This is a genomic window from Rhizobium sp. CCGE 510 (assembly GCF_000292525.1).
Classification (GTDB): domain Bacteria; phylum Pseudomonadota; class Alphaproteobacteria; order Rhizobiales; family Rhizobiaceae; genus Rhizobium.
Window position 1 is genome coordinate 1 of sequence record NZ_AEYF01000044.1, and the last position, 55,572, is coordinate 55,572.

At 62.5% G+C, this 55,572-nt stretch carries 52 protein-coding genes and 2 pseudogenes; 24 read left to right on the plus strand and 30 right to left on the minus strand.

What is annotated here, in order from left to right:
- From RCCGE510_RS20140 to RCCGE510_RS20150, 3 genes and pseudogenes are all read right to left on the minus strand, one after another.
- A pseudogene (locus tag RCCGE510_RS20140) lies at positions 1-344 on the minus strand (IS481 family transposase); the annotation flags it as partial.
- Positions 345-401: 57 nt separating this feature from the next.
- Positions 402-1,766, minus strand: coding sequence for an EAL domain-containing protein (locus RCCGE510_RS20145; protein ID WP_037079495.1), 1,365 nt, complete (start codon positions 1,764-1,766; stop codon positions 402-404).
- A gap of 158 nt (positions 1,767-1,924) precedes the next feature.
- Positions 1,925-3,649, minus strand: coding sequence for a response regulator (locus RCCGE510_RS20150; RefSeq protein WP_007632997.1), 1,725 nt, complete (start codon positions 3,647-3,649; stop codon positions 1,925-1,927).
- A 183-nt stretch (positions 3,650-3,832) separates the two neighbouring features.
- Between RCCGE510_RS20150 and mutL the strand changes: the two genes are divergently transcribed.
- Complete coding sequence (gene mutL / locus RCCGE510_RS20155) at positions 3,833-5,650, plus strand: DNA mismatch repair endonuclease MutL (RefSeq protein WP_007633000.1); 1,818 nt, start codon at positions 3,833-3,835, stop codon at positions 5,648-5,650.
- A 173-nt stretch (positions 5,651-5,823) separates the two neighbouring features.
- On the plus strand, positions 5,824-6,054 hold the full coding sequence (locus RCCGE510_RS20160) for a DUF2093 domain-containing protein (protein WP_003588271.1): 231 nt from the start codon (positions 5,824-5,826) through the stop codon (positions 6,052-6,054).
- Here RCCGE510_RS20160 and lpxK read toward each other — a convergent pair.
- From lpxK to RCCGE510_RS20190, 6 genes are all read right to left on the minus strand, one after another.
- Positions 6,051-7,094 carry a tetraacyldisaccharide 4'-kinase gene (gene lpxK, locus RCCGE510_RS20165; protein WP_007633002.1) on the minus strand — a complete coding sequence of 348 codons (1,044 nt, stop codon included), beginning with the start codon at positions 7,092-7,094 and terminating at the stop codon, positions 6,051-6,053. The two genes, RCCGE510_RS20160 and lpxK, sit on opposite strands and share 4 nt — an antisense overlap.
- A gap of 184 nt (positions 7,095-7,278) precedes the next feature.
- Complete coding sequence (locus RCCGE510_RS20170; RefSeq protein ID WP_007633003.1) at positions 7,279-8,001, minus strand: HAD family hydrolase; 723 nt, start codon at positions 7,999-8,001, stop codon at positions 7,279-7,281.
- Positions 8,002-8,010: 9 nt separating this feature from the next.
- Positions 8,011-9,330, minus strand: a complete 1,320-nt coding sequence (gene waaA, locus RCCGE510_RS20175; protein ID WP_007633004.1) for a lipid IV(A) 3-deoxy-D-manno-octulosonic acid transferase — start codon at positions 9,328-9,330, stop codon at positions 8,011-8,013.
- 175 nt (positions 9,331-9,505) lie between these two features.
- The gene (locus RCCGE510_RS20180) at positions 9,506-9,754 is read right to left on the minus strand and encodes a DUF4170 domain-containing protein (RefSeq protein WP_007633006.1); all 249 of its coding nucleotides are present in this window, start codon (positions 9,752-9,754) and stop codon (positions 9,506-9,508) included.
- 61 nt (positions 9,755-9,815) lie between these two features.
- Entirely contained in the window at positions 9,816-10,625 is an 810-nt protein-coding gene (locus RCCGE510_RS20185) for a 3'(2'),5'-bisphosphate nucleotidase CysQ (RefSeq protein ID WP_007633007.1), read from the minus strand.
- Positions 10,626-10,642: 17 nt separating this feature from the next.
- Positions 10,643-11,989: a TldD/PmbA family protein gene (locus RCCGE510_RS20190; protein ID WP_007633008.1), complete on the minus strand. Its 1,347-nt coding sequence runs from the start codon at positions 11,987-11,989 to the stop codon at positions 10,643-10,645.
- 119 nt (positions 11,990-12,108) lie between these two features.
- On the opposite strand from RCCGE510_RS20190, the gene RCCGE510_RS20195 reads away from it, so the two are divergent.
- The 4 genes from RCCGE510_RS20195 (at position 12,109) to RCCGE510_RS20210 (ending at position 16,349) form a co-directional block, all read left to right on the plus strand.
- Complete coding sequence (locus RCCGE510_RS20195) at positions 12,109-13,923, plus strand: monovalent cation:proton antiporter-2 (CPA2) family protein (RefSeq protein ID WP_007633010.1); 1,815 nt, start codon at positions 12,109-12,111, stop codon at positions 13,921-13,923.
- Between the two features lie 91 nt (positions 13,924-14,014).
- Entirely contained in the window at positions 14,015-14,422 is a 408-nt protein-coding gene (locus RCCGE510_RS20200) for a hypothetical protein (RefSeq protein WP_007633011.1), read from the plus strand.
- Between the two features lie 87 nt (positions 14,423-14,509).
- Positions 14,510-15,883: a PepSY domain-containing protein gene (locus RCCGE510_RS20205; protein ID WP_007633012.1), complete on the plus strand. Its 1,374-nt coding sequence runs from the start codon at positions 14,510-14,512 to the stop codon at positions 15,881-15,883.
- Positions 15,884-15,896: 13 nt separating this feature from the next.
- On the plus strand, positions 15,897-16,349 hold the full coding sequence (locus RCCGE510_RS20210) for a copper uptake system-associated protein (RefSeq protein WP_007633013.1): 453 nt from the start codon (positions 15,897-15,899) through the stop codon (positions 16,347-16,349).
- A 12-nt stretch (positions 16,350-16,361) separates the two neighbouring features.
- Here the strand turns inward: RCCGE510_RS20210 and RCCGE510_RS20215 are convergent, their stop codons facing one another.
- The 3 genes and pseudogenes from RCCGE510_RS20215 to RCCGE510_RS20225 all read right to left on the minus strand — a co-directional run bounded on the left by RCCGE510_RS20215 (position 16,362) and on the right by RCCGE510_RS20225 (position 19,693).
- A complete protein-coding gene (locus RCCGE510_RS20215; protein ID WP_007633014.1) occupies positions 16,362-17,243 on the minus strand; it encodes a patatin-like phospholipase family protein in 882 nt (293 codons plus the stop codon).
- A 12-nt stretch (positions 17,244-17,255) separates the two neighbouring features.
- Positions 17,256-17,816 (minus strand): 16S rRNA (guanine(966)-N(2))-methyltransferase RsmD, encoded by a 561-nt coding sequence (rsmD, locus tag RCCGE510_RS20220; RefSeq protein ID WP_007633023.1) that lies wholly within the window; start codon positions 17,814-17,816, stop codon positions 17,256-17,258.
- Positions 17,797-19,693: pseudogene (locus RCCGE510_RS20225) on the minus strand (pseudouridine synthase). The gene rsmD and the pseudogene RCCGE510_RS20225 overlap by 20 nt, the downstream one beginning before the upstream one ends.
- Positions 19,694-19,783: 90 nt before the next feature.
- Here RCCGE510_RS20225 and RCCGE510_RS20230 point away from each other — a divergent pair.
- Positions 19,784-20,221 (plus strand): nucleoside deaminase, encoded by a 438-nt coding sequence (locus tag RCCGE510_RS20230; RefSeq protein WP_007633025.1) that lies wholly within the window; start codon positions 19,784-19,786, stop codon positions 20,219-20,221.
- A gap of 241 nt (positions 20,222-20,462) precedes the next feature.
- On the opposite strand, the gene RCCGE510_RS20235 is transcribed toward RCCGE510_RS20230, so the two are convergent.
- From RCCGE510_RS20235 to RCCGE510_RS20250, 4 genes are all read right to left on the minus strand, one after another.
- Positions 20,463-21,092, minus strand: coding sequence for a hypothetical protein (locus RCCGE510_RS20235; RefSeq protein ID WP_007633027.1), 630 nt, complete (start codon positions 21,090-21,092; stop codon positions 20,463-20,465).
- A 131-nt stretch (positions 21,093-21,223) separates the two neighbouring features.
- A complete protein-coding gene (gene ileS, locus RCCGE510_RS20240; protein ID WP_007633029.1) occupies positions 21,224-24,115 on the minus strand; it encodes an isoleucine--tRNA ligase in 2,892 nt (963 codons plus the stop codon).
- A 287-nt stretch (positions 24,116-24,402) separates the two neighbouring features.
- Entirely contained in the window at positions 24,403-25,386 is a 984-nt protein-coding gene (locus RCCGE510_RS20245) for a bifunctional riboflavin kinase/FAD synthetase (protein ID WP_007633031.1), read from the minus strand.
- 14 nt (positions 25,387-25,400) lie between these two features.
- Positions 25,401-26,249: a TIGR01459 family HAD-type hydrolase gene (locus RCCGE510_RS20250; protein ID WP_007633034.1), complete on the minus strand. Its 849-nt coding sequence runs from the start codon at positions 26,247-26,249 to the stop codon at positions 25,401-25,403.
- A gap of 280 nt (positions 26,250-26,529) precedes the next feature.
- Here RCCGE510_RS20250 and groES point away from each other — a divergent pair, with 280 nt between their 5' ends.
- The 3 genes from groES to RCCGE510_RS34825 all read left to right on the plus strand — a co-directional run bounded on the left by groES (position 26,530) and on the right by RCCGE510_RS34825 (position 29,021).
- On the plus strand, positions 26,530-26,826 hold the full coding sequence (gene groES, locus RCCGE510_RS20255) for a co-chaperone GroES (RefSeq protein WP_003545797.1): 297 nt from the start codon (positions 26,530-26,532) through the stop codon (positions 26,824-26,826).
- 70 nt (positions 26,827-26,896) lie between these two features.
- Positions 26,897-28,540 (plus strand): chaperonin GroEL, encoded by a 1,644-nt coding sequence (gene groL / locus RCCGE510_RS20260; protein ID WP_007633036.1) that lies wholly within the window; start codon positions 26,897-26,899, stop codon positions 28,538-28,540.
- Positions 28,541-28,775: 235 nt separating this feature from the next.
- A complete protein-coding gene (locus tag RCCGE510_RS34825; RefSeq protein ID WP_157179922.1) occupies positions 28,776-29,021 on the plus strand; it encodes a hypothetical protein in 246 nt (81 codons plus the stop codon).
- A gap of 13 nt (positions 29,022-29,034) precedes the next feature.
- On the opposite strand, the gene RCCGE510_RS20265 is transcribed toward RCCGE510_RS34825, so the two are convergent.
- Positions 29,035-29,226 (minus strand): hypothetical protein, encoded by a 192-nt coding sequence (locus RCCGE510_RS20265; RefSeq protein ID WP_007633037.1) that lies wholly within the window; start codon positions 29,224-29,226, stop codon positions 29,035-29,037.
- A 76-nt stretch (positions 29,227-29,302) separates the two neighbouring features.
- Here RCCGE510_RS20265 and RCCGE510_RS20270 point away from each other — a divergent pair, with 76 nt between their 5' ends.
- Positions 29,303-29,749, plus strand: a complete 447-nt coding sequence (locus RCCGE510_RS20270; RefSeq protein WP_007633039.1) for a hypothetical protein — start codon at positions 29,303-29,305, stop codon at positions 29,747-29,749.
- A gap of 181 nt (positions 29,750-29,930) precedes the next feature.
- Here the strand turns inward: RCCGE510_RS20270 and RCCGE510_RS20275 are convergent, their stop codons facing one another.
- On the minus strand, positions 29,931-30,641 hold the full coding sequence (locus RCCGE510_RS20275) for a glutathione binding-like protein (protein ID WP_007633041.1): 711 nt from the start codon (positions 30,639-30,641) through the stop codon (positions 29,931-29,933).
- Positions 30,642-30,853: 212 nt separating this feature from the next.
- Between RCCGE510_RS20275 and RCCGE510_RS20280 the strand changes: the two genes are divergently transcribed.
- A complete protein-coding gene (locus RCCGE510_RS20280; RefSeq protein WP_007633042.1) occupies positions 30,854-31,267 on the plus strand; it encodes a DoxX family protein in 414 nt (137 codons plus the stop codon).
- An 82-nt stretch (positions 31,268-31,349) separates the two neighbouring features.
- Here the strand turns inward: RCCGE510_RS20280 and hisG are convergent, their stop codons facing one another.
- From hisG to hisS, 3 genes are all read right to left on the minus strand, one after another.
- Positions 31,350-32,045: an ATP phosphoribosyltransferase gene (hisG, locus tag RCCGE510_RS20285; protein ID WP_007633044.1), complete on the minus strand. Its 696-nt coding sequence runs from the start codon at positions 32,043-32,045 to the stop codon at positions 31,350-31,352.
- A complete protein-coding gene (locus tag RCCGE510_RS20290) occupies positions 32,042-33,163 on the minus strand; it encodes an ATP phosphoribosyltransferase regulatory subunit (protein ID WP_007633046.1) in 1,122 nt (373 codons plus the stop codon). Before RCCGE510_RS20290 ends, hisG begins: the two co-directional genes overlap by 4 nt.
- Before the next feature lie 231 nt (positions 33,164-33,394).
- Complete coding sequence (hisS, locus tag RCCGE510_RS20295; protein ID WP_007633050.1) at positions 33,395-34,918, minus strand: histidine--tRNA ligase; 1,524 nt, start codon at positions 34,916-34,918, stop codon at positions 33,395-33,397.
- Positions 34,919-35,118: 200 nt separating this feature from the next.
- Here hisS and RCCGE510_RS20300 point away from each other — a divergent pair, with 200 nt between their 5' ends.
- The 3 genes from RCCGE510_RS20300 (at position 35,119) to RCCGE510_RS20305 (ending at position 36,777) form a co-directional block, all read left to right on the plus strand.
- Positions 35,119-35,883 carry a hypothetical protein gene (locus RCCGE510_RS20300; RefSeq protein ID WP_037079327.1) on the plus strand — a complete coding sequence of 255 codons (765 nt, stop codon included), beginning with the start codon at positions 35,119-35,121 and terminating at the stop codon, positions 35,881-35,883.
- Between the two features lie 74 nt (positions 35,884-35,957).
- On the plus strand, positions 35,958-36,341 hold the full coding sequence (locus RCCGE510_RS33605) for a hypothetical protein (protein ID WP_007633054.1): 384 nt from the start codon (positions 35,958-35,960) through the stop codon (positions 36,339-36,341).
- Positions 36,342-36,417: 76 nt separating this feature from the next.
- Entirely contained in the window at positions 36,418-36,777 is a 360-nt protein-coding gene (locus RCCGE510_RS20305; protein ID WP_037079329.1) for a DUF305 domain-containing protein, read from the plus strand.
- Between the two features lie 241 nt (positions 36,778-37,018).
- Here RCCGE510_RS20305 and RCCGE510_RS20310 read toward each other — a convergent pair whose 3' ends face one another.
- The gene (locus RCCGE510_RS20310) at positions 37,019-38,068 is read right to left on the minus strand and encodes an aldo/keto reductase (RefSeq protein ID WP_007633057.1); all 1,050 of its coding nucleotides are present in this window, start codon (positions 38,066-38,068) and stop codon (positions 37,019-37,021) included.
- Positions 38,069-38,292: 224 nt separating this feature from the next.
- Between RCCGE510_RS20310 and RCCGE510_RS20315 the strand changes: the two genes are divergently transcribed.
- Complete coding sequence (locus tag RCCGE510_RS20315; protein WP_007633059.1) at positions 38,293-38,997, plus strand: HAD family hydrolase; 705 nt, start codon at positions 38,293-38,295, stop codon at positions 38,995-38,997.
- Positions 38,998-39,017: 20 nt separating this feature from the next.
- Here RCCGE510_RS20315 and RCCGE510_RS20320 read toward each other — a convergent pair whose 3' ends face one another.
- Together RCCGE510_RS20320 and RCCGE510_RS20325 are read right to left on the minus strand one after the other, a co-directional pair.
- Positions 39,018-39,527 carry a hypothetical protein gene (locus RCCGE510_RS20320; protein WP_007633061.1) on the minus strand — a complete coding sequence of 170 codons (510 nt, stop codon included), beginning with the start codon at positions 39,525-39,527 and terminating at the stop codon, positions 39,018-39,020.
- Positions 39,524-40,153 (minus strand): DNA-3-methyladenine glycosylase I, encoded by a 630-nt coding sequence (locus tag RCCGE510_RS20325; RefSeq protein WP_007633063.1) that lies wholly within the window; start codon positions 40,151-40,153, stop codon positions 39,524-39,526. Before RCCGE510_RS20325 ends, RCCGE510_RS20320 begins: the two co-directional genes overlap by 4 nt.
- Positions 40,154-40,414: 261 nt before the next feature.
- Here RCCGE510_RS20325 and RCCGE510_RS20330 point away from each other — a divergent pair, with 261 nt between their 5' ends.
- From RCCGE510_RS20330 to RCCGE510_RS20340, 3 genes are all read left to right on the plus strand, one after another.
- The gene (locus RCCGE510_RS20330) at positions 40,415-41,164 is read left to right on the plus strand and encodes a L,D-transpeptidase (RefSeq protein ID WP_007633065.1); all 750 of its coding nucleotides are present in this window, start codon (positions 40,415-40,417) and stop codon (positions 41,162-41,164) included.
- 135 nt (positions 41,165-41,299) lie between these two features.
- Complete coding sequence (locus tag RCCGE510_RS20335) at positions 41,300-41,992, plus strand: L,D-transpeptidase (RefSeq protein WP_007633068.1); 693 nt, start codon at positions 41,300-41,302, stop codon at positions 41,990-41,992.
- A gap of 124 nt (positions 41,993-42,116) precedes the next feature.
- A complete protein-coding gene (locus tag RCCGE510_RS20340) occupies positions 42,117-42,791 on the plus strand; it encodes an outer membrane beta-barrel protein (protein ID WP_007633070.1) in 675 nt (224 codons plus the stop codon).
- A gap of 25 nt (positions 42,792-42,816) precedes the next feature.
- On the opposite strand, the gene RCCGE510_RS20345 is transcribed toward RCCGE510_RS20340, so the two are convergent.
- The 4 genes from RCCGE510_RS20345 to RCCGE510_RS20360 form a co-directional block, all read right to left on the minus strand.
- Positions 42,817-43,257, minus strand: coding sequence for a hypothetical protein (locus RCCGE510_RS20345; RefSeq protein ID WP_037079333.1), 441 nt, complete (start codon positions 43,255-43,257; stop codon positions 42,817-42,819).
- A 39-nt stretch (positions 43,258-43,296) separates the two neighbouring features.
- Positions 43,297-44,607 carry a glycolate oxidase subunit GlcF gene (gene glcF / locus RCCGE510_RS20350; protein WP_007633072.1) on the minus strand — a complete coding sequence of 437 codons (1,311 nt, stop codon included), beginning with the start codon at positions 44,605-44,607 and terminating at the stop codon, positions 43,297-43,299.
- 247 nt (positions 44,608-44,854) lie between these two features.
- Positions 44,855-46,054 carry a glycolate oxidase subunit GlcE gene (gene glcE, locus RCCGE510_RS20355; protein WP_007633074.1) on the minus strand — a complete coding sequence of 400 codons (1,200 nt, stop codon included), beginning with the start codon at positions 46,052-46,054 and terminating at the stop codon, positions 44,855-44,857.
- Positions 46,051-47,490: an FAD-linked oxidase C-terminal domain-containing protein gene (locus RCCGE510_RS20360; RefSeq protein WP_007633076.1), complete on the minus strand. Its 1,440-nt coding sequence runs from the start codon at positions 47,488-47,490 to the stop codon at positions 46,051-46,053. The genes glcE and RCCGE510_RS20360 overlap by 4 nt, the downstream gene beginning before the upstream one ends.
- Positions 47,491-47,653: 163 nt before the next feature.
- Between RCCGE510_RS20360 and RCCGE510_RS20365 the strand changes: the two genes are divergently transcribed.
- Positions 47,654-48,550: a LysR family transcriptional regulator gene (locus RCCGE510_RS20365; protein ID WP_007633081.1), complete on the plus strand. Its 897-nt coding sequence runs from the start codon at positions 47,654-47,656 to the stop codon at positions 48,548-48,550.
- Between the two features lie 15 nt (positions 48,551-48,565).
- Here the strand turns inward: RCCGE510_RS20365 and RCCGE510_RS20370 are convergent, their stop codons facing one another.
- Both RCCGE510_RS20370 and RCCGE510_RS20375 read right to left on the minus strand, forming a co-directional pair.
- Positions 48,566-49,723, minus strand: a complete 1,158-nt coding sequence (locus RCCGE510_RS20370) for an adenosylhomocysteinase (protein ID WP_007633084.1) — start codon at positions 49,721-49,723, stop codon at positions 48,566-48,568.
- Positions 49,724-49,820: 97 nt separating this feature from the next.
- Positions 49,821-50,699, minus strand: a complete 879-nt coding sequence (locus RCCGE510_RS20375) for a LysR substrate-binding domain-containing protein (RefSeq protein WP_007633086.1) — start codon at positions 50,697-50,699, stop codon at positions 49,821-49,823.
- 262 nt (positions 50,700-50,961) lie between these two features.
- On the opposite strand from RCCGE510_RS20375, the gene RCCGE510_RS20380 reads away from it, so the two are divergent.
- The 4 genes from RCCGE510_RS20380 (at position 50,962) to RCCGE510_RS20395 (ending at position 55,443) form a co-directional block, all read left to right on the plus strand.
- Positions 50,962-51,492, plus strand: a complete 531-nt coding sequence (locus RCCGE510_RS20380; RefSeq protein WP_007633088.1) for an NUDIX hydrolase — start codon at positions 50,962-50,964, stop codon at positions 51,490-51,492.
- A 63-nt stretch (positions 51,493-51,555) separates the two neighbouring features.
- Entirely contained in the window at positions 51,556-53,055 is a 1,500-nt protein-coding gene (locus RCCGE510_RS20385; RefSeq protein WP_007633090.1) for an inorganic phosphate transporter, read from the plus strand.
- 131 nt (positions 53,056-53,186) lie between these two features.
- Entirely contained in the window at positions 53,187-53,924 is a 738-nt protein-coding gene (locus RCCGE510_RS20390; protein WP_007633091.1) for a 16S rRNA (uracil(1498)-N(3))-methyltransferase, read from the plus strand.
- Positions 53,925-54,069: 145 nt separating this feature from the next.
- Complete coding sequence (locus RCCGE510_RS20395; protein ID WP_007633092.1) at positions 54,070-55,443, plus strand: glutamate--cysteine ligase; 1,374 nt, start codon at positions 54,070-54,072, stop codon at positions 55,441-55,443.
- The last annotated feature ends 129 nt before the right edge of the window (positions 55,444-55,572 follow it).

The following is a 55,572-nucleotide window of genomic DNA, read 5'->3' on the forward strand; positions in this document are numbered from 1 at the left end:
GGCAGACGTGAAATGCCGTGGCGCTGCAAACACCTGTGCAACGACGAACGCGTCAGATGTGAGATGGTCGGCTGAAGAGCGTAGAGGCAATCATCGAGCGGCAGCAATGTATGTCGGCGGAAGGCGACGATGACGGCCTCTTCTTCGAGGGAAAGGGTCGTCGAGTGTGGGGTTTTCGGGCCTGTAGGAAGGTCGACCAACGATGTCCGCTTCTTCCATTTCGCCACGGTCTTCTGGTTGATCCCGTATCGCTTCGAAAGCGTTCTCAGGCTCTCTTCACTATTTTGTATTGCTCGACGGATTGCCTCTGTCGTCGTGGCGCTCCCGTGTAGAACCTGGCCCATAGTGCTTCCCTCCATGCCAAGGAAAATAATGCACCATCAAATGCCGGGACTAAACACCTAGGCGCTGACACGCTCCACCATGGCCGGATCGTAATAGTTCTCGTGCAGGAAGCGCAGCGTCGCGATACCGTCGGCCGGGCGGCCGAAGTGATAGCCCTGCCCCATGCCGCAGCCGAGCGTGCGCAGCTTGACCGCCTCAGCATAATCCTCGATGCCCTCAGCCACGACTTCCAGGTCCAGGCCGTCGCACATGGTCAGGATCGCCTTGATGATGTGTTCGGAGGCGCGGTCGGAATTGATGCGGGAGACGAAGGCACGGTCGATCTTGATCTTGTCGAAGATAAAGTCACGCAGGCGCCCGAGGCTCGACTGGCCGGTGCCGAAATCGTCAAGCGAAATGCGCACACCGGCGGCGCGCAAATCGGCGATGATGCGGTGGGCGGTATCGGCCGAGCTCATCACTGCGGTCTCGGTGATTTCCAACTCCAGGCGATGCGGGTCGAAACCGACGCGGCCGAGGATCGACAGGACGCTGCTGCTCGTGCCCGGATCCATCAGCTGGGCCGAGGAGAGATTGAACGACAGGAAGAGTTCGCGCGGCCAGGAAAGGGCGGCTTCCGCGGCTTTGCGCAGCAGCGCCTCCGACAGCGCATCGATGAAGCCGCGCTCTTCGGCGAGCGGCACGAAGACGCCGGGCGAGACGAAGCCGAGATCGGGATCGTTCCAACGGGCGAGCGCCTCGAAGCCGACGACCTGATTGTTGGAGAGCGAGACGATCGGCTGGAAATGCACGTCGATCGCGTCGGAGATGATGGCGTTTCTAAGCGCCTGCTCGAGCTGCGTCGCGCGCTTCATTTCCTGGGCGATCTCGCGCGAATAGACGGTGACCTGGCCGCGGCCGCGGCGCTTGGAGCGGTAGAGCGCGGTTTCGGCGCTCTTCAGCAGGTCCTCGCAATCTTCACCGGCGAACGGATAGATGGCAAAGCCGAGCGAGGCCGAGAGGCGGACGTTACGGTCGCCGAGGTCATAGGGTGCCGACAGCACCTCGCGGATCATCTGGCCGAATTTTTCGGCACTCGCCCGCTCGAAAATCAGCGGCAGCACGAAGGCGAATTCATCCCCGTCATGGCGGGTAACCAGCGCGCCATCAGGAATACAGGCCCTAAGGCGGTGGGCGACCTGGCACAGGATTTCATCGCCGGCCGTCGAGCCGAAGAGATCGTTGATCGGCTTGAAACTGTCGAGATTGGCGATGCCGATGGTGAAGGGAGCCGGATCGCTGGCGCGCTCCGAAGAGATCTGCAAGACCTTGTCCCGCATGCGATTGCGGTTTCCCAATCCGGTCAGCGGATCGGTATAGGCCATTGCCTGAAGCTCATTCTGACCGACGGTCGAGAAGGCAATTTCCGCCGATTTCATTATCCACCCGAGCTTTCCCGCGCCACGCAGAGAATGACCGGCATATCTTAACAATTCGATAGTAAATCAGCAGCCCTTGCCGCTTGGACCCTCCGAAATTCAGGGAGTTGACGGCTATTCCGACGAAAGCGCGTCGCATCAAACTTGATTTATGCGTCGCATTAGCCTCGCGCTCGCACGGCCTCTTCCATCAGGTGCCTCTGAAATATGGCCTCGAGCATGTCAGGGCTGACAGGCTTCATGATGACATCGTCCATGCCTGATTTGGCGCATTCGGCGCGGTCTCGTTCGAAGGCCTGGGTGAGCACGCCGATGATCGGGGTGCGGGCTCCGTCGCCGGTCTCCTCCATCTGCCGGATAAGGCGGGCGGCCTCGAAACCGTTGAAGCCCGGCAGGGAAATATCCATCAGCACGATCTGCGGCCGGTGCTCGGCCCACAGACGCACGACCTCGTCGCCGGTTGCCGCGATCATATGGCGATAACCAAGGCCTTCGAGGATCTGCGAAAAAACGATCTGGTTGATATCATTGTCTTCGGCGACAAGAACCTGCAGGCCGACGATGTCGTCGGAAATGCTGATCTCCCAATCCGTATCAGCACCCGCAGCGCTATTGCGGCTGTTGCGGTTGAAATGGCGGGCGATCTGGAAGGTAAGCTCGTTGGCGATCTGGAATCCGTCCATGACCAGCGCCGGGATACCGTACTGCTCGGCAAGCTCGAGGCAGCGCATGCCCATCTGATTATCGATGATCAGCAGATCGAGCGAAATGCCGGAGGAAGTGGCGATTTCCAGGAACCGCTCCTCCTCGTCCTCGCCGCGGACCGAGCAGGATTCGAAACCGTATTTCGACAGCGTCCGCAGCGCGGCGGTCTCGGCGGCGAGGTCGGCAGTGACGACGAGAACCTTGCGGCCGGAGAAATTCTCCGGAACGATCGCTTCCATCGCCGCCGGCTCGCGGCGCTCGATGGCGCTCGGCGCCGGCACATAGGCCCGGCGATAGCTTTGATTGCTGGAGGTGGTGATCGCGGATGCACGGCCGAACTCGTCGAGATCGGCGCCATCGCGTGGCAGGTCCTGCATGGTCGACACCAGGAAATAGCGGCCCGACTTGCCGATGCGGTGCTTGCGGCTGACGATGTCGCGCTCGATACCGTCGCGGGAAATCTGCCGCTGGCGGGAGATGGACATCTCGCCGGTTTCCAGCACATGCCGATCGCTTTCCTCGAAGCGTTTGGCGATCTCATCTGAAAAGAGATCGGCGCTCTTGCGCCCGAGCACCTCGTCGGCGGTGGTCTGATATTTCTCGCAGAAGGCGATGTTGACCGCGACATAGGTGAGGTTGCGGTCCTTGACGAAGAGCGGGAACGGCAGATTGTCGAGAATGTCCTCGGTGAGCTGCACACGCTCGAGATCCGAGCGCCATTGCTCTTCGCGCTTCTTGTCCTCGGAAATGTCGGAAATGATGGTGACGCCGTAACCGCCCGGCAGCCGGCGCTTGACGAAACGGACCCAGCTGTCGGTACCGTGGCGCTCGATGGAGTCGAAGCGCTCGCGCCAATGCGAGGCGATTTTCTGCGACAGCCAGTCCTCGCGGCTCAGTGAGCCGCGCTGCTTCACATCATATTGCTGGCGAATGCCGGTGTCGTACATCGCGCCGAGGAAATCGCGAAGCCGCGTCCCGGGCTTCAGCATTTCGGGTGGCAGTGGGAAAAATTCCAGCGTCTGGCGGCTGGCGAAGATCAGATGATCGTTCTTGTCATAGATGATGAAAGCTGCCGCAAGGCTTTCGCACACCACATCGAAAAGCGCCGTCTGCAGATCGGCCGCGGCGGAAATCCCGTCGGTTTCTGATGATGTGTCCGCCTTTTCGAAGCCGGCACTCATTCCATTGCGTCCCACATCTGTTCGATTTCACAGCTTCCGGAGGTATATGAATAGAAATGCCATTTTTATGTTAAAACCGGCTTAACATTAGCCGTCCCCGAATTTGACGGAGGTCGGGAGTAGGCTTTGGAAAAGCCCATCGAAAGCCCTTCCCTCCGACCCGCGAATCCTCGAAAATAGCCCATGGCCATCAGACAGCTTTCCGAAACGCTCATCAACCAGATCGCCGCCGGCGAAGTCATCGAACGGCCGGCGAGCGCTGCCAAGGAACTGATCGAAAACGCGATCGATGCGGGCGCGACGCGGATCGAGATCGCCACATCAGGCGGCGGCAAGGCGCTGCTGCGCGTCAGCGACAACGGCTCGGGCATGGACGCGGCCGATCTGGAACTGGCGGTCAGGCGTCACTGCACCTCGAAGTTATCTGAGACGCTCGAGGATATCCGCACACTCGGCTTCCGCGGCGAGGCGCTGCCCTCGATCGGCTCGGTCGCAAGGCTCAGCATCGCCAGCCGCAGACGCGACAGCGCCGGCGGCCACGAGATCGCTGTCAACGCCGGCAAGATTACGCATATGCGCCCGGCGGCCGCCAATCCCGGCACGATCGTCGAAGTGCGCGACCTGTTCTTCGCCACGCCCGCCCGGCTCAAATTCCTCAAGACGGAGAAAGCCGAGGCCGGCGCCATCACCGAAATCGTCAAGCGCATGGCAATCGCCTTCCCGGCCGTGCGCTTCGTGCTGTCGGGCTCGGACCGCACGACGCTGGAATTTCCGGCGACCGGCGACGATCACTTGGCGCGCATGGCGCAGGTGCTCGGCAAGGAATTCCGTGACAATGCTATCGCGCTCGACGCCGAACGCGAGGCGATCTCGCTGACCGGTTTTGCCGGCGTGCCGACCTTCAATCGCGGCAACTCCGCCCATCAATATGCCTTCGTCAACGGCCGGCCGGTGCAGGACAAGCTGATCCTCTCGGCGATCCGCGGCGCCTATGCCGAGACGATTCCGTCCGGGCGCCATCCGGTGGCGGTGCTGTCGATCACGCTCGATCCGGCGCTCGTCGACGTCAACGTGCATCCGGCAAAATCCGACGTGCGGTTCCGCGACCCCGGTCTGGTACGCGGCCTGATCGTCGGTGCCATCCGTGAGGCCTTGGCGCGGGACGGCAGCCGGGCGGCAACGACCGGGGCAAGCGACATGCTGCGCTCGTTCCGCCCCGGCTTTCAGCCGCACGCACAGCGGCCGCAGACGGCATGGTCGGCCGAGACCTCGCCCTTTCGTCCCTACCATCCGGCAACAGGTTTTTCCGAACGGCCGCAGGCGTCCTTCGACGGACTGTCGATGCCGACAGCGCGGGCCGAGCCGCAGTTTTCGCCGCAGCCGGCGGCAGCCGACAGTACCTCTGCCGAAACAGCCGCGCGTTATCCGCTCGGCGCGGCGCGGGCGCAGATCCACGCCAATTATATCGTTGCCCAAACCGAGGACGGGCTGGTGATCGTCGACCAGCATGCCGCGCACGAACGGCTGGTCTTCGAGGCGATGCGCAAGGCGCTGCATTCGAAACGGCTGGCCTCGCAGGTGCTGCTCATCCCCGAGATCGTCGACATTCCGGAAGAGGATTGCGATCGGTTGATGCAGCATGCAGCCGAGCTTTCCGAACTCGGGCTGGCGATCGAGCGTTTTGGCCCCGGGGCGATTGCCGTGCGCGAGACGCCGGCCATGCTCGGCGAGGTCGACGCGCATGGGCTGATCCGCCAGCTTGCCGACGAAATTGCCGAATGGGATACGGCGTCGGGCCTGTCGGCCAAGCTCGAATATGTGGCGGCGACCATGGCCTGCCACGGATCGGTGCGCTCCGGACGGCGGCTGCGGCCGGAGGAAATGAACGCGCTGCTGCGGGAAATGGAAGTGACTCCCGGCTCCGGCCAGTGCAATCATGGCCGGCCGACCTATATCGAATTGAAGCTCAGCGATATCGAGCGGCTTTTCGGCAGAAGCTAAAAAAGCTGGAAAAGCAGCCTTTGCGGGAGTATGGCAGACTAAAGCGTGCCGCGATCTTTCAGATTCGCTTAGCCCACGCTTTGGGTCTTTGGTGTTACGCATGTTGTGATCGCAAAACCGCGGCACAGTTTTGCGCAACATGCTCTCATGACAGGCTGCAGGGAACGGAGCGCATGAATTTGTTCGAAGGACACGGAAACCGCGAGGCGAAGATCCGGTATCTCGATGGCGATTTCCAGATCCTCTCGCCCGGCTCCTATGTCGTCTGCGCGATGACGGGAAAACAGATCCCGCTCGACGAGTTGCGCTATTGGAGCGTCGCCCGGCAGGAACCCTATGCCGACGTGATCTCGGCCATCGAAGCCGACAAACGCGCCGGCGTGTTGCCCAACCAGCGGCGCTAAGTTTTCGCCTTGATCTCCCGCAGGCGCCGCTCCCGGCAGGCGGCGATCGCCCGGTCGATGATCAGGCTTGGTGCGCGGTGGTCCTCGAAGACCATGTCGACCTCAATCACCCGGCTCTTTTCGGCGAGCTCTGCCGCCTTGCCGGCATGGCCGGAGAGGCGGACGAAATCCTTGGTCGTCGTGACGATCAGCAGGCCCTGACGCTCGGCGGTCGTCAGGATGTCGTCGACCTCATCCTCAGTCAGATGTTCGTGGTCGCCAAAGGTCTTGGCAACAATGATCTCGGCGCCGCGCGATTCGACCGTGCGGAAAAATTTGGCGGGATCGGCGATGCCGGCGAAGGCGAGCACCTTCATGCCGGCAAGCGTGTTGTCGCCGCGCACTTTCAGCGATGCGGTGAAATAGGGCTTTGCGGCGCGCGCCGCCATGCGGACGATCCTGTCGGCTGCATTGCCGCCACCGACCTTCAACAGGGCCGTCGCAGAACGCAGTTGCTGGCGGATCGGCGCGCGGACCGGGCCGCCCGGCACGATATGGCCGTTGCCGAGACCGCGCGTCGCGTCGATGACGAGCAGGGCATAGTCGATCGCCAACCGGGCACTCTGGAAACCGTCGTCCATGATGATGAGATCGGCGCCCTCCGCCACCAGACGCTGAGCGCCGTCGACGCGCCGGCGGGAAATCACCGTCAACGCCTCCTGGGCAAGCAACAGCGGCTCATCGCCGACAGCGACCGCGCGGTGATGATCGGGATCGACCACGGTCGTCACATCAAGCGAGCCGCCATAACCCCTGCTGAGGAAGCCGGGCTTCAGTCCTTTCGCCTTGGCGGCACGGGCAATGGTCAGCGCCGTCGGCGTCTTGCCGGCGCCGCCAACGGTGAAATTGCCGACGCAGATGACCGGAATCGGAACCGAGGCACGGCGCGCATGGGCCATGCGGTGGCCGGCGATACGGCCGTAGAGAAAGGAAAGCGGCAGCAGCAGCCAGGCCCGCCAATCGGCTTTCCGCCACCAGAACGGCGGCGCTTCGGATATCATCTTGCCGTCCCGCTCCCCTGCCCGCCATTATTGCGGCCAGACCCCTGCTTTTCTCGACAGGCCGGATTGAGAAGCCAAAACCGATGAAAATGCAAGTCTTTACCGACCGAAGCATGTCGCGCAAAAGTGTGCGCGGTTTTGCGATCACGACATGCGTAAAACAAAACCTGAAGCGCGACGCGCTTTAGGCCGGCTGCAGGTCCGGCAGCAGCGTCTCAAGAGCGGTGATATCGTCGAGCACATGATCGGCTGCGGCGGCAAGCGAATCGCGCGAACCGGTGCCGGTCAGCACCGCAATCCTCAGCCCTGTGCCGGCATTCAGCCCCATGTGCAGATCGTGATTGTTGTCGCCGACCATCGCGACTTCCTCCGGCGAAAGACCGGTCGCGGCGCAGAAGCCGAGCACCATGCCCGGCTCCGGCTTGACGCCGAAACCGCTGTCGTAGCCGGCGATGTAGTCGACATAGTGGGCGAAACCGAAGCGTTCCGCCGTCTGGCGGATCGACCGTTCGTTGTCGCTGGAGGCGACACCGAGCTTGAAGCCGCGCCGATGCAGTCTTGCGAAAAAGCCGGCGAGGTCGGTCACCGGCACGGAAAATTCGGCGGCGCTGGAAAACAGGGCGTCGAGGCGGATCGTCAGTTCGTCGACATCGACCATCGAACCCGCGGCAACCAGACCCTCGGAAATCTGGCGGGTGTTGCCCGCAGCAAGCAGGCTGTCGGGAACGATATGGCCGGTCACAGGATCCATGCCGCAGGCAGACAGCAGCCGGTCGGCAAGAAGCGGATCCCCTTGGGCTGCAATGCGGGCAAGCTCCCGGTTCACCGGCAGCCAGCTCTCGTCATAATCGAGCAGTGTGCCGTCCTTGTCGAAGAGAATGCCTTTGATAGGGGACGCTGCCGACATGATATATCCTCAGACCTGGGCCACGGCCTTAGGCAGCAGCCGCGCCTTCACCGTCAGCGGATTGATGTAGGGTTCCAGCCCCTTCACGGTCGCGGTCAGCGCACCGCGCATTTCGTGCACAGCGGTGATGCCCGCCTCGATCATATTGCGGCGGGCTTCGTCATTGGTCAGCAGGTAATGCACGCCCTTGGCCAGCATTTCTGTATCGCGCACCATACGGGCGCTGCCGCTACGGGCGAGCTTCTGATAGGCATCGCGGAAATTCTGCACATGGCCGCCGGAGAGAACGGCGCAGCCGAGCATGGCGGGCTCCAGCGGGTTCTGGCCGCCTTCGGCAAACAGCGAGCGGCCGACGAAAGCGATTTCGGTCAGTCTCAAATAGAGGCCCATTTCGCCGATGGTATCGCCGAGGAAGATATCGACATCGGCCGACAAGACATCGTCACGGGTTCGGCGGGCGACTTTCAGCCCCTGCTTGACCAGGGCCGCCTCGATCTCGTCGCAGCGCTCGGGATGGCGCGGCACGATGATCGTCAATTGACGATCGCGCTCCCTCAGCGCCCGATGGACGATGGCAGCGGCATTCTCCTCGCCGTCGAAGGTCGAGATCGCCGCCCAGGTCTTGCGGTCGCCGATCTGCTTGTTGTAGCGGGCAAGGACAGCGCTGTCATAGGGTGGTGCGTCGGTATCGACCTTCAGATTGCCGGAGGTGATAACGGGAACAGCGCCGAGATCGCGGAAACGTTCGGCATCCATATCCGACTGGGCGATGACCAGGGCAAGATTCTCGAACAGGGCTTCGGCGATCGCCGGGCGGCGGCGCCAGCGGGTAAAGGAACGGTCCGACATGCGGGCATTGATCAGGATCTGCGGAATGCGGCGGCGGCCGAGCTCCAGCACCGTGGCCGGCCAGATCTCGGATTCGGCGATGATGGCGCAATCGGGCTGCCAATAATCGAGGAAGCGGCTGACCGACGGCTTCAGGTCGAGCGGCACATATTGGTGGATCGCGTCTTGACCGAGCCGCTCGGCGGCGAGCTTGGCGGAGGTGATGGTGCCGGTCGTCAGGATGACATGAATGTCGCGGCGGCGGATTTCGCGGATCAGCGGGATGACGGCATTGGTTTCACCGACGCTTGCGGCATGGAACCAGACAAGCGGGCCTTGCGGCCGGTTGGCGCTCGGATAGCCGAAGCGTTCCAGGCGCCGCGCCCGGTCTTCCTTGCCCTTGGCTGTGCGGTAGGTGATATAGAGGCCGACAACAGGAGAGGCCACGGTTCCCGCCAGACGGTATGCGCTCAGACCGAACCGAGCCATCCGGGAGCTCATCGTGCCTGCCTCCGATCCAAACCGATCGACATCAAACCCATTCCCTCATTATCGTTGCGGCCGCAATGACCGATCAATTTGTTCAGAATGCGTCCAACAATCCGGATCGACGGGCACCCGATGCACGAAAGCCCGGCCCGCCGAGCGGTCGACCGGCCGGCGGCACTTGCCAGGGTCAGTTGCCCTTGACCTTTTCCTGGGGGTCGAGCAAGCGATGCATGTGGACGATGAAGTAGCGCATATGCGCATTGTCGACCGTCTGTTGCGCTTTCGCCTTCCAGGCCGTCAGCGCCGTGGCATAATCCGGGAAAATGCCGACGATATCGAGACCGTTCAGATCACGGAACTGGACGTCATCGAGGCTTTCCAATTCGCCGCCAAAAACGAGATGCAGAAGCTGCTTCTTGTCACCGGATTCAGTCATTTTTTGTTCTCTTTCTGCTATTCTCCTCCGCCACCCCATCTGCGGGATTTTGACGGAAACGTCAACTGTCTCGTCGGCCCGCAAAGGCCGCGAGGAATTCGTCGAGACGGGGCGTCGGTGCTGCGCAGAGGACGTTGTGGGTGACGGCGGCGCGATTGTAGACGATCGGCCTGCCTTCAAGGTCGACGAGACCGCCGCCGGCGCGGCTAAGGATCAGATCGGCGGCGGCAAGGTCCCAATCATGCGAATTGCCCTTGACGAAGGTGCCTTCGAGCCGACCGTCCGCCACCATGGCGATGCGATACGCGAGCGACGGAATATGTTTGTGGCGGGTGACCCGGTCGCGAAACTCCGGCGGAAAGGTCTTCAACAGATCCTCGCCGATCGCCAGGCGGCTCATCTGTTCCGGTCCTGCAGCGGAGACGGTGAAGGGCACGCCGTTCTTCACCGCCACGCCGCCGTCGACGGCCTCATAGAGTTCCTCCAGCGCCGGGGCATAGAGCACGCCGGCGACCGGCCGGCCGCGATGAACGACCGCGACGCTGACACACCAGACATTTTGCCCGCCGAGGAAGGCACGCGTGCCGTCGATCGGATCGACGATGAACAGCGTTTCGCGCGAAAGGCGGTCAGCATCATCGTCGGTTTCCTCAGACAGCCAGCCATAGTCCGGCCGGGCCTTGCGCAGAATGGTCTCGAGCGTCTTATTGGCGGCAAAGTCGGCGGCGCTGACGGGGGAGCGGTCGCCGTTCTTCCACCAGACCTCGGGAGACTGGTTGAAGAAGCCGAAAGCAACCGCACCGGCCTCTTTCGCAGCATCGACAATCAACGCGAGATCGCTCTGCCAGCGAGACTTTTCCCTATCGCTCATCCCCGCCTATCCGTTTCTCACTGTCCTGCGAGCGTCATGCCTTCAATGGCGAAGGTCGGAGCCGCGACGCCGAATTTGCGGTCGATGTCGTTTGCCAGCGTCAGGCGCATGAACATGTCCTTGAGGTTCGAGGCGATCGTCACCTCGGAAACCGGGAAGGTGAGTTCACCATTCTCGATCCAGAAGCCGGTGGCACCGCGGCTGTATTCGCCGGTGATCATGTTGACGCCGTGGCCGATCAATTCGGTGACGTAAAAACCGTTGCCGACGCTGCGGATCAGTTCCTCGGGCGAGATTTCGCCTGGTTCAAGCGCAAGATTGGTCGAGGACGGCGAGACTGCGGTGCCGCCGCGCACGCCGCGGCCATTGGTCTCCAGACCCAACTCGCGGGCGGTCGAGGTCGAGAGAAACCAGTGCTTCAAGACGCCGTCTTCGATCATCACCAGCCGCTCGCCCGACACGCCTTCACCGTCGAACGGCCGCGAGGAGGGGCCGCGCACGATCAACGGATCGTCGGTGATCGACAGGCCCGCCTTCAGCACCTGTTGACCCATCTTGTCGCGCAGGAAGCTGGACTTGCGGGCGACGGCGGCACCATTGATCGCGCCGGCGATATGGCCGACGAAACCGCGGGCGACGCGCGGGTCGAAGATCACGGTAACATCCTTGCCGGTCGGCACCTGGCGAGGATTGACGCGCTTTATCACCCGTTCGCCGGCGCGACGGCCGATTTCAGCGGGATCGTCGAGCTCGGCATAGTAGAGGCGGCTGTCGTAGTCATAGTCGCGCTCCATGCCGGTGCCTTCGCCTGATATGACGCTGACGGAATGGCCGAACCGCGAGGCCATGTAGCTACCCTCGAAACCGTGCGAGGTGGCAAGGACGAGGCCGCCCATGCCGGCCGAGGCGCCGGCACCGGAGGAGTTGGTGACACCCTTGACCGCCAGGGCGGCTGCCTCAGCGGCAAGGCTCGCCTCGCGCAGCATCTCGGAGGAGACCTCGGTGGTATCGAGCAATTGCAGGTCGGGATAGGATTTCGAAAGGCTCGCCTCATCCGCCAGGCAGGCGAACGGATCTTCCGGAGAGACCTTGGCCATGGCGACGGCGCGTTCGGCAAGCGCCTGGAGATCGAAGCCCGGATTGGCCGAGACGCTGGCGACGCGTTTGCCGATGAAGACGCGCAGGGAAAAATCGTCGCTTTCGGAGGATTCCGTGCCCTCGACCTTGCCGAGACGGACGCTGACCGATTGCGAGCGCGACCGGACGACGACGGCGTCGGCAGCGTCGGCCCCCGCCTTCCTGGCCAGATCGATCAATTGACTTGCGCGGGAAAGAAGTGTCGAGGAATCAATTTCTGAGGACATGATTTGGCCTTTCCTTCGGCTTCCATTTATTGTGCACTCTCCCAAGCATCAAGGCCGCCGCCGCCGATTCTTTGTCGGGGTTGCCTGCGTGCTCCCCGCCGTCGAAAGAAATCGCCCTGATGTCAGCGCCCCATGCCTTTTTTTCCGAAACGATCCTGCTGCTCGGCGGAGCCGTGGTCGCCGCGCCGATCTTCAAGAAACTCGGTCTCGGCACGGTGCTCGGCTATCTCGCTGCCGGCATCGTCATTGGCCCGGTTTTCCACGGCATCACCGATGGCGAACAAATCCTTGCCGTCGCCGAACTCGGCGTCGTCTTCCTGCTCTTCATCATCGGACTGGAATTGAAACCCACGCGCCTCTGGCAGATGCGGCGCGACATTTTCGGCCTCGGCACGGCGCAGGTGGTGGTCACCGGGCTGGCACTGACCGCACTCGCCTGGTTCTCGCACGTTCTCGATTGGCGCGGCAGCATCGTCGCCGGCTTTGGCCTGGCACTGTCTTCGACGGCCTTCGCCATGCAGATCCTCGAAGGCGACGGCGACGTCAATACGAAATACGGGCAGCGTTCCTTCTCGATGCTGCTGTTCCAGGACCTGGCGATCGTGCCGCTGCTGGCGCTGATCACCGTTCTCGACGGCGGCGGCAAGGGCAGCAATGCGCCGCTTGCCGATTTCGCCGTCGCCGTCGGAGCGGTCGCGGCGATGGTCGTCATGGGGCGTTACCTGCTGACGCCGCTCTTCCAGATCATCGCCCGAACCGGCGCGCGCGAGGCGATGATTGCCGCTGCCCTCTTCGTCGTCATGGGATCGGCTAGCCTGATGCAGCTTGCCGGGCTTTCGATGGCGATGGGCGCCTTTCTGTCCGGGGTGATGCTCGCCGAATCCTCCTACCGGCACGAGCTGGAGGCCGATATCGAGCCCTTCCGCGGCGTGCTGCTCGCCATCTTCTTCATCGCCGTCGGCCTATCGCTGCAGCTCGACGTGCTTGCCGACAACGCGCTCTTCGTCATCGTCGCTGTGCCGATCATCATGGCGGTCAAGGCAATCGTCATCTACGGGCTTTGCCGGCTCTCCGGCTCTCCACACGACGATGCGATCCGGATCGCCTTCCTGCTGCCGCAAGGCGGCGAATTCGGCTTCGTGCTGTTTACCGCGGCGGCAACCGTCGGGCTGATGTCGGCGAGCACGGCATCGCTGCTGGTCGCGATCGTCACACTGTCCATGGCGCTGACGCCGATCGGCGCGGCCCTATCGAAGCGCCTGCTCAACGGCGACGAGCACGAGGAATTGGACGAGGATTTCGAGGGCGCCGGCGCCGATGTTCTGATGGTCGGCTTCTCGCGTTTCGGCCAGATCGCCGCCCAGATCCTGCTTGCCGGCGGGCGCAGCGTCACCGTCATCGATTTTTCGGCGGACCGTATCCGCCAGGCCTCCGCCTTCGGCTTTCGCATCTATTTCGGCGATGGCGCCCGCAAGGACGTGTTGCGCTCGGCCGGCATCGACCGGGCGAAGATCGTGCTCGTCTGCACGCAGAAGAAGGAAATCACCGACAAGGTGGTGGAACTGGTGCAGGCGGACTATCCGCACACCAGGCTTTACGTGCGCTCCTACGATCGCATCCATTCGATCGAGCTGCGCAACAAGGGTATCGACTACGAACTGCGCGAAACGTTGGAATCAGGCCTGCTCTTCGGGCGGCGGACGCTGGAAGCGCTCGGTGTGCCCGAGGTCGCCGCCTATGAAATCGGCGAGGATATCCGCAAGCGCGACGAGGCGCGCCTGGTGCTGCAGGTTTCCGAAGGATTGCAGGCCGGCCGCGATATGCTGTTTTCCCATCCCGTCCGCCCCGAACCGCTGGTCAAGCCGAAACGGGCCGCCGATCCCTTCGAGGACGATCCGCTGGCAGGCACCGTGGATGCGACGGCGGAGGCCTGATCACCCCTGGCCGGCTTCGCGAAATTGACGCATTGAATATCAGCTCCGCCGCGTTTATCACCGGGCAATCGGAGCCATCCAAGAGGCAAACTTGATCAGACGGGCGAGACAGATCGAACAATGGGCACTGCGCATCCTGTGCGCGGCCGCCCTCGTTTTTGTCGGGCTCGTCCATCAGGCTCCCGTCGCAGCCGCCAGCGATTCCAGTCCGGCTGAACTCGCCCAATATGTGCTTCCCGATGGAACGCTGCCGACGCTTTGCGTCACGGTTACCGACAACTCCGACCAAGGCCAGCACGACAAAACCCATTCGCATGGTTGCGAGGCCTGCCGGATCGGCGCCTCGACCCTGCTGCCGGCACCGATGGATGTGGCCGGCGCTCCCATAGGCTTTGCGGTTGCGGTTGAATTGCCGATCCGGGCCGAGGTCTTCCATCGCCAGCTTTTCCCGCCCAATACCGGTCCTCGCGCTCCCCCTTCCGATCCGATCCTCGCCTGAACCTCGTGTTGCGGCAGGCGCCGTGACGCCTTTCAACGCCGGCCGAGCTGCACTCTCGCAGTCGCCCGTGGATACGGATCTAATCTCATGTCGACCATCACTGCCGCCGGACCGGCGGAGGACGCCGCCAGCGGCGTTTCGCTCTACCGTGCCATCTGGCGATGGCACTTCTTTGCCGGGCTTCTCGTCATACCCTTCATGATCAATCTGGCCGTTACCGGATCGCTCTATCTCTTCAAGGACGAGATCAATAATACCGTCTTCGGCTACCGCTACATCGTTCAGCCGACCGGTGATGCGATGCCAGCCGAACGGATCGCAGCGATCGCCGCCGCCGCGGTGCCGGGCTCGACCGCGACCTCCTACAAAGACCTGGCCCTGCCTGAGCGATCGGCCATCGTCACCGTCGCCAGCAATGCCGGCGCGATGCTGGTCTTCGTCAACCCCTACAATGGCAAGGTGCTCGATGTGGTCGGATCGACCGACGAGTTCAATTTTGTCGTCAAGCGCATCCACAGCCTGGCCTATTTCGGCGGCATGACGAACCGGCTGATTGAGATTACCGGCGGCTTTGCCATGGTGCTGGTCGTCACCGGCATCTATCTCTGGTGGCCGCGCCGCCAGACCGGTGGTGTCGTCAGCGTGCGGGGAACGCCGGGCCGCCGGGTTTTCTGGCGTGACCTGCATGCGGTCACAGGCGCCTTCGCTGGCGTCCTGATCTTCTTCCTGGCGATAACAGGCATGCCGTGGTCGAGCTATTGGGGGGCGAACGCCAATGCCTGGCTGACCGAACACGGCCTCGGCTATCCCGTCCAGCTCTGGGACGAGGTGCCGAAGTCGCAGAAGGTCACCGGGGACATCCTGCCGAAGAGCGGCTGGATCGTCGAGAAGGCTCCGGTTCCGCTTTCCGATATCGCCGCAGCGCAATCGGCCAAGCCGATCGGCCTCGACAAAGCCGTGGAGATTGCCAAGCGGCTCGGCATGGCGCCGGGCTTCGACGTGGCAATCCCCTCCGACGAGGCGGGCGTCTATACCGCCTCGCTCTATCCCGACAATCTCGCTGACGAACGCACCCTCCATATCGACCAGTATTCCGGCAAACCGCTGATCGATATCGGCTTCAACCAGTATCCGTTCCTCGGCAAGGCGATCGAGTGGGGCATCAATGTCCACCAAGGACAGGAATGGGGACGTTTCAACCAGCTGCTGATGCTCGCGACCTGCCTGGCAATCATTCTGAGCTGCGTGACTGGTGTCATCATGTGGTGGAAACGCCGGCCGGTCGGCCGGCTTGGCGTGCCACCCATGCCGCCAAAGCGCTCAGTCTACTATGGCTTGTGGGTGATCACCGGGATCTTTGCCATCGCCTTCCCGATGAGCGGGCTCGCCGTTGTTGCGATGATCGCCTTCGACCAGATCGTCGTGCGGTTCGTACCCGCGTTGAAACGCGTTCTCGCCTGAGGCAGACCATTCGATGAAGAAGATCATTGCCGTTCTTGCCTGCCTGCTGCTCGCATCCATGGCATCTGCAGACAACGACCCGCAACAGGCGATCCCGGCAGGATTGAAGCTGATGTTCGAAACGCCTGACAAGCCATTGGACATCGCCCCAGTCGTCGTTCAGGCCGATTGGGCGATCGCCGGCTGGCGCCAGGACGGACGCGGCGGACGCGCCTTGCTGAAAAAGACGCATCATGGCTGGAGCATCTACCTCTGCAGCGGCGACAGTCTGAAGGACGCCCGGACGCTGGAGAAGATCGGGCTCGCGGCGAATGACGCGGCCGGGCTGGCAGCGAGACTGAGAGAGGCCGAGGCCGGCCTCGATCCCTCGGCACTAACGCTGTTCTCAAGCTTCGAGGGTACGGTGGTGATGATGAACAAGGCATCAAACGGCGCGGGCGACGGCCATGAGGGCCATGCCCAATGAAACGAAGAGACGCTAGCGCTTCAGCCGCGCTTCGATCTCGCGGTCGAGAGCGAATTTCAGGTCGTCCTTGACGCCGACCGACATGGCCAGCACGTCGCGGGCCTTGAGGAAATCCATGACGCCGGTGCGGCCGACTGCCGGGCGCAGGAAAATGTGCGGCGGGCGGAGCTTCAGCTTCAGCGTGATCGCCGTCTGCATCATCAGCTGGCCGGAACCGAAGATGCTCTCCATGCGGTTCGGAATATGGGTGCCGTCGCCTTCCGGCGCGCCGACGACATCGATGCCGACGACGATATCGGCAAGATCCATCAGCGGTTCATAGGGCACCGGGTTGCTGATGCCGCCGTCGATCATCACGCGGTCGCGCAGGCGCACCGGCATGAAGACGGCGGGGATGGCGGACGAGGCGGCAAGTGCCGGAAACAACTCGCCCTCTTCGATGATGACTTCACACTGCCCGTAATAATCGGTGGTGATCACCTTCATCGGCACCAGCAGATCTTCAAAGCGAGCCGGCAGCTCGGACGGCAGAAAGGCCTTGAGGATCCGCTCCAGATTGAACTGGCCGATGCGGATGCCCTTGGCCACCGCATCCCGCACCGTCGCCGGCCGCAGGCCCCAGATGCGGCTGACGACGGCCGTCCTGTTGCCGACGGTCGCCAGCGCATGTTCGCGAATTTCGGCACCGGACATGCCGGCGGCCATGCCCGCCCCCATGATCGCACCCATCGACGAGCCTGAAACCGCCACCGGGCGGATACCGAGTTCGTCGAGCGTCTCGATCACATGGATATGGGCAAGCCCGCGCGCGCCGCCGCCGCCGAAAGCGACGGCGACCGTTGGAAGATCGCTGATCGCAGGCAATTTCGGGCTGATGATCTCTGCCTGCTGCACAGCCCACCCCGCTTATTGCGGCTGATACCGGAAAAAATGCACCCTCGTATCGCCAAAGACGCGGTTTTCGAGGAAAACATAGGAAGGATGCACGGAAACGACAATATCGGCGCGTTCTTCCAGCACCGCGATTGCGCCAGGCCGCAGCCAGCCGCCATTTGCGGCGGCCGCCATCGCCTTCTCGCCGAGACCTTTGCCATAGGGCGGGTCGGCAAACAGCACGTCGAAGGCTTCGAGATTGCCGACGCTGCCGAGATCGGTGGCATCGCGGCGCAGGATGCGCGTGCGGCCGTGCAGGCCGAGCGCATCGATGTTTTCCCAGAGCAGCGCCCTGCCCTCGACGCTGTTTTCGACGAAGAGCGCGTGGCGACAGCCGCGTGAAACGGCTTCGAGGCCAACGGCGCCGGTTCCGGCAAAAAGATCGAGGATCCGGGTGCCGTCGACACATTCCGGATAGGCATGGCTCAATATATTGAACAAGCTCTCGCGCGTCCGGTCGGCAGTCGGCCGGATATCATTGGATTTTGGCACGGCGAGAGGCCGTCCGCGAAATTCACCGCCGACGATCCGCACCGCGTGTCATTCCCTTTCCTTTTGCACCACCTCTGGACGGCCCGCCCGCAGGCTTGTCGCCGCCCGGCCTGTCACTTCCCGGCCTGTCGCCCTTCGGCTTACCGGAAAAATTCTTGGCCCCACCCGGCTTCGCACCAAAGCCCTTACCGCGTGGCTTGTCACCCGAAGGCTTATCGCCCGAAGGCCTGCCGCCCGTCGATTTATCGCCGAAGGACCGTTCGCCACGCGGACGCTCGGAGCGGCCTTCGCCGGCGGAGGCTCTGGCTGCGCGCGGACGTTCATCACCATCCTCGCGCGGTCTGCGATCACCACGCGGCTTGTCGCCGAAGGGCCGATCGCCACGCGAAGGACGATCACCGAAAGGCCGGTCGCCGCGCGGACGCTCCGAACGGGCCTTCGCCTGCAGAGCTTCTGGTCCGCGGACGTTCGTCACCCCCTTCACGGGGGCGGCGTTCGCCGCGCGCCGGGCGGTCGCCAAAACCGCGGTCTTCGCGGGCAGGCCGATCCCCGAACGAACGCTTGCGGCCGGAGCCTTCACCCTCATCCTTGCGATGGGGCTGCTCGCTCGAGCGGATCCATTCGCCGTCCTCCTCGCGCACGCGATTGATCTGCGTGCGCGGGCGATCTTCGATATGGTGGGAACCGGCACCCTTTGCTGGCGCCTGTTCGCCGCGCCGGCGCGCGGTCTGCTCATTCTTGGCGGCTTTCGCCGCAGCCTTTTCGCCAAGCGGCCGGGCGCCGGGAGCCATCCAGACATTGGCGCTGCGACGCTGGCCGAGCGGCTGAGGACGCTTCGGCTTGTCATCATCCCTGCGGCCGCCATCGCGGCGATCGTCATCTCTACGGCCGCCACCGTGGCGATCGTCGCGCTTGGTGTCGAGGCGGCTCAGCGCCCGTTCGCGCTTGTCCTCGTCGCGGCGCGGACGCTGCTCGCGCCTTTCCGGCACTGGGGCTTCAGCCTCGTCCTCGGCAGCGACGGCCGGCGCATTGTAGAGCGGCGCGTCGAAATTCGCCTTGGCTTCCTCGATGAGGCGCGGGCCGAGCTGGTCGCGAAGCGTGCGGCCGCGCACTTCGATGACATGGCCTTCCGGCAAGTCGCCGAGCTGGAACGGGCCGTAGGAAATGCGGATCAGGCGGTTGACGTCGAGGCCGAGCGCGCCCATCACGTTCTTGATTTCGCGGTTCTTGCCTTCGCGAAGACCCATGGTGATCCAGACGTTCGACGCTTGAGTGCGGTCGATCGTCGCCTCGATCGAGCCATAAAGCACGCCGTCGACGGCGATGCCGTCCTTCAGCTTGTCGAGCGCATCCTGATCGATCTCGCCATGGGCGCGGACACGGTAGCGGCGCAGCCAACCGGTGGCCGGCAGCTCGAGCGCGCGGGCAAGACCGCCGTCATTGGTCAGCAGCAGCAGGCCTTCGGTATTGATATCGAGGCGGCCGATCGACATGACGCGCGGCAGTTCTTCCGGCAGATTGTCGAAGACGGTCGAGCGGCCTTCCGGATCGGCATTGGTGGTCACCAGACCGGCCGGCTTGTGATAGAGCCACAGCCTGGTGCGCTCGATGCCGCGGATCGGCACGCCGTCAACCTCGATGCGATCGGCGAGCGTAACGTTGACGACCGGGGTGTCGAGAGCCCTGCCGTTCAGCGTCACACGACCGTCCATGATCATGCGTTCGATGTCGCGGCGGGACGCGACGCCGGCGCGCGCCATCACCTTGGAAATGCGTTCGGCCTTGGCCTCGCTATCGGTCTCTGCGGCGATCGCAGCCTTTGCCGGCTTCGGGCCGCCCGGCTTCGCGCCGGCCTTCGGCCCGTCGTCCCGTGAAAAGGGCTTTGCGCCCGGGCGTTTTGGCTTGTCTTTGGGTGTCATTTGTTGTTTGCCTGCCTTTTGGGCCTGTCTATCAGGTCACGCATCTGCGGTTAAGTGGAAATTCTTGCGATCGTGAAGACAAATCGTTTCATGGAGATGGCGCTTGAAGAAGCGCGTGCCGCCGGAGAACGCGGCGAGGTGCCGATCGGCGCCGTCGTCGTTGTCAACGATATCGCCATTTCACGGGCAGGAAACCGTACGCGCGAGCTTAAAGACGTGACCGCGCACGCTGAAATCGCGGCGATCCGGCTTGCCTGCGAAGCGCTCGGACAGGAGCGTCTCGTCGGCGCCGATCTCTACGTGACGCTCGAGCCTTGCACCATGTGCGCGGCAGCCATCTCGTTTGCGCGTATCCGCAGGCTCTATTACGGCGCCGAAGACCCGAAAGGCGGCGGCGTCGACAATGGCGTGCGATTTTATGTGCAGCCGACCTGTCACCACGCTCCGGAGGTTTATTCCGGCTTCAACGAGGTGGAAGCGGCAGAGATTTTGCGGACATTCTTTTCGCAAAAAAGAGAGGCGCCGTAATCCGCACGCATGCCGTCATCTTCGGCTTTCGCGCTATTGGCTGCCCCTCACCCTAACCCTCTCCCCGTAAACGGGGCGCGACGTGCCCTGCAAGACGTTGGCTAGGGACGGAGAGGTTGCGGCTATTCCCCTTCGCCCCGCAAGCGGGGAGAAGGTGCCGGCGGCGGATGAGAGGCTGACCGGCGCTGTCTAACAAACTCTAACCAACCAAACAGCCGCGCCTAAGCACCGGGACAAGCTGCTATTGCAGGAGGTTCCACCACTGCTTGCCGGTGTTGGCGACCGCCGCATCCTTCTTGCGCTTCTTCTGCTTCTTGAGCTCGGGCTCGCCGAGATCATCAAGCTTTGCCGGATCGTCGACGGTGCGGTAGCCGGGCGGCGGATCGGAAATATAGCGGCGCTGATCGATATAGGAGCCCTTCTGCAGGGCGCGGGCTTCACGATAGGCCTTGGTCTGGGCTTCCGTCGTGCGCCGGCCGCCTTCGATTGCCGAGCTGGCGAGCGGTGAGCGGTAATTCGGATTGTCCGAGTTCGCGTCTGCCTCCCCGACCAGGCGGGCGCGGGTTTCCTCCGGCGATTCAATCCATTGCGGATTGTCCTTGTTGGCGACCGTCTGCTGCGGCGCAACGAGGGTCTCCTTCTGCGCCTGGGCCGGCAGCACCAGCGTCGGGCGCGGCGTGTACTTGACGCCCTTGTTCTTCGGATCCGGCCCGGTCAATGACACGGACTGGCCGAGATCGTCGGTCAATTGCTCCATGGCAGTCTTGTCGGTGCCGTAGGTCGGGCTGCTGGCGCAGCTGGAGACCAGTGAGCATCCCGCCATGACGACAGACAGGCAGGCGCCCATACGGAACCAATGCGTTGCGAACATGAAAACCCTTCCAGCCACCGGTGCAATCGTTGCCCAACCGGACAACCGTCCCCCTGACGCAAAAATCCGGCCATTTTCAGGCAGCTTTTACCGGATGAACCGCGAAAACGCAATTCACCCGGCAATAATCTTCACGCGAGCACGGCAAGTTCGCGAAGGGCGGTAGCGTCGCGGGCCGAGACATCGGGATATTCGGGATCGGAACCGACATCCCTGGTGATGCGCCAGGAGCGGGCGCATTTCTCACCCTCTGCAAGCTTCGGCACGACACTGACCTCAGGCACTTCGGCAAGGCGGAAGGCATCCGCCGGGCCGTCGTCGGCCCTGATCTCGATTGCCGAGGTGATGCAGACTTCAGTGAAGTCCTGGCCTTCGAGCGCCTTCAGCAATTCCGGATCGGCGATGTGGACGACGGGCGCGGCTTCCAGCGAGGAGCCGATGCGCTTGTCCTTGCGCTCGATTTCCAGGGCGCCTGTGACAACCGAGCGGACGGCGCGGATCTTCTTCCACTTGTCGGCCAGGGCCTCGTTGCGCCATTCCTTTGCAACCGGGGCAAACTGCTCCAGATGCACGGAAACGGCAGACGGATTGCGCGACAGCCAAGCCTCTTCGGTGGTGAAGGGCAGCATCGGGGCAAGCCAGGTCACCAGGCAATCGAAGATCTGGCGGATGACGTGCAGGCTGGCGCGCCGGCGCAGGCTCGACGGCGCGTCGCAGTAGAGCGCATCCTTGCGGACATCGAAATAGAAGGCCGAAAGCTCGACATTGGCGAAGTCGATCAGCGCGCGGGCGATCTTCTTGAAGTCGAAGGCATCGTAGTTTTCGCGCACCAGCGCGTCGAGTTCGGCAAGCCGGTGCAGCATCAGCTGCTCCAGCTCCGGCAGATCGGCAAAGGCGATCTCCTCGCCCGTGTCGTGGGCGAGCGTGCCGAGCATCCAGCGGATGGTGTTGCGCAGCTTGCGATAGGCATCGACATTGGTCTGGATGATCGTCTTGCCGACGCGCAGGTCGTCGGCATAGTCCGAGGTCATGACCCAGAGGCGCAGGATGTCGGCGCCGGCATCCTTCATCACTTCCTGCGGCGCGGTGACGTTGCCCTTCGACTTCGACATCTTCTCGCCCTTCTCGTCCATGGTGAAGCCATGGGTGAGGACGGCGTTGTATGGCGCGCGGCCGCGGGTGGCAGCCGATTCCAGCAGCGACGAATGGAACCAGCCGCGATGTTGGTCTGACCCTTCGAGATAAAGGTCGGCCGGCCACTTCAGGTCCGGGCGGTCTTCGAGCGTGAAGGTGTGTGTCGAGCCAGAATCGAACCAGACGTCGAGGATATCCATGACCTGCACCCAGCGGGAGTGGTCATGATCGTTGCCGAGGAAGCGCTCCTTGGCGCCTTCGGCAAACCAGGCGTCGGCGCCCTCCTGTTCAAACGCTTCGAGGATGCGGGCGTTGACGGCGGCGTCGACCAGGACCTCGCCCTGCTCGTCGGCAAAAACGGCGATCGGCACGCCCCATGCCCTTTGACGAGAAAGAACCCAGTCCGGGCGGCCCTCGATCATCGCCCGCAACCGGTTCTGGCCGGCGGCGGGCACGAAGCGGGTGTCGTCGATCGCACCGAGCGCGCGAGAACGCAGCGTGGAACCGTCGGCAAGGGTCTTGTCCATATAGACGAACCATTGCGGCGTGTTGCGGAAGATCACCGGCTTCTTCGAGCGCCAGGAATGCGGATACTGATGCTTCAGTCGGCCACGGGCAAAGAGCGCCTTGCATTCGATCAGAGCCTTGATGACGCGGTCGTTGGCATCGCCCTTCTTGCCGTTGTCGTCGATGACGCGGGCGCCTTCGAAGCCTGGGGCGTCCGATGTGTAGAAGCCGCCGTCATCGACCGGGAACGGGATCTTGGTGTCGATGCCGCGGGCCTCAAGCGAGCGGACAGCCGACATCCAGGCATCGAAGTCTTCGCGACCGTGGCTGGGTGCCGTATGAACGAAACCGGTGCCGGCATCGTCGGTAACGTGGTCGCCGTCGAGCAGGGGCACGGCGAATTCATAGCCGCCGCCGAGACCCTTGAAGGGATGAGCGCAGGTCATCGCTGCGAAGTCGGCGGTAGAGACATCGCCCAGGCGCTGGTACTGCAGCTTGGACTTGGCGAAGGATTCTTCAGCCAGCTTGTCGGCAAAGATCAGCTTTTCGCCGGGACGCGGACCAAATTCGTTCTCGGCAGCCATCACCTCATAGAGACCGTAGGAGACACGCGCGGAAAAGGAGATCGCCCGGTTGCCGGGGATCGTCCAGGGCGTGGTCGTCCAGATGACCACGAACGCATCCTTGAGCGCGGCCGGACCGTCGACGACCGGGAATTTCACCCAGATCGTGTCGCTCTCGTAGTCCTGGTATTCAACTTCAGCTTCGGCCAGTGCCGTACGCTCGACGACCGACCACATGATCGGCTTGGAGCCGCGATAGAGCTGACCGCTTGCGGCGATCTTCAAAAGTTCGCCGGCGATGCGCGATTCCGCGTGGAAGTTCATCGTCGTATAGGGATTGTCGAAGTCACCCTCGATGCCGAGACGCTTGAACTCTTCGGCCTGGGTCTTGATCCAGCCGGTGGCAAATTCACGGCATTCGCGGCGGAATTCGTTGACCGGGACATCGTCCTTGTTCTTGCCCTTCTCGCGGTACTTCTCTTCGATCTTCCATTCGATCGGCAGGCCGTGGCAATCCCAGCCGGGCACGTAGTTGGCGTCGTAACCGCGCATCTGGAACGAACGGTTGATGACATCCTTGAGGATCTTGTTCAGCGCGTGGCCGATATGGATGTTGCCGTTGGCATAGGGCGGGCCGTCGTGCAGCACAAACTTTTCGCGGCCGGCGGCCGAGGCGCGCAGTTTCTTGTAGAGACCCATCTCCTGCCAGCGCTTGACCAGCTCCGGCTCCTTCTGCGGCAGGCCGGCGCGCATCGGGAAATCGGTTTCAGGCAAATAGAGGGTCTTCGAATAGTCGATCTTTTCGGCTGTGTCGGTCATATCGGGACAATCGTTTCTGGCGGCCCAGAAAGGGGCGCAACGGCGTGAAAAAGCTGGTGACGGAAGCGCTTATATCCAAGCGCTGAAAACCCGGACCTCCCGGCCGCTTAGCGCGCGCGGAAGGCCGGGCCGATAATTCGCATCGTCATCGCCAGCCGAAATTTCGTCATAGCGGCGGTTCATAGGCGTTTTTGACTGGAAAAGGAAGAGCAGAATTCGCGGGTGCGCCATCGGCAGCAATGGCGGGAATCACTAGTCTACCCGCGACTGCCACACTCATCGCGACCTCAGGAAAAACAAAGCTTCCGGTCGAGTTCGCCGAGCGGTTTCACCCCGGAAAGCAGTGCTCTCGCCTCCTCCTCGTCGCGCTTGATCTGGGCGACCAGCGGATCGAGGCCGTCGAATTTCAGCTCGGGCCTGATATAGCCGAAGAAGGAGACGGCGCAGCGCTGGCCGTAGAGGTCCCCGCTGAAGTCGAAAAGATAGGTTTCGAGCAGCGGCGCGCCGTTTTGCGTCACCGTCGGGCGGCGGCCGTAGCTTGCGACGGCGTCGTGCAGCGTGCCGTCTTGGCGGCGGAAGCGGACGGCGTAGATGCCGGCGGCGAGTTCGACCTCCGGCGGCAGGCGCATGTTGGCGGTGGGAAAACCGAGCTGCCGGCCGAGCTTTTCGCCGTCGATCACTTCGGCCTCAACCGTGTAATGATAACCCAGCATGCCGGCGACTTCGCTGACATTGCCATCGCTTAAAAGCGCGCGGATATGGCTCGAAGAGACGACGTCGGCGTTTTCGTCGCGGAAGGCGTCGATCAGGGTGACGCCGAAGCCATAGGTCTGACCGGCATTCATCAGAAAAGCGGGACCGCCCTCGCGGCCACGGCCGAAATGGAAATCGAAGCCGGTGACCACCTCTGAGGCGCCGAGCCAATCCTTGAGAATCGAATGGATGAAATCGTCGGCCGAGCGCTGAGAGAACTCATGATCGAAGGGATATTCGATGACGGCGCTGAAACCGAGCGTTTCCAGGATGCGGGCCTTCAGCGGCGCCGGCGTCAGGCGGAAGACCGGCGCCTCAGGCCGGAAGACCGTGCGCGGATGCGGCTCGAACGTCAGCACCAAGGCGGGGATGCCGCGCGCCCTGGAGATTTCGAGCGCGCGGTTCAGCACCGACTGGTGGCCACGGTGCACGCCGTCGAAATTGCCGATGGCAATGACGCCGCCCTTCAGATGGGCCGGCAAGGGTTCCCGGGTTTCATTGCGGTGGAAAACGGTCATCGGCTGGCTTCTCTTTATGCAAGGCGCGGCATCCACCACTTCGGCGCGGCGTTTTCCCGATCAAGATAGGCGTTGAGGATCGCCTCGTCGGTCTCGCCGTTCAAGGTGTATTCCTTGGCGTGAATACCGCCGCTGATGTAGAGAAGGTCGAGGCCGTAATTCAAGGCGCCGCGCACATCAGTCGGCATGCCGTCGCCGATCGCCAGCACGCGGTCGACGGGAAAATCGCCGCGAAGCTCGCGAGCAGCGGCCAGCGTCGCCTCGTAGATCGGCCGGTGCGGTTTACCGGCAATGCGGGTGCTGCCGCCAAGCTGCTCATAATAGGCGGCCATGGCGCCGGCGCAGGGGATGATGCGATGGCCGCGCTCGACGACGAGGTCGGGATTGGCGCAGATCATCGGCACCTCGCGGGCTTTGAATTCCAAAAGCATGTCGGTGTAATCCTCCGGCTTCTCGGTTTCGTCGTCGAAAAAGCCGGTACAGACCAACGATTGCGCTTCGCTGGCCGGACTACGCTCGACGCCAATGCCTTCGAGAAGCGCCTTGTCGCGCTCGGGGCCGAGCAGAAAGACCGTCTTCGGCCCTTCGGCAATCAGCCGGCGGGTGACGTCGCCTGATGTGACGATCCTGTCATAGGCGCTGTCGGGAACGCCGATCTGGCGCAGTTGCTCGACCACCTGCCAGGAAAGGCGCGGCGAATTGGTGATGAGGACGACGGCGACGCCGTTGGCGCGGGCCGCTTCAAGGGCAGCGGCTGCCTTCGGGAACGGATCGACGCCATTGTGAACGACGCCCCAGACATCGCAGAGCACCACATCATAGTGACCTGTTATCTCCGAGAAGTTTTCTATCCGCCTGGCCATTCCGATTTCCCCGCTTCAGTCACCGGTGACATTGCAAAGGCGCAAGGCGATGGCAAGGCATTTTCTTTGCCGTGCTGCAACGGGCGGGGTTTCGGCCGCAATCTCCGCAATTCTCCGGCCTCTTCACAATTCCGGCACAAAAATTCGTGATGGCTCTCATTGACTCCTTTCGGAGCCATCCCTAAATGCTCGTCGCTAGCACTCACCGCAAGGGAGTGCTAACATATATCCATGTGGGCCGATCCGGCCCGCGAATGTCATTCGATCGAGGGATTAGACAATGGCAAGCACCAACTTCCGCCCCCTTCACGACCGCGTCGTTGTTCGCCGCGTTGAGTCCGAAGCCAAGACCAAGGGTGGCATCATCATTCCCGATACCGCCAAGGAAAAGCCGCAGGAAGGCGAAATCGTCGCCGTCGGTTCCGGCGCGCGCGATGAGTCCGGCAAGGTCGTCGCACTCGACGTCAAGGCTGGCGACCGCATCCTGTTCGGCAAGTGGTCCGGCACCGAAGTCAAGATCGACGGCGAAGACCTTCTGATCATGAAGGAAGCCGACATTATGGGCATCATCGGCTGATCAGCCGCTGGCCTTTCCGACTTAGCCTACGGGTCCAGAACCCGGACACTCGAAATGAGGAGTTTCAATCATGGCATCTAAAGAAATCAAGTTTGGTCGCACCGCGCGCGAAAAAATGCTGCGTGGCGTCGACATTCTCGCCGATGCAGTCAAGGTAACGCTCGGCCCGAAGGGCCGTAACGTCATCATCGACAAGTCCTTCGGCGCTCCGCGCATCACCAAGGACGGCGTTTCCGTCGCCAAGGAAATCGAACTCGAAGACAAGTTCGAAAACATGGGCGCGCAGATGGTCCGCGAAGTCGCTTCGAAGACCAACGACATCGCCGGCGACGGCACCACGACTGCAACCGTTCTTGCCCAGGCGATCGTTCGCGAAGGCAACAAGGCCGTTGCAGCCGGCATGAACCCGATGGACCTGAAGCGCGGCATCGACCTCGCTGTTGCTGACGTCGTGAAGGATCTCCAGGCCAAGGCCAAGAAGATCTCCACCTCGGAAGAAGTTGCACAGGTCGGTACGATCTCGGCAAACGGCGACAAGCAGGTCGGTCTCGACATTGCTGAAGCCATGCAGAAGGTCGGCAACGAAGGCGTCATCACGGTTGAAGAAGCCAAGACCGCCGAAACCGAACTCGAAGTCGTCGAAGGCATGCAGTTCGACCGCGGCTACCTCAGCCCCTACTTCGTGACCAACCCGGAAAAGATGATCGCCGACCTCGAAGACGTCTTCATTCTCCTTCACGAGAAGAAGCTCTCGAACCTGCAGTCGATGCTTCCGGTTCTCGAAGCTGTCGTTCAGACCGGCAAGCCGCTCCTGATCATCGCTGAAGACGTCGAAGGCGAAGCTCTTGCTACGCTCGTCGTCAACAAGCTGCGCGGCGGCCTGAAGATCGCTGCCGTCAAGGCTCCTGGCTTCGGCGATCGCCGCAAGGCCATGCTCGAAGACATCGCCATCCTGACCGGCGGCACCGTGATCTCCGAAGACCTCGGCATCAAGCTCGAATCCGTCACGCTCGACATGCTCGGCCGTGCGAAGAAGGTTTCGATCTCGAAGGAAAACACCACGATCGTCGACGGTTCGGGCGCCAAGACCGACATCGAAGGCCGTGTTGCACAGATCAAGGCTCAGATCGAAGAAACCACTTCGGACTATGACCGCGAAAAGCTGCAGGAACGTCTTGCCAAGCTCGCTGGTGGCGTCGCCGTCATCCGCGTCGGTGGCTCGACGGAAGTCGAAGTGAAGGAAAAGAAGGACCGCATCGACGACGCGCTCAACGCGACACGCGCTGCTGTTCAGGAAGGCATCGTCCCAGGCGGCGGTATCGCTCTGCTGCGCTCCTCCACGAAGATCACCGTCAAGGGTGCAAACGACGACCAGGAAGCCGGCATCAACATCGTTCGCCGCGCCCTGCAGTCGCTGGTTCGTCAGATCGCTGAAAACGCAGGCGACGAAGCTTCGATCGTTGTCGGCAAGGTCCTCGACAAGAACGAAGACAACTACGGCTACAACGCCCAGACATCCGAATATGGCGACATGATCGCCATGGGTATTGTCGACCCGCTCAAGGTTGTCCGCACGGCACTGCAGAACGCTGCTTCTGTTGCATCGCTGCTGATCACCACCGAAGCCATGATCGCCGAGCTGCCGAAGAAGGATTCGGCTGGCGGCGGCATGCCGGGCGGCATGGGCGGCATGGGCGGAATGGACATGATGTGATAGGCCAGCGGCCTTTCACAGCATCGTTCATGAATCCGCCCATCATCTAAGATGGTTCAGCGCGTCAAGCGCGCTGAACGGGCGGAATGGACATGATGTGATAGGCGAAAGCCGTCGCTGACACCATTCCGGTCTCCGGAACAGGAAGGGCGGCCCTCGGGTCGCCCTTTTCGTTTGTCCTACAGCTCTTTGCTTTTATGCATTTCGTTATCCGGGAACCGCGGCACACCTCCTGATGAGATGCATCAAGCGATTCGAAGCGGGGCCCGATGCAGCGAATGAAATCCTCAACCCATCGCATATGGCTGCCCGCGAGGCGGGAAGCTTTCGCGAGGCTTGCGTTGCCGCACTTTTTCAAGACGCCGGTCTTGGCGGGAGATTGCCGCGTTGCGGCGCCATTTCTGACCTCATGTTGAGTGAAACCGTTTCCAAAGCCCGTAAAATTGATATTTCGGCTCTGTCTCCCCGCGAAATCACTTGAGATGCCGGCATCCTCAAAAAATACCGATGCCAACACCCCTGAAAAAGCCGTTGCCGTTTGTACGAAAGCCCCTATAAATCCGCGCTGCCATCCAAACGCGCCCGGCGATGATTTTCGCCATCAGACGAGCGCGGAAAGGCGATGCTTGATGTTCCGCCGGCCCGTTGGCCGCCGCAAGGATCGCCGGTAAAAGCGCGGGCATCATGCCTGCTGCTGCGTGATCCTGTTTTTGTGTTTACCGAGCGTGCGGCGGAGGAGCTGCATCCGAACGGGGGAACGCCTTGTTTAAGATCGCCAATACCAACGCCGCCGTACCTTTGATGCCCGGCTCGCTGGACCACCATAATCAAAATCACCAGATGGCGGCTCAGTTTTCGATTTCCGAAGCCTGGACCGGAGACCTGTCGAGCGGGATGCTGCGTCTGGCCGAATGGAGCGCGAGGCTGCACGGCCTCTCCGCACAGGAATGCGGCTTGCTCAGCCTGATCCGCTGCTATGACGCCAAGGACCGCGGCCACATATTGGAGCTGTTCGAGCAGGCGGCGACGCTCTGCTCCTCCTTCTGCTTCTCGACGACGATCATCATGCCGAACGGCTTGCGCCAGCCGCTGTTCTGCATGGGCGAGTCAAACGGGCTCGAGAAAAAATACAGCGGCAGCCTGGTCGGCGTCTTCATCTTTCCACGCTTCAAGCTTGAAGGTCCGAGACAGATCACCAGCCGGCAATAGCGGCGCGAGTGGCTGCCCCTCACCCTAACCCTCTCCCCGTAAAAAACGGGGAGAGGGGACGTGCCCTGCGAGACGTTAGTGGGGTACGAAGAGGTCGCGGCTTGTCCCTTCGCCCCGTTTACGGGGAGAAGGTGGCGGCAGCCGGATGAGGGGCCGGTATCGGCGATCTCTAGGCGGTCCGTTACTCCGGCTTGACCGGTATGTTGAGGCCCCTGCCACTCGCCGGCCGGGCGATGCAGCGCTCGAGCCAGTCCGAGACGGCGGGGAATTTCGCATATTCGAGAACCTCGCGACCGCCATAGAAGATATCGGCGCCACGAACCCAGGTGAAGGTGGTGATGTCGGCGATGGTATACTGGTCGCCCATGATCCACTGACGGGTTTTCAGCCGGTCTTCGAGCACGCCGAGCAGCCGTTTGGACTCGTCGCGATAACGCTCCACCGGATAGGAATTGTTGGCGACCTTGTCGGCGGCGAATTTGTGGAAATGCCCGAACTGCCCGAACATCGGGCCGATGCCGCCCATCTGAAAAAATACCCACTGAATGCATTCATAGCGGCCGGCAGCATCGGCGGGGATGAGCTTGCCGGTTTTTTCGGCGAGATAAAGCAGGATGGCGCCGGATTCGAACAGGCCGATCGGTTTACCATCAGGCCCGTTCGGATCGATGATCGCCGGAATGCGGCCGTTCGGGTTGAGAGATTCGAATTCCGGCGACTTCTGTTCGTTGGCGGCAAAGGAAACATAATGCGGCTCATAGGCGAGGCCGAGTTCCTCGAGGGCGACGGAAACCTTCACCCCATTCGGCGTCTGCAGGGAATAGAGCTGGATGATGTCGGAATTTCTAGCGGGCCAGCGCGCCGTGATCGGAAATGCGGACAGATCTGCCATCGGATTCTCCTTGTTGGGCGCCGACCATAAGAGACCGGACACGGCAAAGGCAAGCGGCCGCCTGTAGGGCATCGTTTCATATTATTGAACAAAGTGTCCCCGTTCGTTTATCTTTCCACAACGGCAGAAATGAGCGACATAGGAGGCATCCGAGGTCCACACGGTGCCGGGGCACCAAGATCTCCAGAGCCATTCAAACGGAGACAACGTCCATGTCGAACACCATTATCCTGATTGCCCGTATTCTTCTGTCTTTCATGTTCGTCCTTTCCGGCTTCATGAAGCTAACCGATCCTGCCGGGACTGCGGGGATGATCGCCGGTGCCGGCCTGCCGGCAGCAACCCTGTTGGCCTATGTCGCAGGCCTTTTCGAACTGCTCGCCGGCCTTGCGGTTCTCACAGGCTTCCAGGTTCGCATTGCCGGCTGGCTGCTCGCGGGCTTCTGTGTCTTCACGGCCCTCGCCTTCCATCTGCCCTACGCAAGTGGCGCGGAACTCGTGAATATTCTCAACCAGATCATGGTCATGAAGAACATCACGCTTGCCGGCGCGTACATATTGCTCGCCACCGTCGGTGCCGGTGCCTATTCGATTGACGCCCGCCGCGGCGTGTATGCGGCTGCCTGATCCAGCAGACATCCTCCCAGACATGAGAGAACCCGCCGTCATTGAATTGACGGCGGGTTCTCTTATGCATTGATGGCTGGGATCAGAGGGCGGCGCGCACGGCCTCGACGATTGCCTGGACGGCGGGTTCGTCCGCATGGCTTTCCCTGCGGGCGCGCACAAGGCAGGCCTGCGAATGCAGGATGACGCCGTCCTGAAGCACCTTCAGGCGGTTGGCGCGCAGCGTCGAGCCGGTGGAGGTGATATCGACAATGATATCGGCCGAGCCGGAGGCCGGAGCACCCTCGGTGGCGCCGAGGCTTTCGACGATCCGATAAAGCTGGATTCCGTGCTGGCTCGAAAAGAACTGCTGGGTCAGCCGCCAGTATTTGGTGGCGATGGCAAGGCGCCTGGAATGACGGGCACGGAAATCGGCGGCGACATCGACGAGATCGGCCATGGTCTCGACATCCAGCCAGATCTCGGGCACGGCGACGACGACGTCGGCTTGGCCGAAGCCGAGCCGGGCGCAGAATTCGACCCGCTTGTCGACTTCTGCAAAGCCTTCCCGCATCAGATCTTCGCCGGTGACGCCGAAATCGACGGTGCCGTTGCCAAGTTCGCGGGAAATTTCGGAGGCCGAGAGAAAAGCGATTTCGACATCGTCCCAGCCTTCGACGCGGCCGCGATAGGAGCGGTCGTTGCCGACAGCCGTGATCGGCATGCCGGCCCGCTCGAAGATTGCCAAAGCATCGTCCTTCATCCGGCCCTTGGAGGGAAGCGCAATGGTAATGGTCATACGGCTGCCCTTTCGGTTTCGATGCGGTCGAGCCAGAAGGAAAAGCCGACGGCCGGAATGCGGTCCGTTGCGCCAAGGAAGGTCAGCAGCCGGTCGAAGCGGCCACCACCGGCCAGAACCGCGATCGAACCCTCAACCGTCACCTCGAAGACGAGGCCGGTGTAATAATCGAGCGGCCGTCCGAAGGCGGCGCGGTAGTCCACGCAAGAGAGGTCGACACCGGCATTGGCAAGGGCGGCGACGCGGCCGTTGAAGCGCTGAAGCGCGTTGCCGAGTTTCAGGCCGGCCGCATCGGCGAAACCGGCAAGGGCGGCGGACGCATTGACGAGCGGCACGTGGAGCGACAGAAACTCCTCCAGCACATGGAAGGCCGCGTCGTCGAGACGGGTTTCGGAAAGGATGAGTTTTTCCTTGAGCCTTCGGGCAATCTCCAGCGGCGAGCGGCCGGCATTGGCCGAATAACCCGTCGCCTGCATTTCCTGCTCGATATGAGCGACCAGCGCCTGCTCGTCGCCCGATGCGACAAGCCTGGCAATATCGTCGTCCAAGCCAGTGACGAATTGCGGGCTGACGAGGCCGGCGAGCAGGGCTTCCAGCTGCGTCATGTTGCCGAAGGCGTGGATCAGGCGCTTCTGCCAGCCGAGCGGCAGGCCGAGCGCCTGGACGACGGCCTCGAACACCGCCTGGTCGCCTAATGTCACCGACAGGCGCCGGCCGGGCAGCAGGCGGGCGAGAATGCCGGTGGCATCGCCGATGGCACGGGCGTCGGCACCCGACAGGTTGATATCGCCGAGATCCTCGATCCCGGCCTGATAGAATTCATTGGCGCCGTCGCGGCGCTGGCGGAAAACCTCGCCGAGATAGGCGTAACGCTTGGGCGTGCCGGTCGCCGTCTCGATATGGCGCAGGCAGACGGGGATGGTGAATTCTGGACGCAGGCAGAGGCTGGCGCCGGTTTCGCTCTCCGTCATGAAGATGCGGCGGCGCAGATCCTCGCCGGCGATATCGAGAAAGGGTTCGGCCGGCTGGATCACCGGCGTGTCGATGCGCTCGGTGTTGCGGGCGCTAAATTCGGCCAGCAGGTCGGCAGCGAATTCGGGGAGGTTGATCAGGGGCATGCCACACTCCGAGCGATGGGCGAAGGGCGTGTGGGGACACACCCCCCTCTGCCCTGCCGGGCATCTCCCCCACAAGGGGGGAGATCGGCAAGACGCGCCGGCTCCCCGGGATATTGAGCGTGGGCCAAGTAGCTTGGGCCCCCCAAGGCGTTTGATTGGGGCAATAGGCCGCTACTATCCAATCTCCCCCCTTGTGGGGGAGATGCCCGGCAGGGCAGAGGGGGGTATGCCTCAGACATCGCCGCCTGCCCTCTTCCGATCCTCCGCCTGCGCGGCAAGGATGTCCCTGACCTTGGCGACGAGGTCGGCTTCCGGCGCTGTCTCCTGGGCGACGCGGGCCTCGCGCCAGCTGGCATTGTCCTCGATTTCGCCGGAGAGCCGCTTGCCCTCGATCAGATCCTTGATCTGCACGACGCCGGTTGCCCGCTCGTCGCCGCCCTGGATGATGGCGACGGGGCAGCCGCGGCGGTCGGCATATTTCAGCTGGTTGCCGAATTTCTTCCAGTTGCCCTGGTACATCTCGGCGCGGATGCCGGCGGCGCGCAGTTCCTGCGTCATCTTCTGATAACGGCCCATCGCCTCGACATCGCCGTCCATGACGGTCACCAGCACCGGCTCGATCACTTCGCTGGCGCCAAGCTTGCCGAGGTTCTTGAGTGCCGTCATCAGCCTGGAGACACCGATCGAAAAGCCCGTCGCCGGCACCGGCTGACCCATGAAGCGGGAGACGAGGCCATCATAACGGCCGCCGCCGCCGACCGAACCGAAGACGACCTTTTCGCCCTTTTCGTTGGTGACGTCGAAGCTGAGCTCGGCCTCGTAGACCGGGCCGGTATAATATTCGAGGCCGCGCACGACCGAGGGATCGATCTTGATACGATCGGACTGATAGCCGGCGCTCGTGACCAACGCCCCGATGAAATTCAGCTCGTCGACGCCTTCGACGCCCTTCGAGGTTCCGGCAACGAGCTCGGCCAGGCGCGAAGCACTTTCGGCATAGTCCTCGATGCCGACGAAGAACAGCACCTTGTCGATCTGCGCCTGGTCGAGGCCGGCGCCCTTGGTGAAGTCGCCGGAGTCATCCTTGCGGCCGGGACCGAGCAGCAGGGCCACGCCTTCCGGCCCGAACTTGTCGAGCTTGTCGATGGCGCGCAGCACGTTGAGCCGCTGGCCGGCCTTGTCGTCGCCGCCGAGACCGATCGCCTCCAGGACGCCATCCAGTACCTTGCGGTTGTTGACGCGGATGACATAGTCGCCGCGTTTGATGCCGAGGGCCTCGAGCGTATCGGCCATCATCATGCACATTTCGGCATCGGCCTGAACACCCGGCGCGCCGACCGTATCGGCATCGAACTGCATGAACTGGCGGAAGCGGCCAGGCCCCGGCTTTTCGTTGCGGAAGACGTAACCGGCACGATAGGTGCGGTAGGGAAGCTGGATCTCGTTGAAATTCTCGGCGACATGACGGGCAAGCGGCGCGGTCAGGTCGTAGCGCAGCGACATCCATTGCTCGTCATCGTCCTGCAGCGAGAAGACACCCTCGTTCGGCCGGTCGCTGTCGGGCAGAAATTTGCCGAGCGCATCGGTATATTCGAACAGCGGCGTTTCGAGCGGATCAAAACCATAATGCTCATAGACTTCCCGGATCTTTGCCGTCATCTCGTTGACGGCGCGGATATCGCCGGCCGTCCGGTCGACGAAGCCGCGCGGCAGGCGGGCCTTGAGCTTTTGCGGTTTCTTCTGCTTGTCGTTCATTTCCGGGAATTCCGCTGACTGTGACAGTGGCGGTTTCCTAGCGGATTGGACCGGGAGCGGCAAGGGCGAAGGGTCTTGATGTCTACAACGCCGCGCGTCTTTTCAGACGCGCAAAGGACGCTGCAGCACTTTGAACTGCTAAGGAATTGTGCAGTGGGTGACAATCGATTGAACGAAGAGGCGTCCATCAGAATGCGGATATACTCATGATCACCGAGGCGGTTCTCTATACCGCGACATGGCCGCTGACCGGCGGGACGCATCGAAAGTTCATCCGCTATTCCATCAATCTCTGGTCGCGGGCCGGGCGCTGCTCCAAGGATTGGGCCGACCATGAGGAGAGGAGCCGGAATGCGATCCGCGCGGCGGCGGCCGATCTCAGGCAGACGCGGACGGCGGTCGTGCTCGGCTCGGGCATGCTGCGCGACGTGCCGATCGAGGAGCTGGCGCGCGATTTCGACACCGTCGTGCTGGTCGATCTCGTCCATCTCGCCTCGGTGCGCCTGTGGCTGACGGCCAGGGGCTATCGCAATGTCCGGCTGATCGAGCGTGATCTCTCCGGCTATGACGATCTCGCCGCCGGCAGGGAACCCGAACCGCTCAGCTTCCTGCGCTCGGTGCCCTATCTCGATTTCGTAGTTTCGGCCAACCTACTGTCGCAGATCGGCCGCGGCGTGAAACGACGCCACGAGGCCGAGGCCGGGCGCATGCCTGAAGATACGGTTGAAAGGTTGATCGCCGCGCATCTAACCGAGCTTTCGGGGCTTGCCTGCCGCAGATGTCTGGTGACCGACGTCGCCTATGCCGTTATCGACCGCAACGGCAGGACGCATGACGAGGCCGACCTGCTGCACGGTGTCTCGCCGCCGCCGGCAAAAGCGGCCTGGACATGGCCGGTCGCGCCGCTCGGCGAGGAGAGCCGGGATTACCGGATCGAGCACAAGGTGATCGCCGCCTGGGCATGACAATGCCGTGATCCGTCAGCCTGTCATCGTCGGCCAGCTTGGCGTGCGGCCGGCATTCGCCTATATCAAACATCATGCGGACACTCGCCCTCATCACGATGTTACTTGGCTGGCTGGTCTACAGCGCCATGTCCGCATGGGCGGGCTGTCCGACATGCGCGTCGATGAATGCGCCGGTCGCCGTCGAGGCCAGCGGCATGCACCATCAGATGGCCGGCATGGATGTGTCCAAAGGGGATATGCCTGAGGGGCCAAGACATGTGGCTCCCCTGAACGATCCATGCGCCAGCGGCGACGTTGCACATATGCCGCTTTGCGCCGCCTGCCTTCTGCTGCCGCCGACGGTGACGGTCATGGATGGCGGAAAATCCGTTCTCGGCTACCCCGCCCCGGCACTTGCCCGCGCTCTGGATGATAAAAGGCCCGCGCCGCAGGCACCCCCTCCCCGACTGTCCTGACATCACGCTTCTGCATTGAGAAGCGAGCGGCCTCAGTCGCCCGCAGACCTATCGTCAGACAGAGGAAGGACCTCTCATGTCTATGAAAATCATCACGCTTACCGCCATGCTCGCCATCATTTCCGCTCCCGTCCTTGCCGAAGACAAGGCCATGGATATGAGCAAGCCGATGGGCAGTCACGACGCGGCAAGCCATGCCTTCACCGAGGCGAACGACACGATGCACAAGAATATGATGATCGAATATAGCGGCGATGCCGACGCGGATTTCGTCCGCGGCATGATCCCGCACCATCAGGGCGCGATCGACATGGCGAAGATCGAGCTTCAATACGGCAAGGATGCCGAAATCCGCAAGCTCGCCGAAGCCGTGATCAAAGCGCAGGAAGCCGAGATCGCGGAGATGAATGCCTGGCTGAAGGCCTACGGCAAATAAGTATCCTAACCGGTGCAGCGGATATCAGGCACAAGGCCACGACTCTCCGTGGTCGACCCGCAAGATGCCCCTCACCCTAACCCTCTCCCCGTAAACGGGGCGAGGGGACGTGCCTTGCGAGAGCGAGGTGGGAACGGAGAGGTTGCGGCATATCCCCTTCGCCCCGCAAGCGGGGAGAAGGTGCCGGCAGGCGGATGAGGGGCTGGTCTCGGCGGTCTCTCACAACAAAGCTGCCGGCAAATCAATCCTTCGGCTCGAAATCGACCGGCCGGCGGCCGGCGCCTTGTCGCGACAGCATCCAGCCCGGATATTCGGGAGCAAGGGCGCTGACCTCGTCGAGCCTTTTCATATCGTCGCCGTCGAGCTTCAGCTTGACGGCGGCAAGGTTCTGGTCGAGCTGGTCGACACGCTTGGCGCCGATGATCACCGTCGTGACGAAAGGCTTGGCGAGGATATAGGCGAGTGCCACTGTGGCGACGCTGACGCCGTGCTTTTCGGCGACTTCGCGCATGACGGCAACGCAGGCCCAGGCCTTGTCCTGGTCGACGGGCGGGAAGTCGAAACTGGCGCGACGGCCCTCGCCGTTGCCGGGCGCGCCGGGACCATACTTACCGGAGAGCAGACCGCCGGCAAGCGGCGACCACACCATCAGGCCGAGCTTCTCCTCCTGCATCAACGGCACGATGTCGCGCTCGAGATCGCGGCCGGCGATCGAATAATAGGCCTGCACCGTTTCGAAACGGGCAAAGCCGCGGCGTTCAGAGAGGCCGAGCGCCTTGGAAATGCGCCAGGCCTGCCAGTTGGAGACGCCGATATAGCGCACGAGACCGCGGGAAACGAGATCGTCAAGCGCGCGCAGCGTCTCTTCGATCGGCGTCACCGTATCGGTGGCGTGGATCTGGTAGAGGTCGATATGATCGGTCTGCAGGCGCTTGAGGCTCGCCTCGACCGAATCCATGATATGGCCGCGCGAAGCGCCGCGGTCGTTCGGCTTGTCGCCCATGACGCCATAGACCTTGGTAGCGATGACGACGTCCTTGCGTGGGACGTCGAGGTTCTTCAGCGCCTGGCCGAGCAGCCTTTCGGACTCGCCGGACGAATAGACGTCGGCCGTGTCGATGAAATTGACGCCCGATGCAAGCGAGCGCTCGACGAGCCGGTCGGCGGCATTCTGGTCGACATCGGCGATGGCGCCCCACATGCTGCCTTGTTTGGCTTCGCCGAAGGTCATCGTGCCCAGGCAGATTTCCGAGACGAAAAGTCCCGTGTTTCCGAGTTGATTGTACCGCATGGTCAAAAAAATCCTTTGTGTCTGCCGCAAGAATGGCTTGCGAACCGCTGAACTTCATTTTTTGATTATTGGCCTGCGCGTGACAGGCACAGCCGTGGCTGGCTGCAAGGTGAGGCAAACTCGATGTAGTGCGGCGGCGGGGGTTTTCAACGCCGCGCAGACACAGCCCTTGTCTCGACACAGGCGGCCGATAGATTGCCGGTCATATTTGAAGAGGTACGCATATGACGACGCGACCATTGACCACGATCGGCTTCGATGCCGACGATACACTCTGGCAGAACGAACAATATTACCGGCTGACGGAAGCGCATTTCACCAGCCTTCTTGCCGATTTCGCCGAAGGGCCGAAGATTTCCGAACGGCTGCTGGAAGCCGAAAAACGCAACCTTCGCCACTATGGATTCGGCATCAAGGGCTTCACGCTGTCGATGATCGAGACCGCGATCGAGATCACCGAGGGCAAGATTCCCTCGAGCGTGATTGCCAAGATCCTCGATACCGGCCGCGACCTCCTCGGCCATCCCGTCGAGACCATGCCGCATGTCCGCGACACGCTGGAGGCGCTTGCCGGTAAATATCTGCTGGTGATGATCACCAAGGGGGATCTTTTCGATCAGGAGCGCAAGCTTGCCCAATCCGGGCTCGGCGACTTCTTCGATGCCGTCGAGATCGTCTCCGACAAGACCGCCGTCACCTATCGGCGCATCTTCGCCAAGGTCGGCGACGGGCCGGAGCGGGCGATGATGGTCGGCAATTCGCTGAAATCCGACATCGTGCCCGCCATCGCCGCCGGCAGCTACGGCGTCTTCGTGCCGCACGAGCTCACCTGGGTGCTGGAACATGTGGAAGAGCCGACGGAGGCGCCGCGTTTCCGCAAGATCGGCCATCTCGGCGAGTTGCGCGACCTGATCGACCGGCTGGCATAGGCGAGTAAAAGAGCTCTGTTTTATTGCGGCTTGGCAGGCGCCTTCGGAAACAGCGACGGGCGCTCCGGCTCGGCTGGTGGCTGCGGCTGCTTCGAGGCTGCGGCCAAAGGCTCGATCAGAATGCTGAAGGGGGCGCCAAGGCCGCGGCGCGGCGAGACCTTGGAATAATAGGGCCGCAGCAGCCAGGTAGTGTTTTCCTTGACCGCCGTCTCGAAGCTCAAGCCGTCCTCGTCGGTGCCGAAGAAGGCCTCGTCATCCGGTTTCGACAGGTCGAAGATCGCCAGGAAGGCGAACTTGCTCTTGGTGGCAAAATCGATCTTCAGGTGCTGGCCGGTGCGCACCGGCAGCGTGTAGACATGGCCGTTGCCGAACTTCGTCCAGCCCTTCAGCTGCATGGTGACGGCCGGGAACTGAAGTTTCTCTAGCTTCTCGCCGGGATCGAGCTGCGGCGTCTGGGCCATGGCGCAGGCCGGCAGGAAAAACAGGGCAGCGGCGGCAAACAATGTTCTCACGGATGCATCTTCTTTCATGGACGAACCAAAGCGGCGCGCATCGCCTCGACCTCGGGCCGGCAGAAGCAGCCCTCCAGATGATCGTTGACCAGACCCATCGCCTGCATGAAAGCATAAACTGTGGTCGGGCCGACAAAGGTCCAGCCGCGTTTCTTCAGATCCTTGGAAATCACCGTCGAGGTCGGCGTCGTCGGATTGGCGACGATATGATCACGATCGACCACTCCAGGCCGCTCGTTATGGCCGGGTTCGTAGCGCCAGAAATAGTGGGCGAGCGAACCAAATTCTTCCCTGAGCGCAATGGCGCGCCTGGCATTGTTGATGGTCGAGACGATCTTGCCGCGATGGCGGATGATGCCGGCATCGGCCAGGCAGCGAGCGACGTCCTCGTCGTCGAAGAGAGCGACCTTCTCGAAATCGAAGCCGGAAAAGGCAGCGCGGAAATTCTCGCGCTTACGCAGGATGGTCAGCCAGGAAAGACCGGACTGGAAACCTTCGAGGCAGATCTTCTCGAAGAGGCGGATGTCGTTGGTGACAGGCCGGCCCCATTCCTCGTCATGATAGCGGAGATAATCGGGCAGATTGGCGTGCCAGTGGCAGCGGCTCTTGCCGTCCTCGCCGATGATGATGCCTGTCTCGCTCATGTCCGCTTCATTCCCGGGTCCGTCTGTTCGCCGGGTCCGCTTCGTTTTCCGGTCATGATTCCGGCTTTACCATTTGCAAACCGTCTTTCCAAACCGAACGGTAACCCTGACGAAAAGTTTATCCCGCCGTTCGGCTTTTGATGAATCGATCTTTACCATTCGCTGGCGGATTGGGTGGCAGCGTCTTTCCCGGGCGGAACATCTCCGCCCAGGCGGATGTATCCCGCCACCGTTTTCGGTCATTTGTAGAGAGTTCGTCCGATGATGAAACAGCTTGTTTTTGCCGCAGCCATCTTCGGCATTTTCTCCACGGCCGCCCTTGCAGACGACCGCTACGCCACCCGCCCGCCGGTCGTGCTCAGCCCCGATCTGACGGCGCCTTGGGTCACCCAGTTGGGAGGCGGCACGGTTCGTCCCGTCGTCTATCAGCGGCCGGTCGTCCAACCGCAGCAGCGCGGCCTTTTCCAGCGCCGCGTGCTCCGCCAGGCGCCGCGAATGTCCCCGCAGACCGTTTCGGCGATCAATCCCGGCATACCGGCGATCCGCCATCCGATCGAGCCGCAATACCTGCCGCAGATGGTCGACTACGACACCCAGGAAAAGCCCGGCACGATCGTCATCGATACCAACAACCGCTTCCTCTATCTGGTGATGCAGGGCGGCAAGGCACGGCGTTATGGCGTCGGCGTCGGCAAGCCCGGTTTCGAATGGGCAGGCGCTCACAAGATCACCCGTAAGCAGGAATGGCCGGACTGGACCCCGCCGTCCGAGATGATCAGCCGCGAAGCCGCCAAGGGCCACTACCTGCCGGCACGCATGGACGGCGGCGCGGAAAACCCGCTCGGCGCACGCGCCATGTATCTCGGCTCGACGCTTTACCGCATCCACGGCACCAACGCGCCCTGGTCGATCGGCAGCGCCGTCTCCTCCGGCTGCATTCGCCTGCGCAACGAAGACGTCGTCGACCTCTATGACCGCGTCAGCGTCGGAACCCGCGTCATCGTCATGTAACGGCGGGATAAATCTTGGGAGCCGCAGAGAATAGCCGGCTCCCGTCTCCAAAAATGCTTTATCCGGCCACGCCGATCTTGAATCGAGCAGAAGTTCATGTAGCTTCGGGCGGATTTGCTTGAGGGGAATCGAATCATGATCAAATTACTGCCGGGTCTGGCTGCCGCCGGACTTGTCCTGTCCTTGATGTCAACATCCGCCTTTGCAGCTCCGGCCGGCTCCACGCCCGACAATACACGGCATCCGACGCAGATAGTCCGCGTCGCGCAGATGCCGAAATATGTGAAGCCACAGTTCAAGCGCAAGAAAGTGCGGCTGGTGACGCCGGAAGCGGCCGGCACCGTGATCATCGATACCAACAACAAGTATCTCTACCTCGTCGAAGGCAACAACCGGGCCACCCGCTACGGAATCGGCGTCGGCCGTGACGGCTTCGGCTGGTCGGGTGTCGTCAAGATCGGCCGCAAGGCCGAATGGCCGGGCTGGACGCCGCCGGCCAAGATGCGCCGCCGCGAAGCCGCCAAGGGCCATATGATTCCTGCCTTCCAGGAAGGCGGCGAGGACAATCCGCTCGGCGCTCGCGCCATGTATCTTTACCAGGGCGGCCGGGACACCATTTTCCGCATCCACGGCACCAACCAGCCCTGGACGATCGGCCTCAACATGTCTTCCGGCTGCATCCGGATGATGAACGAGGATGTGACGCATCTTTATGATCGCGCACCCGTCGGCACCAAGGTGATCGTCATCGGCCCCGGCAACAGGCAGGGCAAGGTCGCGTTCGAGGATAGAGGCATCGACGTGCTGCGCACGATGTTCGGCGGCTGAGCAACACTCCCGAAAAAAACGAAAGGCGCTCTTTGACGCGCCTTTTATTTTTCTTAGACATTGCGGCAGAAAGCTGGCACATCTGCGGCAAGGACGACTTATTTTACAATATCGGGGCTATTCAATGACATATGCGCTGCGCTCTTCCGCTTCGCTGCTTGCGGGCATCGCGTTCTTCACGATCTGTTCTGCAGCCTCCGCCTCGGCGGAAGACCTGCAATTCTCTATCTACGGCGGCTACCAGACGGCACCGCATAGCGGCGTCGATCTGTCCGACGGCACGCATTTCACCGCCGGCTGGGAAGGCAAGTCCTTCGGCAGCCCGCCTTACTACGGCGGCCGCGTCACCTGGTGGCTCGAGAACTTCAACAAGCCGAACTGGGGTATTTCGCTCGATTATACCCATGACAAGGTCTATGCCGACGACGATACGCTCGCCAAGACCGGCTGGTCGCATTTCGAATTCACCGACGGCCTGAACCTGCTGACGGTGAACGGGCTCTATCGCTTCCAGGATCCGGCTCGCCGCTGGACTCCCTATCTCGGCGCCGGTGTCGGCGTGAACATTCCGCATGTCGAAGTGATTCGTCCCGAGGGCAAGACCTGGGCTTATGAATTCGGCGGTGTGACGCTGCAAGCCCAGGCCGGCGTCGATTTCAAGGTGACCGAGCGCTGGTCGACCTTCGTCGAATACAAGGGCACCTATTCGCGCATCGACGTTCCGATCGACAGCGGCGTGGACCTGAAGACCAATATCTTTACGAACGCCGTCAACGTCGGCGTCGCGTTCCACTGGTAGTCGGACTCATGAATTTGCTGCGGCGCTATTTGGTGCCGCAGCTAACCTTGCCCTCGACGGCATAGGGTTTGCTGCCGCCTTCGATCGTCAGGGAATATGTGCCGCTGAAATTTGCCGCCGGCTTGCCGCGTTCGCCGGCAACCACGACCAGATCCAGCGTTGCTCCGCCGGTGTCATCTTCGCCGCCATCAAAGACTTCCAGCAGCAGATCGCCATCGCGCGACCAATGGTTGGTCAGATGCTGCGATTCGAAAACGCGCTTGCCGAACACGGTCGACTGGGCCGGATCCTTGACGACAAGCGCGCCGCGGAAATGGTTGAGCTTGTGGCCGGCTTCGCTTTCGAAACCGCTTTCGAGCGTGAAGCGGGCTTCCTTGTCGTCGGCGGAACAGAAAAAACGACTATTCGCATGGGCAGTCCCTGCCGCACCGAGCAGTCCCGCAAGCACAATCATTCCCCGCCACATCGTCTAAACTCCCGAGACCGGCCCGATCGGCCTTTCACCTCAGCCTAAGGGCAAACCTCTTAATTTTTCCGGCACAGCGCCGCCATAGGCCCAATCGAGCAGCTCGATCGTATGCAGGATCGGCATGCCGGTGCCGGTGGCGATCTGGGTGATGCAGCCGATATTGCCGGTGGCGATGACGTCTGCCTTGGTCGCCTCGATATTTTTGACCTTGCGTGCCTTCAAGGCAGCCGAGATCTCCGGCTGCATGATGTTGTAGGTGCCGGCCGAGCCGCAGCAGAGATGACCTTCCGCCGGATCGCGCACGGTAAAACCCGCGGCTTTCAGCAATTGCTTCGGCGCCAGCGTGATGCGCTGACCGTGCTGCATGGAACAGGCGGAGTGATAGGCGACGGTGATGCCCTTCGGCATATGCGCCGGCAGGTCGAGGGTTGCGAGATATTCGGTGACGTCCTTGGCAAGGCCCGAAACCTTCGCCGCCTTTGCGGCATAGGCGGAATCGAGGCGCAGCATATGGCCGTAATCCTTGATCGTCGTGCCGCAGCCCGAGGCGGTGATGATGATGGCATCGAGCCCCTGCCCGTCGATTTCGCGCGTCCAGAGATCGACATTGGCCCGGGCGCTGGCGAGCGCCTGTTCGGCGCGGCCCATGTGATGGACGAGCGAACCGCAGCACACCTCGCCTTCCGGCAACACAACCTCGACGCCGAGCCGGGTCAGCAGCCGGATCGCCGCAGCATTGATGCCGGGATCGAGCACCGGCTGGGCACAGCCGGAAAGGATCGCCACCCGGCCACGCCGTTCCGTCTCGGGCAGGTAGCTGCCGGGTTTTGCCAAGGCCGACGCTGTGGGGATGCGGCGCGGCGCAAGCGCCAGCATGGCGGCGAAGGGTTTCAGCGCAGCCCCCCGCATCAGGCCGGCAAAGGGCCGGCCGAGGCGGGCAAGATTGAGCGCCAGGCGGAAACGGCCGGGATAGGGCAGCACGGCGGCAAGAATGGCGCGCGTCAGCCTGTTCATGAGCGGACGCTTATAGGTCTTTTCAATATGGGCGCGGGCATGATCGACCAGATGCATATAGTCGACACCCGAGGGACAGGTGGTGACGCAGGCAAGGCAGGAGAGGCAACGGTCGATATGGGTGACGACCTCGGCATCGGCGGGCCGGCCGTTTTCCAGCATATCCTTGATCAGGTAGATACGGCCGCGCGGGCTGTCGAGCTCGTTGCCGAGCGTCACATAGGTGGGACAGGTGGCGGTGCAGAAACCGCAATGGACACATTTGCGCAGAATCTGCTCAGATTCGGCGACATCGGGGTCGAGGAGCTGTGTAAGGGTGAAGTTGGTTTGCATCTAGCGGGGCCTCCGCTTTGGGAAGATCTCGGGCGTTGCGCCTGGGTTACCCCCCTCTGTCCTGCCAGACATCTCCCCCACAAGGGGGGAGATTGGCAAGAGGTTGGACCATCGCTCCCACTCTGCCGTGTTGGTATCACAGTAGCTAAATTGTTTGGGGAAGCCATTCCCCCCATCCAATCTCCCCCCTTGTGGGGGAGATGTCCGGCAGGACAGAGGGGGGTACTCCGCACACAGACTCATCTTCTCACCCCATTTTCCCCGGATTGAATATGCCGGCCGGATCGAACTTCTCCTTCACCCGCCGCGACAGCATCGCCACCGCCTCAGGCTCCGGATGAAACGCTGCGGTGGTCACGCGACGCTGCTCCGACGCGCGGATCAGCGTCGCGTGACCACCGCCGAGCACCTTGATATAGCGGCGGACCAGCTCGGCTTCGGGGCCGGCCTCCATGCGCATCCAGACGAGGCCGCCCTGCCAATCGTAGAAGGCGTCGACGCCAGCCTCCAGACGCAACGCTGCGACCAGCTGATGGCCGATGCCGGGGGCGACCGAGACGCGCCAGACCGGCTGCGAAGTCGCATCGGCATAGGGCAGCACGTCACGGATTTCCTGCCAGAGGCTGCGGCTTTCCGGCTCATCCAGCCGCGTTACCGTCGCAAAGGCCGCCATTGCCGCCGCCAGCTTTTCCAAGCGCACGTCGACCGAGCTTGGCAGGCCTTCGATGCGCAGAACCGTCGCCTCGCCCTCCGGCAATCTGCCGGAAAGGAATTTCCACGTCACTGTCAGCGGCAGGTGAGCGGCGCCGGAGACTTCGACCGGCAGCGCCATCGCCGCCGCCATGGCGTTTGCCGCCTCGGCGTCGTTGAGACCGGAGAGAACCATCGTGCGCTCGGTCTTCGGGCGCGGCGGCACCCGGAAGGTGACTTCGGTGAGGAAGCCCAGCGTGCCATGCGAGCCGGCGATCAGCTTGACGAGGTCGAGGCCGGTGACATTCTTCATCACCCGGCCGCCGGCCTTGATGATCTCGCCCTGGCCGTTGACGAAGCGCACACCGAGCAGGCTGTCGCGGGCGGCCCCCGCGATCAGCCGACGCGGGCCGGAGACATTGGCGGCAAAGACACCGCCGATCGTCGGCACGCCCGAGGTTCCCATGACAGGGCGATGATCCATCGGCTCGAAGGCGAGCATCTGGCCGCTGTCGGAAAGGGCCGCCTCGACCTCTGCAAGCGGCGTACCCGATCGCACGGTCATGACCATTTCGCCGGGATTGTAGGCGACGATACCGGCAAGCCCGGTCGAGCGCAGCCGGTCTTCGGCGGCGACGGCATTGCCGAAGCCCGAGCGGGTATCGCCGCCGCAGATTGCCAGCGGCCGGCCGGCTTCGGCATGGGCGCGGACGATCCTTGCTGCCTCTTCCTCGCTCGTCGGCATCAGGTCGATCATGCAGCGGGGCGCCCTTCGAGCGGGAAGACCTTCGACGGGTTAAGGAGCCAGCCGGGATCGAAGGCGGCGCGCGCCGCCATCTGCTGGGTGAGATCAGCCTCGGAATATTGATGCCGCATCAGGTCGCGTTTCTCGATGCCGACGCCATGTTCGCCGGTGAGGCAACCGCCGGCATCGACACAGAGCCTGAGGATATCGTTGCCGGCCGCTTCGGCGCGGGCGGCATCCTCCGGGTCGTTGGCGTTGAAGAGGATCAGCGGATGCATGTTGCCGTCACCGGCATGGAAGACGTTGGCGACCCGCAGGCCGTAATGATCGACGATCTCGGCGGTTCTCTTCAGCACGTGGGAAAGCTGGCTGAGCGGCACGGTGCCGTCCATGCAGATATAGTCGGCGATGCGGCCTGTGGCGCCGAAGGCGGATTTGCGGCCCTTCCAGATCAGCGCCGCTTCGGTCGCCGACTGGCATTCGCGCACGGTCTTGACGCCGTGGCGGCGGGCGATCTCAACGATGTCCTTCAGCGTGTCGTCCATTTCCGCTTCCGACCCTTCGACCTCGACGATCAGCAGGGCGCCGACATCGAGGGGGTAACCGGCATGGGCAAAGGCTTCGCAGATCTCGATCGCCGGCTTGTCCATGAATTCGATCGCAACCGGGATGATGCCGGCGGCGATGACATCGGCAACGCAGGCGCCGGCCTCTTCAGAAGTCTCGAAGCCGAAGAGCACAGGGCGGGCACCCTCCGGCTTGGCGATCAGCCGCACCGTCGCCTCGGTGACGATGCCGAGCTGGCCTTCGTGGCCGCAGATGAGACCGAGCAGGTCGTAACCCGCCGCATCCAACCCCTTGCCGCCGAGTTCGATGGCCGTTCCATCGACCAGCACCATCCTGACGCCGAGCAGATTATTGGTGGTGACGCCGTATTTCAGGCAGTGGGCGCCGCCGGAATTCATGCCGATATTGCCGCCGATGGTGCAAGCGAGCTGCGAGCTCGGATCGGGGGCATAGAAAAAGCCGTCTGCGGAGACGGATTCTGAGATATTGAGATTGGTGACGCCGGCCTGAACGACGGCGACGCGGTTCGGCAGATCGATTTCGAGGATGCTGTTCATCTTCGACAGGCCGAGCACGACGGCATCCTCCTGCGGGATGGCACCGCCGGAAAGCGACGTGCCGGCGCCACGCGGCACGACCGGAATGCCGTAGCGATGGCAATAACGCATGATGGCCGAAACCTCGGCCGTGGTGCGCGGCAGAGCGACGGCAAGCGGCAGGCGACGGTAGGAAACGAATGCGTCGGTCTCGAACGGCACCAGTTCGCGGGCCTCATGGACCAGGCATTCCGGCGGCAGAAGATCGATCAGATCGGCGACGATCTGGGCTCGGCGCGCCAGCACATCGGCGCGCGGCTCGAGAAACGATATGGCGTCGGACATGGCGTTCTCCCTGACCCTCTTAATCGGGAAAATGACGACAGGAAATGGCAGCGGAAACCGGCCGCGAACCTCCCTGCCGCCGATAGACCCGGCTTAGCACTTTCCCGAAACTGGCGCAAATGCTAAGCACTTATGACAAAAGGGGAAAAAGTCACAAAACCTTATGACCAATCTGGGTGATCTCGAAATCTTTGCCAAGGTCGTTTCGACAGGCAGCATGTCGCTTGCCGGGCGCGCGCTCGGCTTTTCCCCGGCCGTCGTCTCCAAACGGATCAAGCGGCTGGAGGACCGGCTCGGTACCCGGCTTTTGCAGCGCACGACACGGCAAATCTCGCTGACGGAGGCCGGACAGGGTTTCTACGACCGCGTCCTCGGCATTCTCGCCGGCCTGGAGGAGGCGGAATTCTACATTTCGGGCCGCTCGGCGCAAATGCACGGCACGCTGAAGATCTCGGCGCCGACCTCTTTCGGACGCATGCACATCGCGCCGCATCTGAAGGCGTTCATGCAGGCGCATCCGGAGCTGGCGATCAACCTGGTGCTGACGGACGAATTCAGCGACATCGTCGGCGGTGGTTTCGATCTGGCGATCCGCATCGCGGAACTCACCGATTCGAGCCTCGTCGCCCGCCGGTTGGCGCCAGTGCGCCGGCTGCTCTGCGCCTCGCCGGATTACCTCGCGGCACACGGCGAGCCCAGGCATATAGACGAGCTGAAACACCATAGCTGCCTGCCGGCGCATAATGGCGATACCTGGCGGCTGAACGGGCCGGACGGGATGCTCAGCCTGCGGCCAGAGGGAATGCTGATCACCAATTCCAGCGAGGTCATCCGCGAGGCGGTCATCTCAGGTCTCGGGATCGCGCTGCGCTCCACCTGGGATATCGGCGGAGAGCTCAAAGCCGGCCGGCTGGTGCAGGTGCTGCCGGCCTATGAGGGCTCGCACAATGTCGCGCTGTCGGCCGTCTATCCCAGCCGGCAGTTCCTGCCGGCCAAGGTGCGGCTTTTCATTGATTATCTGGCTGAGCTTTACGGACCCGTTCCCTACTGGGAGCTCTGACGGCAGGCGCCCGGTTCAGCGTGAGAGATCGAGATAAGCGTTGGCCACCATCGCATCGATATCGCCGGGGACCGGCACGATGCAGGATTGGGGACCGGCCTCGCCCTTGGCGATGCGTTCTAGGCAGCGGGCCTGAAGGGTGAAACCGAGATCCATCGATTCGACAGTGTTGCCGAGCGGCCGCGGGCCGGCGAGATTGGCCATGTGGCCGCCGCCAAGCACATGGAAGGATCGGCCATCGCTCAGATGGAAGGTCTCGATATAATCGACCTCGTAGCGATCAATGCCGACGACATCCGAATGGCGACGGAAAGCCTCGACATCGATCTCATGCGGGAAATGGCCGCCGTTCATCAGGATCGCCCCGTCCTTGACGAGCGGCAGGTCGGCCGCCGTGACGATGCCGGCAAAGCCGGTGACTGTGACGATGATATCGGCCGAGCGGATCGCCGGCTCGCGCCGCGGCGTGACGAAACCGTCGAGATGGGCTTCGAGCGTCGTCACCGCATCGATATCGACGACGCTGACGGTGGAAAAGGCGTTGCGGAAACAGGCAGCCGTGCCCTTGCCGCAGGCGCCATAGCCGAAGACCGTCACGCGTTTGCCGTTGGTGGAGCGGTTGGTGAAACGCAAATAGCTTTCGAACAGGCTCTGGCCGACGGCATGCCGGTTTTCGGCGAACTGCTTGATCGGGCTGTCGTTGATGACGAGGATCGGCATGTTCAGGCGTTCGCGCAGCGGCAGCAGCCGCGTGCGCCCGGAGGTGGTCTCCTCGGTGCCGCCACGGAGATTGGCATAGGGCCTTTCCGCCGCCATGGCGAAGAGATCGCCACCATTGTCGAGCAGCAGATCCGGCTTTTCGGCAATCACCGCTTCGAGGCACTGATGGTGAGCGGCGGCATCGGTCGTCTGCGTGGCGAAGACGGTGATGCCTTGGGACCGCAGGAACTCGACGGTCGAAGGCTGGGTGCTGTTGAGATTGCCGGTGCAGACAAGGTGCGCGCCACCGGCGCGAAGCGTCATCAGCAGCGCCACCGTCTTCGGTTCCAGATGAATGCCGGTGCCGATCGACAGGCCAGAGAAGGGACGCGTCCGCTCGAATTCGGCCGCCGTCGCTTTCAGCAGCCGGCAACTGCTGCCGATCCAGTCGATGCGGGTTGCGGTCTTTTCCATCATCTCTTCCCTGTTTCCCTATCCACGCCGTTTTAGCGAAGTAGGAAGACCGCGAATATGGAAGTAATTCTGGCGAAGAAGCAGGAAATCTGCCCGTTCAGGCCGGCGTCCCGCAACTGAGCAGCCAGCCGGACAGAGCCGCAAAAGCCGGCCGTCTCGCATCCGGCGTGCGGCAGCAGAGGCTGTAGCCGGACGGACGGGAGGTGAAGCCGTAGGGCGCGACCAACTGACCGCGCTGAAGATCGTCCTCGATCGAGGCGCGCGGCGCAAGGGCGATGCCGAGCCCCGAGCGGGCGGCACCGAGCGCCAGCAGCAGATCCTCGAATTCCTGGCGGCGGGAAAAGGCAACCGGCGGCGTGCCGCTTTCGCCAAACCATTCGTCCCAGAGCTTGGGAACGCTGCGGCTGGCAAGCATGGTGAGCCGGCCCATTGCCGCCGGGTCGCGCGACAGTGTCGCGGCAAGCGCCGGCGTGGCGACCGGGCCGAACTCGTCCTCCATGAACCGCACCGCTGTCACGCCGGCGGACGGCCGGTATTCGCCGCCCATGATCACGGCGTCCAATTCCGGGTGCATCTGCAACGGTTCGACCATGGTCATCGGCACGATGTCGACCACCACATCGCCGAGACTCGCCTGCATGTCCGCGACACGCGGCATCAGCCACCAGACAGCGAAGGCGGAAGGCACGCCGAGGCGGATGCAGCCCGGCACCGCGCCTTCAAGCTCGCAAGCAGCGCGCTGCAGAATGTCGAAAGCCGCGCCCGACGCCTCGGCGAAAGCGCTGGCTTCTACGGTCGGGACCAGCCTGCGACCGTCGCGCACAAAGAGCTTGCGTCCGAAGTGGCCCTCCAGTGTGGCAATCTGCTGACGCACAGCGCCGCGCACCACGTTCAGCTCTTCGGCAGCCCTCAGAATGCTGCCGTGACGGCAGACTGCCTCGAAGGCGCGGACGGCATTGAGCGGTGGAAGGCGCATGATGACGACAATCGGAAATGATGGTGGATCACTTGATCTTGCGATTGAACGAAAGGCAAGTCCACGCCATATTGTACAGCTGTGCAATGCGACGCTTTCGAAACAGGACGTGACGGATTTTTAAGTCTGGCCCAGCCTGATTTGCTCTATGAACGGGGATCGAATCGCGTTCGGAGCGTCTGCGGCTTTTGGATTGTGTAAGCTTTTCGTGATACACGTATATGAGTGATTCCTGACAACCACTGTGAAGGTGACCCGACAATTGACTCTTCTCGCCCGATTGGCATCCGATGTGCAGCTGATGTTCCGGCGTCCGCCGCGACAGCAATATGGTGCGATCTGCTATCGGGTGAATAAGAAGAGTGGTGATGCCGAGGTCCTTCTGATGACGAGCCGCGATACCGGCCGCTGGGTCATTCCCAAGGGCTGGCCGATGACGGGCAAATGCGCCCATGAGGTCGCCGCCCAGGAGGCCTTTGAGGAAGCCGGCGTGCGCGGCACGGTCGAGACGGAAACGCTCGGCGCTTACAGCTATCCGAAAGTTCTGCGCGACGGCGTGCAGGTGGCCTGCAAGGTGCAGGTCTATGCGCTCGAAGTCACCGACATGGCGAAGAACTTCAAGGAAAAGGGCGAACGCCGCATCGAATGGGTGTCGTTCGACGAGGCGGCCGGACGCGTGCGCGAGCCGGAGCTGCGCGGCCTTTTGCTGGCCTTCAAGCGAAAGATGACCGAGAGGCTTGCGGCCATAGCCGTAAAGCAGGGACCAGCGGGAAAGCAAATTCCGGCGGAATGAATCCTGCCATCTTGCGGTGCTAGAGAGGCAGCGTAGAAGCAGATTTCATACCTCGGGAAAAGAATGCCGCCACGTCCCACAGTCCTTACGAAACGCACGCTCGACAAAGACCTCGCCAAGATCACCCATGCCGAGGATGCAACGAAGCATGTTTTGCGGCGGCTGGTGGCGCCTGGTCTCGGCCTGATCTTCGTCGGTCTGGCTATGCTGTTTGCCGGCGTCTATGTGTTCGACCATCCCGGAGCGGTGCTCGTCGTGGCGGCGGCCGCCCTTGCCGGCTACATGGCGATGAACATCGGCGCCAATGACGTGACCAACAATGTCGGCGCGGCCGTCGGCGCGCGCGCCATGACGATGGGCCAGGCGCTGGTCATCGCTGCGATTTTTGAGGTTCTCGGCGCGACGATCGCTGGCGGAGAGGTCGTCAAGACGATTTCCTCCAATATCGTCGATGCCGTCCAGGTTCCGGCGCCGCTGCTTGGCTGGATCATGATGGCGGCGCTGATGGCGGCGGCCCTCTGGATCCACCTCGCAACATGGATGAACGCGCCGGTTTCGACCACCCATGCGATCGTCGGCGCAGTGATCGGCGCCGGCATCGCGGCCGTCGGGCCGGAACCGGTAAATTGGCGAGTGATGCTGGAGATCACCTCGAGCTGGATCACCTCGCCGCTGATCGGCGGGCTGATCGCGGCCGGGCTGCTCTACCTCGTCAAGACGCTGATCATCTATCGCGACGACAAGGTCGCGGCCGCCCAGCGCTGGGTGCCGGTGCTGGTCGCGGTGATGGCCGGCGGCTTCATGGCCTATATGGTGTTGCAACTGTCGCCTACCGGCAAATTTCCGTCTTTCACCATCCTCCTCATCGGCATCGGCATCGGGCTGGTCAGCTGGCTTGCCGCCCGGCCGCTTGTGCTCGCCCAGGCGCGCAATCTCGAAAACCGCAACAGCTCGCTGCGGGTGTTGTTCCGGCTGCCGCTGATCGGCTCTGCGGCGCTGCTTTCCTTCGCCCATGGCGCCAACGACGTTTCGAACGCGGTCGGGCCGCTTTCAGCGATCGTCCATTCCGTCGGCATCGGCGGCGGCGACGCCATCGGCCATCCGCCGCTCTGGGTGATGCTGATCGGCGCCTTCGGCATCTCCATCGGCCTGCTGCTGTTCGGGCCGCGCCTCATCCGCCTCGTCGGCGAGGAGATCACCAAGCTCAATCCGATGCGAGCCTATTGCGTCGCGCTGTCGACCGCCTTCACCGTCATCGTCGCCTCCTGGCTCGGCCTGCCGGTCAGCACCACGCATATCGCCGTCGGCTCCGTCTTCGGCGTCGGCTTCTTCCGCGAATGGTACACCCGCCATTCGAAGCGCCGCATCGCCTATATCAGGCGCAGGGCCGAAAGCTTCGATATCGACGAGCCGGAGGAGCCGAACATCTACGAGACGCGGCGGCGCTATCTCGTGCGCCGCTCGCATTTCATGACGATCATCGCCGCCTGGATCGTCACCGTGCCGGTTTCGGCAACGCTTGCGGCAGTGATTTATTGGGTTATGTTCGCGCTCTTCGTCTAGAACGGGATGATTTTAGGCCCGCTCGGCCTAAAATCTGAATCCTGGTCTAAATTAAATAGTTAGAGCATGATGTCATGAGAAAACCGCACACAGTTTTCGGCATCCTGCTCCGAAACCCCGCGAGTTTTTAAATGCGCGCCAATTTCCGCATGCAACGGCTTTTCGTCGACGGACCGCTTTCCAGCGGCGGCGCCCTCGAGGCGAATGCCGACCAGTTCAATTATCTCGCCAATGTGCTGAGGATGGAGGAAGGTCAGGAGGTCCTGCTCTTCAACGGCCGTGACGGCGAGTGGAAGGCGACCCTTACCTTCCCCACGCGCAAACGCATTCAGCTAACCGCAATCGAAGAGACCCGACCGCAGCCGGCACCCTGCGACCTGCATTATCTCTTTGCGCCGCTCAAGGTCGGCCGCCTGGATTATCTCGTGCAGAAGGCTGTGGAAATGGGCGCCGGCCTGCTGCAGCCGGTCATGACCCAGCACGTCCAGGGTAAGATCACCAACCTCGACAAGCTGCGCGCCAATGTCGTCGAAGCGGCGGAGCAATGCGGCGTTCTCGGCATCCCCGATGTTGCCGAGCCGGTGAGACTTCTCGACCTGCTCGACCGCTGGCCGAGGGAGCGCCGCATCATCTATTGCGACGAGGGCGATGCCGGGCAAAACCCGCTGCCGGTGCTGTCGGCGATCAAGGAAAGGCATCTCGCTCTGCTCGTCGGGCCGGAAGGCGGCTTTTCCGAAGAAGAGCGGACGCGGCTTCGAAGCCTGGATTTCGTCACCGCAATTCCGCTCGGACCGCGCATCCTGCGCGCCGATACGGCAGCCGTTGCAGCCTTGGCAGTGGTCCAGGCGGCAATCGGCGACTGGACCTGACGTCGAAAACGGGTTGACATTGAAATCGGTGCTATTTTTTTGATGCGTCGTTGAAAGAATTTCACTTGCAACATGGGTGGCTTGGGTCCAAATCACCCTTCCAATTGCCCGCCCCCTGGGCGCCTTTTCAATACAGGTATCCCGCATGGCCCGCGACACCACCGACCAGACACCGCTCTCTTCGGTCCAGGATCTGACCGATTATATCGCCGCGGGCAACAAGCCGCGGGAGCGCTTCCGGATCGGCACCGAACACGAGAAATTTGCCTTCTTCCGCGCCGACAACAGCCCGGTTCCCTATTTCGGCGATGCCAGCATTTCGGCCCTGCTGACCGGCCTGCAGAAAAAAAACGGCTGGGAACCGATTACGGACGGCGGCAACATCATCGGCCTTGCCGAGCAGAACGGCATGGGCGCCATCTCGATCGAGCCCGGCGGCCAGTTCGAACTCTCCGGAGCACCGCTGGAGACGATCCACGAGACCTGCAAGGAATCGAACCAGCACCTGGCGACGCTGCGCGAAATCGCCGAACCGCTGGGCATCCGCTTCCTCGGCATCGGCGGCAGTCCGAAATGGACTTATGCGGAAACCCCGCAGATGCCGAAATCACGCTACGAGATCATGACCCGCTATATGCCGAAGGTCGGCACCATGGGTCTCGACATGATGTACCGCACCTGCACCATTCAGGTGAATCTCGATTTCTCCTCGGAAGCCGACATGCGCAAGAAGATGCGCGTCTCGATGAAGCTGCAATCGCTGGCGACCGCTCTCTTCGCATCCTCGCCCTTTACCGAGGGCAAGCCGAACGGGCTGCTCTCGTGGCGTGGCGATATCTGGCGCGATGTCGACAACCGGCGTGCCGGCTTGCTCGACTTCACCTTCGGCGACGACTTCGGCTTCCGCGACTATGCCGAATGGGCGCTCGACGCGCCGATGTATTTCATCGTCCGCGACGGCCGCTATCACGACTGCACGCATGTCACCTTCCGCCAGTTCATGAATGGCGCATTGAAGGGTGAGATCGCCGATCCGGCGCCGACGATGGGCGACTGGACGAACCATCTCTCGACGCTCTTCCCCGACGTGCGGCTGAAGCGTTTTCTCGAAATGCGCGGCGCCGACGGCGGCCCGTGGCGGCGCATCTGCGCATTGCCGGCCTTCTGGGTCGGCCTGCTCTATGACGATGCCGCACTCGAGGCCGCCGACCAGTTGACGAAGGATTGGAGCTTCGCCGAGGTCGGCGTCCTGCGCAATGCGGTTCCGGCGCAAGGCTTGAAGGCTGAATTTCGCGGACATTCGCTCTTCGACGTGGCGCGCGAAGTGGTCGGCATATCAAAGGCTGGCCTCAAGGCTCGCGGCAGGCTCAACGGCGAAGGCCAGGACGAGACGATCTTCCTGGCGCCGCTCGACGAGGTGCTCGCCAAGAAGGCGACGCTCGCCGAAGATCTGCTGTCGCTCTATCACGGCCGCTGGCACGGCTCGGTGGAACCTGTCTTCGAGGACTATCAGTACTGAGCGCGGCCAAAATTTCTCTCTAAAGCGCGTCGCGATCTTTCAGATTCGCTCCTCGCGCTTTAGCCCCTTATTTTACGCATGTCGTTAGGGCAAAGCGCTTCGCGCTTTGCCTGGGAAAACCGCTGCACA

What these genes read in the sequence shown, in the direction of transcription:
- RCCGE510_RS20290 (WP_007633046.1), bottom strand. Translation starts at nt 33,163, where the DNA reads ATGCCCCTGATCAACCTCCCCGAATTCGCTGCCGACCTGCTGGCCGAA.
- RCCGE510_RS20335 (WP_007633068.1), top strand. Translation starts at nt 41,300, where the DNA reads ATGATCAAATTACTGCCGGGTCTGGCTGCCGCCGGACTTGTCCTGTCC.
- RCCGE510_RS20185 (WP_007633007.1), bottom strand. Translation starts at nt 10,625, where the DNA reads ATGAGCGATAGGGAAAAGTCTCGCTGGCAGAGCGATCTCGCGTTGATT.
- RCCGE510_RS20395 (WP_007633092.1), top strand. Translation starts at nt 54,070, where the DNA reads ATGGCCCGCGACACCACCGACCAGACACCGCTCTCTTCGGTCCAGGAT.
- RCCGE510_RS20180 (WP_007633006.1), bottom strand. Translation starts at nt 9,754, where the DNA reads ATGACTGAATCCGGTGACAAGAAGCAGCTTCTGCATCTCGTTTTTGGC.
- RCCGE510_RS20330 (WP_007633065.1), top strand. Translation starts at nt 40,415, where the DNA reads ATGATGAAACAGCTTGTTTTTGCCGCAGCCATCTTCGGCATTTTCTCC.
- RCCGE510_RS33605 (WP_007633054.1), top strand. Translation starts at nt 35,958, where the DNA reads ATGCGGACACTCGCCCTCATCACGATGTTACTTGGCTGGCTGGTCTAC.
- mutL (WP_007633000.1), top strand. Translation starts at nt 3,833, where the DNA reads ATGGCCATCAGACAGCTTTCCGAAACGCTCATCAACCAGATCGCCGCC.
- RCCGE510_RS20205 (WP_007633012.1), top strand. Translation starts at nt 14,510, where the DNA reads ATGTCGACCATCACTGCCGCCGGACCGGCGGAGGACGCCGCCAGCGGC.
- RCCGE510_RS34825 (WP_157179922.1), top strand. Translation starts at nt 28,776, where the DNA reads ATGAGATGCATCAAGCGATTCGAAGCGGGGCCCGATGCAGCGAATGAA.
- RCCGE510_RS20160 (WP_003588271.1), top strand. Translation starts at nt 5,824, where the DNA reads ATGAATTTGTTCGAAGGACACGGAAACCGCGAGGCGAAGATCCGGTAT.
- hisG (WP_007633044.1), bottom strand. Translation starts at nt 32,045, where the DNA reads ATGACCATTACCATTGCGCTTCCCTCCAAGGGCCGGATGAAGGACGAT.
- RCCGE510_RS20320 (WP_007633061.1), bottom strand. Translation starts at nt 39,527, where the DNA reads ATGAAAGAAGATGCATCCGTGAGAACATTGTTTGCCGCCGCTGCCCTG.
- RCCGE510_RS20385 (WP_007633090.1), top strand. Translation starts at nt 51,556, where the DNA reads ATGCCGCCACGTCCCACAGTCCTTACGAAACGCACGCTCGACAAAGAC.
- glcE (WP_007633074.1), bottom strand. Translation starts at nt 46,054, where the DNA reads ATGATCGACCTGATGCCGACGAGCGAGGAAGAGGCAGCAAGGATCGTC.
- groES (WP_003545797.1), top strand. Translation starts at nt 26,530, where the DNA reads ATGGCAAGCACCAACTTCCGCCCCCTTCACGACCGCGTCGTTGTTCGC.
- lpxK (WP_007633002.1), bottom strand. Translation starts at nt 7,094, where the DNA reads ATGATATCCGAAGCGCCGCCGTTCTGGTGGCGGAAAGCCGATTGGCGG.
- RCCGE510_RS20375 (WP_007633086.1), bottom strand. Translation starts at nt 50,699, where the DNA reads ATGCGCCTTCCACCGCTCAATGCCGTCCGCGCCTTCGAGGCAGTCTGC.
- RCCGE510_RS20370 (WP_007633084.1), bottom strand. Translation starts at nt 49,723, where the DNA reads ATGGAAAAGACCGCAACCCGCATCGACTGGATCGGCAGCAGTTGCCGG.
- RCCGE510_RS20245 (WP_007633031.1), bottom strand. Translation starts at nt 25,386, where the DNA reads ATGACCGTTTTCCACCGCAATGAAACCCGGGAACCCTTGCCGGCCCAT.
- ileS (WP_007633029.1), bottom strand. Translation starts at nt 24,115, where the DNA reads ATGACCGACACAGCCGAAAAGATCGACTATTCGAAGACCCTCTATTTG.
- RCCGE510_RS20150 (WP_007632997.1), bottom strand. Translation starts at nt 3,649, where the DNA reads ATGAGTGCCGGCTTCGAAAAGGCGGACACATCATCAGAAACCGACGGG.
- hisS (WP_007633050.1), bottom strand. Translation starts at nt 34,918, where the DNA reads ATGAACGACAAGCAGAAGAAACCGCAAAAGCTCAAGGCCCGCCTGCCG.
- RCCGE510_RS20250 (WP_007633034.1), bottom strand. Translation starts at nt 26,249, where the DNA reads ATGGCCAGGCGGATAGAAAACTTCTCGGAGATAACAGGTCACTATGAT.
- RCCGE510_RS20280 (WP_007633042.1), top strand. Translation starts at nt 30,854, where the DNA reads ATGTCGAACACCATTATCCTGATTGCCCGTATTCTTCTGTCTTTCATG.
- glcF (WP_007633072.1), bottom strand. Translation starts at nt 44,607, where the DNA reads ATGCAAACCAACTTCACCCTTACACAGCTCCTCGACCCCGATGTCGCC.
- RCCGE510_RS20305 (WP_037079329.1), top strand. Translation starts at nt 36,418, where the DNA reads ATGTCTATGAAAATCATCACGCTTACCGCCATGCTCGCCATCATTTCC.
- RCCGE510_RS20390 (WP_007633091.1), top strand. Translation starts at nt 53,187, where the DNA reads ATGCGCGCCAATTTCCGCATGCAACGGCTTTTCGTCGACGGACCGCTT.
- RCCGE510_RS20235 (WP_007633027.1), bottom strand. Translation starts at nt 21,092, where the DNA reads ATGTTCGCAACGCATTGGTTCCGTATGGGCGCCTGCCTGTCTGTCGTC.
- RCCGE510_RS20210 (WP_007633013.1), top strand. Translation starts at nt 15,897, where the DNA reads ATGAAGAAGATCATTGCCGTTCTTGCCTGCCTGCTGCTCGCATCCATG.
- RCCGE510_RS20265 (WP_007633037.1), bottom strand. Translation starts at nt 29,226, where the DNA reads ATGATGCCCGCGCTTTTACCGGCGATCCTTGCGGCGGCCAACGGGCCG.
- RCCGE510_RS20345 (WP_037079333.1), bottom strand. Translation starts at nt 43,257, where the DNA reads ATGTGGCGGGGAATGATTGTGCTTGCGGGACTGCTCGGTGCGGCAGGG.
- RCCGE510_RS20310 (WP_007633057.1), bottom strand. Translation starts at nt 38,068, where the DNA reads ATGCGGTACAATCAACTCGGAAACACGGGACTTTTCGTCTCGGAAATC.
- RCCGE510_RS20340 (WP_007633070.1), top strand. Translation starts at nt 42,117, where the DNA reads ATGACATATGCGCTGCGCTCTTCCGCTTCGCTGCTTGCGGGCATCGCG.
- groL (WP_007633036.1), top strand. Translation starts at nt 26,897, where the DNA reads ATGGCATCTAAAGAAATCAAGTTTGGTCGCACCGCGCGCGAAAAAATG.
- RCCGE510_RS20360 (WP_007633076.1), bottom strand. Translation starts at nt 47,490, where the DNA reads ATGTCCGACGCCATATCGTTTCTCGAGCCGCGCGCCGATGTGCTGGCG.
- RCCGE510_RS20195 (WP_007633010.1), top strand. Translation starts at nt 12,109, where the DNA reads ATGTCAGCGCCCCATGCCTTTTTTTCCGAAACGATCCTGCTGCTCGGC.
- RCCGE510_RS20365 (WP_007633081.1), top strand. Translation starts at nt 47,654, where the DNA reads ATGACCAATCTGGGTGATCTCGAAATCTTTGCCAAGGTCGTTTCGACA.
- RCCGE510_RS20325 (WP_007633063.1), bottom strand. Translation starts at nt 40,153, where the DNA reads ATGAGCGAGACAGGCATCATCATCGGCGAGGACGGCAAGAGCCGCTGC.
- RCCGE510_RS20275 (WP_007633041.1), bottom strand. Translation starts at nt 30,641, where the DNA reads ATGGCAGATCTGTCCGCATTTCCGATCACGGCGCGCTGGCCCGCTAGA.
- RCCGE510_RS20170 (WP_007633003.1), bottom strand. Translation starts at nt 8,001, where the DNA reads ATGTCGGCAGCGTCCCCTATCAAAGGCATTCTCTTCGACAAGGACGGC.
- RCCGE510_RS20230 (WP_007633025.1), top strand. Translation starts at nt 19,784, where the DNA reads ATGGAGATGGCGCTTGAAGAAGCGCGTGCCGCCGGAGAACGCGGCGAG.
- RCCGE510_RS20315 (WP_007633059.1), top strand. Translation starts at nt 38,293, where the DNA reads ATGACGACGCGACCATTGACCACGATCGGCTTCGATGCCGACGATACA.
- waaA (WP_007633004.1), bottom strand. Translation starts at nt 9,330, where the DNA reads ATGAGCTCCCGGATGGCTCGGTTCGGTCTGAGCGCATACCGTCTGGCG.
- RCCGE510_RS20190 (WP_007633008.1), bottom strand. Translation starts at nt 11,989, where the DNA reads ATGTCCTCAGAAATTGATTCCTCGACACTTCTTTCCCGCGCAAGTCAA.